Raw genomic sequence first — 56803 nt, 5'->3', positions numbered from 1 at the left:
GACGAAAACAAAAATCTTTTGACTGGGCTATCGACCAAAGAAGTCGATCGTCTGATCGAAACTGGCGTGATTTATGGCGGCATGATTCCGAAAGTGGGCTGTGCCTTAGATGCAGTTAAAGGTGGCGTGGTTAGTGCGCATATTGTCGATGGTCGTGTACCGCATGCGACTTTATTGGAAATTTTTACCGATCATGGTGTAGGCACATTGATTACCAACCGAGTTGCGCCTAAAGCAGAGCATTAATTTTTCGAATCTAGAAAAAGACCAGTCATGACTGGTCTTTTTTATGGGTATAGATATTGGTCATATAGTTGTCATGCGGGTGTTTTAGTGTAAGCAAAGAAAAACACGGGGTGAGCTTATGCTAGACAAATTGAATCATTATCGACACCACTTAAATTTTCCATTGCTACGTCAAAAATCCTCAACCACTCAATATAAGTTTGAGTGGGTTGAAACCTTAAAAGAATTAGAGGAAGTACAACGCTTTCGCGCTGAACAGTTTGGCCCACAGTTTGGCATTCATTTTGACTCAGGTTTAGATCAGGATGTCTATGATTTTGGCTGTGAGCATGCAGTATTACGCGAAAAATGGTCTGGCGAGATCGTGGCATATACACGTTTGAAACACTTTTTGGGGCATGAACTGGCACAGAGTTATAGTGCTCAAGAGTTTGATGTGGTGGGGCATCTATCGCATGTACCCAGTGTGGTCGAAATTGGTCGAACCTGTGTGCATCCGCAATTTCGTTCTGGTAAAGCACTGTCTATTTTGTGGTTGAATCTGGTGCCTAAAATTTTGTGGTCCATGAAAGCCAAATACCTCATGGGTTGTGTCAGTATTCATCTAGATAACAATGCTGCCCGTGTCTATCATACGCATCGGAAAATACAGCAGCTTACGTCTGCGCAAAGCTTAGATATTGCCTCTAAACACCCTTATGAGCCGCAGCATCCAGCTTATAGCTTTACCCAAGATGAGCGTATTCCCAAACTGTTTCAGATGTACTTAAGCATGCAAGCTCGATTATCTAAACAGGCATTTTATGATGAAGCCTTTCAATGTTTGGATTATTTTGTATTACTTGAGGTGAACCAAATTGCCAAGTCTTTTGTCATGAATAAACGCGTTCAGCGCCGTCCTTAGCAGAAAAAGTGCATAAGATGTATCAAAATTGAGATTTGCAAGGCATTGTGCTCTCATGCACAATAGACTTTACATCTAGATCATTCTTGCCTTTACCGTTATGTGCCAGCTACTTGGAATGAATTGTGCAACGCCTACCGATATTACCTTTTCGTTTAAAGGATTTTCACAACGGGCGGGCATTACTTCCGATCATTCCGATGGGTTCGGGATTGCTTTTTTTGAAGACAAAGCCTGCCGTTTGTTTGTCGATAATCAGTCTGCGGTAGAATCTCCGATTGCAGAGTTGGTGCGTAATTTTCCAATTAAATCACGCAATGTGATTTCGCATATCCGCAAAGCCACTCAGGGTAAGATTACTCTTGAAAATTCGCATCCATTTATGCGTGAGCTGTGGGGGCGACAGTGGATTTTTGCCCATAATGGCGATTTGCATCATTTTAATCCGCGCCTGACTGGTCGTTTTGTTCCGGTTGGCAATACCGATAGTGAACGTGCTTTTTGTTACTTGCTGGATCAGTTGGTAGAACGTTTTGGTTATACCGAGCCCAGTATTCATCAGATTTTTACCGCGCTTGAGCAGATTGCGCCTCGAATAGCCGAACATGGAACATTCAATTACTGCTTATCTAATGGTCAGGCTTTGTACAGCTATGCCACAACGAAGTTACACTGGTTAGTCCGTGAGCATCCCTTTAAAGCCGCTCGATTGATCGATCTAGATGTCGAAGTGGATTTTAGTCAGGTGACCACTGCCAAAGATCGCGTGGCGGTGATTACCACCGAGCCACTGACTCAAAATGAGGTCTGGATGCCTTATCAACCAGGTGAGATGATTGTGTTTCAAGATGGACGCCCGATTAAGCAAGCTTTAACCCGAGTAGAGCGTTTAGAGCGAGAGGCACTCAACCCTGAACTTAAACGCATTACCCGTGCCGACCAGTATTAAACCCGGTATTCAATAGAAAGGCGTTGCAAAATTGAGATCAATCATTTTGGGTCGAAAACGTTCTGTTTTTGAATAGAAACTTTGATTTTCAGGTCGGACAAAGGCAAAATATCGGCAGACTTTATTCAAGGTATGCATGATGCAGGATTCTCCTTTATCACGATGGCTTTCGCCACTTATGGCGTTTTGTTTGAGCTTGGTGATTATTGTTACCCTCGCGCCGGCAGTCGGTATTCAAATTGATCGTCAGCTTGATTTTTGGTTGTTATGGCTCGGTAGCATGGTGATTTTGGCGTTGCCTGTGTGTTATTTGGAAATTGCACTGGCGCGCCGTTCAAAAACCACAGCGCTGAACGCACTTTCACGCCTAACGCGGGATGCCGATGCGTCTTCTAAATGGCGTTTGGTGGGCTGGTTGGCTGTGGTATTCATTGCATTTTTGGCTGGCGGAATTCTTTCTCATGCCAGCATGCTGTTACCGCAACAATTCACTTTAGGTGTTGCACCTAATCTATTGTTGATTGTACTTGCGGTGCTGGCATTTGGCTTATCCTTTGTATCACGCCAGATTTTGCTGCTCATCACTGCAATTGCGTTGATTGCGTCTATCGCGCTTGGTCAGGTTTATGATGCTGCTCAGCTTCAGCCATGGCACTGGACATCACTTGAATTTAAAGAGTGGGGCAATGCCACTGTTCTGGCTCTTGTGGCGAGTGGTTTAGGTATGGGCCTATACTGGCAAACAACAGTAAAACAGGTCGATCAACAGACATCAGCCAGCGCTTCTGTACTGCCGATCTGGTTGGCACAACTGGTGGCGGTGATTGCATTTGGCTTTGTGTCAATTCAGCAAACGGTTCCTGTACTGACTTGGGTGGTTGCTGCATTGATGGCATCGGCACTGCTCCTACAACTTGCTCGTGAACAGTTAATTGAGCGTCAGGCTGCGCTGGCATTACAGTGGGCAGTTCCAGTTGTGGCTGTTGTGATCTGGGCAATTCCTGCCATTCAGGCAGAATTTTATATTCTGACCATGCTTTGGGGGCTACTGTTGTGTTTGATCTACGCGATTTTTGCGGGATGGATTATGAAAATCAGTCACTTGCGTAAATCGATGAATTTTAGTAGTGAGCTATTTTATAATCTTTGGCGGATTGCTGTCCGTATTGTCTTACCTTTAGGCATTGTACTGGCGATGATTTCGGTACTTGGACAACTGTTTACATGAGTAATCTTCAGCAGGTTTGGGTGGCTTATGCCGCACCAGATCAACAGTTTCATCTTGCTGTTGCTTTTGAAGCCGGAATGACAGCGATAGAGGCCATTGAAAAAAGTGGACTCTTGCTTACCACACAGCTAGAAATGCCATTACAAGTGGGTATTTTTGGTATTCGATGTGCGCTTGAACAGCCGCTTAAAGCAGGCGATCGGGTAGAAGTGTATCGAGCTTTAACCATTAATCCAAAGGACATTCGACGCAAACGTGCAGAAAAAAATCCGGTTGGTCGTTTTCAAAAGGGTAATCGCTTTAAGTGATCGCCAGTATATAAAAAACCCCTCAAATGAGGGGTTTCTTTTTTTGAGGAAGCCTTTATAGTGGTGGCGCAGTCAGTATGGCTTCTTTTGAACCTGGTAAGCCCGGTTGAGACTCTGGTAAGGTATCGATACCTTCAATATTGGTGACGATACCAGACTGGTCAAAGTAGATTTTTAGATGCTGACCGCGCGCTGCCGGAATTTTTGCTTTTTTGGCGTAAGTTCCCGGAATATAGTTGTACACGTAATCCCAGCGATATGGATTTAATGGATCTGTAATTGTTGGGCTACCGAGTAAAAACTTTACCTGTTGGTAATTCATGCCCACCTGAACTTTTGATGCTTGAGCTTTGGTTAAAGGGGTTCCTTGAGGAATATCAACCTTATAGACGCCGAGCGTTGAACAACCAGCAAGCAGTGAAGTGACGAATAACGCCAACATAAGTTTTTGCATTTTGCTACACTATCCCGATAAATTATGATGCATTTGATCCAAGGATAGATCATACTGCATCTCATCACGATTGCCTATTCCAACTTGAGATTTGTTGAGAGACCCTTTTTTATGCCGATTTCCAATCAAGATTTACGAAAAGCTGGACTGAAAGTCACCCTTCCTCGAATTAAGATTTTGGAATTACTAGAAAATTCAAAACAACACCATTTGAGTGCAGAAGATATTTATAAAACTTTGCTTGAACAAGGTGAAGATGTTGGTCTGGCAACGGTTTACCGAGTTTTAACACAGTTTGAAGCAGCAGGAATTATTCAGCGCCATCATTTTGAAAACAATCACTCTGTTTTTGAAATCATGCAGGAAGATCACCACGATCACCTTGTTTGCTTAAATTGTAACAAAGTTGTTGAATTTACAAATGATATTATTGAGCAAGAGCAACACTCCGTTGCTGAAAAGCACAATTTTACTTTGACAGGCCACTCATTGAATCTATACGGTTATTGCAACAACCCAGATTGCAAAGACGCACTGCGTAAAAAGTAAGGATTTCACATAAATCCAACAATAAAAAAGGGCAGATAATGCCCTTTTTTTCATTTTAGATCATGACGTTGACCGTCAAAGGTGATTTTTTGATCGACTTCAAGCATTTTCTCTTTTTGATCAATTGCGGTATTGGCTTCTTGAGAAAGTTTGATCTGCAAACGCAGATTGTTGGGTGAGTCGGCATGTTTTAGTGCATCGGCATAACTGATTTGTCCGTGTTCGTGTAATTCAAACAAGGCCTGATCAAAGGTCTGCATTCCCAGTTCACCAGAGCGTGCCATCAGTTCCTTAATTTTATAAATCTCACCTTGGCGAATGTAATCCGACATCAAAGGTGAATTGATCATCACTTCAACGGCAGCACGGCGACTTTGACCATCAGGCGTAGCAATCAGTTGCTGAGAGATGACGGCTTTTAAGTTAAGTGATAAGTCCATCAGCACCTGCTCACGCCGATCTTGCTCGAAAAAGTGAATGATACGCTCTAAGGTCTGATTGGCGTTGTTGGCATGTAAAGTTGCAAAGACTAAATGCCCGGTTTCGGCAAATGCCAGTGCATAATCCATGACTTCACGTGTGCGAATTTCACCAATCAAAATAACGTCTGGTGCTTGGCGTAACGTATTTTTTAAAGCCACTTCGTAGGAATCGGTATCAATACCGACTTCGCGCTGCGTAACAATACAGCCAGCATGTGCATGTATAAATTCAATCGGATCTTCAATGGTAATAATATGACCGCTTGAGTGTAGATTACGGTGATGAATCATCGACGCAAGCGAAGTGGATTTTCCTGTTCCTGTTGCACCAGAAAACAAAATAATACCGCGTTTAGTCAAGGCCAAGTCCTTGAGAATCGGTGGTAGCTGTAGTTGATCTAGCGTCGGAATTTTGGTTTCGATGCGGCGGATAACCATGCCGGGTAAATCACGCTGCTGAAAGGCACTTACACGAAAGCGCTCAGTACGTTCGCGGTTTAAAATGGCGAAATTACATTCATGGGTTGCCATGTACTCATCGCGTTGCTTTTGCGTGGTGATCGAATCAATCAACTGCGCGATCATGTCACCGTCTAATTTGGTTTTGGAAACTGGGGTAATTTTGCCATTAATTTTTAATGATGGCTCAACACCAGCCGTAATGAACATATCGGAGGCTTTGTGGGTTGCCATTAGATTGAGTAAATCATTAAAGTCCATACGGTGCTTCCTGATGGCTTTGTGTTGTTGTTTTATAAGGATTCTGGTGATTTTGCCACAGCGCGTGCTGTTGGTAAGTTAATGATGCCTTTGGCGACCAGTTGTTTAAGACTTTGATCGAGCGTGGTCATGCCATGGCTTGCACCCGTTTGAATCGAAGAATACATTTGCGCGACTTTTCCTTCACGGATCAAATTACGAATGGCCGGAATACCAATCATAATTTCATGCGCTGCTACACGGCCGCCACCTTCTTTTTTTAACAAGGTTTGTGAAATAACCGCCTGAAGGGATTCGGACAGCATGGTACGCACCATATCTTTTTCCTCTGCGGGAAATACATCGATAATTCGATCAATGGTTTTGGCTGCCGAGGTCGTGTGTAGCGTACCAAACACCAAATGTCCGGTTTCTGCGGCAGTCAATGCCAAACGTATGGTTTCCAGATCACGCATTTCCCCCACCAGAATGATATCAGGATCTTCACGCAGTGCTGAGCGAAGTGCCTCATTAAAACCAAGTGTGTCGCGGTGCACTTCGCGCTGGTTGATCAGGCATTTTTTGGGTTCGTGTACAAACTCGATTGGATCTTCAACCGTTAAAATATGATCATAGCGATGATGATTAATATAATCGAGCATGGCGGCAAGAGTGGTCGACTTCCCCGAGCCTGTTGGGCCGGTCACTAACACCAAGCCGCGCGGATAGTCACAGATGTCTCTGAAAATTTTTCCGAGTCCGAGTTCTTCAAGCGTCAATACCTGTGAGGGAATGGTTCGAAAAACGGCACCTGCACCACGGTTCTGATTAAACACATTGACACGAAAACGGGCCAGATTTGGCACCTCAAAGGAAAAGTCGGTTTCGAGCTTTTCTTCGTAATCGCGGCGCTGTTTGTCATTCATAATGTCGTAAACCAGCCGGTATACTTCGGAATGTTCAAGTGCGGGGAGGTTAATGCGTCGAACTTCACCATCGACGCGAATCATGGGTGCCAAACCTGCAGACAAATGTAAATCAGATGCTCTGTTTTGGACTGAAAATGCCAGCAGTTCGGTTATATCCATATTTCCCCCAAAAAATCGTTAAAATCTTTCATTATTTTGTAGAATATTAAGTGCTTTTCCCAAAGCTTAACAACATTCAAGGCCGAGGTTAAGTAAAAAATATGTTTGAAATGAGAACCCTGTCAATGAATCCGTTTAAAGATGCGCGAAATCACGTTATCGATCAAATCCAGTCGGCTTGTGCGCGAGTACAGCGTGATCCGGCAACGGTCGAATTACTGGCAGTATCAAAAACACATCCAAGTTCGGCGATACGCGATATGTACGAGCTTGGTCAGCGTTGTTTTGGTGAAAACTATTTACAAGAGGCGCTCGATAAAATTCAGGCACTCAAAGACTTAAATATCGAGTGGCATTTTATTGGCCATGTTCAGCGCAATAAAACCAAATCGCTTGCGGAACATTTTGATTGGGTGCACGGGGTCGATCGTTTGATTATTGCCGAGCGCCTGTCATCGCAGCGCGCCGAGCATGCGGCTGATTTAAATATCTGTCTTCAGGTCAATATTGATCATCAGCAAACAAAAGATGGCTGCCCACCTGAGGATGTCGCGGAACTGGTGCAAACTATTAGCCGCTTACCCAAGCTGAAGTTACGCGGAATTATGGTCATTCCTGCACCAGAGCATGCAGAGGCTTTTGAGGCAGCCAAAACGCTTTTTGATGCTGTCAAAGCCCAGCATGCACATCCTGAACAGTGGGACACCTTGAGCATGGGCATGTCGGCAGATTTGGATGCTGCCATTGCAGCAGGCTCGACCATTGTACGCATTGGTACGGCTTTATTTGGTGCACGTGACTATGGTCACGGTGTATAAATCTGCAAACTTGATATATGAAATATTTGTGATCATTGAGATTTTTTAATTCAGATTTAATGGTTGGCTCGTATACCACTAACACTGGTTTTCACGAGACATTTCATGGATCTTTTGCATGTTTTTATTTTAGCGGTGATACAGGGGCTGGCGGAGTTATTGCCAGTTTCTAGCTCTGCCCATGTGATCTTGGCAGAAAAGCTGATGGGTTTCGACCCTTCGGCGCCAAATATGACTTTTTTGCTGGTGATGCTCCACACAGGCACCATGTTTGCGGTCATTGTGTATTTTTGGCACTCATGGAAAAAAACCTACTTTTCTGATTGGGCGTCATTTAAGCAGCGCGCTTGGTATGTGTTACTGGCGACTGCCATGACGGGTGTGTTGGGACTTTTGTTGCAATCACTGATTAAACACGTATTTTTTGGTGGGGCGAGTAGCTTTGAAATAGAGCATTTATTCAGCAACGCCAAATTAATGGCTGCTGCACTTGCTGCGGCAGGTGTATTGATTATTTTATCTTCTCGTTTGGATCGTGGTCAGCAAGGTGATGTGCGTTTGCCAAGTGCCATCATCATCGGTGCGGTACAGGCGTTGTGTCTGCCTTTTCGTGGTTTTTCTCGCTCAGGTGCCACCATTTCCACAGGTTTGTTTTTGGGAATTTCCCGTCAGAAAGCAGAAGAGTTTAGTTTTGCTCTGGCGGTAGTTTTAACCCCAGCGGTGATTGCCAAAGAGCTGTTGCGCTTGTTGCATGCCCAACAGGCCACCACTGGTACAGCACATCTGGCCTTAAGTAGCTTATTTTTGCCGAGCTTGTTTGGAATGGTTTTTAGCTTTCTGACGGGGTTGTTGGCACTGAAGTGGCTTTCGGCGTGGCTGGAGCGTGGTCGCTGGTATTTATTTGGAATCTATTGCCTGGCCTTTTCAGGTGTGGTGTTGGCATTGGCCTAGATGTGTGCTTTTACAAAATACGTTGGAGAGCATAGGTTCTCCAACGTATTTTATTTCTATATGTATTTGTTCAATTGAACGTTGAATACATGATTTAAGACTCAACACGTTCGATAGCAGGTTCAATCGATAACAGTTCGATTTCACCAAATACCGTGGCAAAAGGAACGTCTTTGGCATCGAGTCCAGTGCCGATTCGAACAAACTGATCGATAGGCCCCATGCGTGTGGCATCGAATAATACCCATTGATTTTCAAGATACACTTCAAAGATGGCATGGAAGTCGGGATCTGCATTGTAGAACGGCATGTAACCCACCACAAAGCGCGCAGGAATATTTAAGGCACGGCAAATCGCAATACCTAAGTGAGCAAAATCACGACATACACCTGCACGATTGACCAATATATCGCGCGCTGTGGTGGTACTGTCGGAAGATCCAGCTTGATACACAATATTGTCATAAATCCAGTCACAGATGGCTTGCACTCGTGCATAACCTTTGGGCAATTCACCAAAAGTATTTTGTACCATGGTGCCAATCAAATCTGATTCGCAAAAGCGGCTTGAACCCAGATAAAACAGCGTATAAGACGGCAACTCATGAATTTCACATTCGCGTAGTGCGGTATTACGCTCAGGGATATGTGTATCTACGTCGGCATGATAAGAAACACGCAGTTCACCTTCTGGTGCATGTAACCGAATCAGGCGATTTAATCCGCCGTCGCGCTCATATTGCTCGAAATCGAGCTGAGGTTGAAACTCAAATGACTCCTGCTTACAGGTTTGCCATGGATGATTGGCTGCTTCAAACTGAAAAATAAATTCGGTCGCTTGAATCACCCGGTAATGGAGATGACAGTCAATTTTAAAGCTAGGCATATTAAAGAACTCAAAGAAAAAATAAGATTTAATTCTTCTTCATCTAAAAAATTGATCTTTATTGTTGTCAGAAGAGATCATTTTTTGTTTTGAATCTGAATGAAAATCAAAGCTATCAGTTCTGATGAGTTTTTCAATTGTTGCTCCACCCAAAATGCGTTGTACAAAGGTAAAGCGTGTTTAGCCCACCACCTGAATTCGACTTGAACCTGAACCCAGTGGTTGTACCTGAATCTGGACTGGAATTCGTTCGTGCATATCCTGAATATGAGAGATCAATACCACCTTACGACCCTGACTTTGCAACTGATCGAGTGCGTTCATCACCATATGCAATGAAGATGCGTCGAGCGTGCCAAAGCCTTCATCGATGAACAAAGATTCGATTTTCATCGATCCAGAGGCCATATTGGCAATTGCCAGTGAAATGGCCAGCGCAGTAAGAAAAGATTCACCACCAGAAAGTGAGGCCACAGCACGTATTTCACCGTCCATATCATGATCAACAATGGCCAGACTCAGTGAGTTTTCTAGCCGTTTTAGCGTATAGCGCTGTGAAAGCTGAGTCAGTTGCTGATTGGCATATTCAAGCAGAATATCCAGATTATATTGCTGCGCCAGATCTCGAAATTCTTTACCCTTGGCATCACCAATCAGGCTTGAGATTTTGTGCCAGCGATGCTCTTGTTGCTGGATCAGTTGAATTTGTGCTGCAAACTGCTGCTGCTTGATCAGATTTTGCTGATGTAACTCGAGTTTTATTTTTAAATCGTCACGCTGATTTGTACATTGCTGTAAAGCCACTTGATTGGTGGCAATCTGCTCAGATAACTGCGCAGCCTCTATCTGAGGCGCTGCCTCAAGATGTACATCGAGCTGATGTTGTAGTGTGTTGAGTGCAGAAATAGCCTCGCTCAAGCCACGATCTGCGTGTTGGATGGCTTGGCGAATCTGCTGTTCTTGAGAAGATGATATCGCCAGTAATGCTAGCAATTGATCTTCTTCAAAAAGAGGCTGCTGTGCCAGCCATGCATTGATTTCAGTGGTGCATTGTGTCAGTGAATCATGTTGTTGCTGTTGCTTGGCCTTTAATTGCTCGAGCGCATTTTTATGCTGTTCAAAACGTTCGCGTGCGAGTTCAAAGCTTTGTTTAATCTGTTGATACTGCTGCTGCAATTGCTGGCGCTGCTGATCATGCTGTAGTAACCATTCATTGGCTTTAAGGTCTGTCGAAGCTGTCATGGTGATGATGAGCTGGTTGGCAGCTTCAGTATTTTGTTTACCCATCGTCTCAATGTCTTTTAATTGCTGCGTGCATTCTGTGTGCTGCGCATTGAGCCCGGCGAGATTGGATTTTAATAATAGTAACTGCTGATGTTGTTGCTCTTTGTGTTTAACTAAGCGTTCTGTTTGTTCGAGCAACTGGCTCCGTTGTTGTAGTGCATTTAATATAGTTTGTGAAAATGTCACGCCATGCGTGTACCAAGCCGATTTATCCTCGGTAGTTAAGCACGCGACAATATGCTGAACGTGTTGTTGTAACTGATCGACTGTCTCAAGCTGATGGCTGGTGTGCTGAATACGTTGACTCAGCTGATGTTGCTGTTTACTGGCTTGCTGGAGTTGATGTAACTCATGCTCAAGCTGCTGTTGCTCCTGAGAGGCCTTTTGCATTAAAGCATCAAGCTGAGCGTTCGCCTCTTGTTCAGCCAAGCGCAAGTCGAGCTGTATATTGCACGCCAACAAATGCTGCTGTAATTGCTGTTCATGCACATTTTGTTTTTCTTGCAGTTGCTGTAAATCGTCTTGCAATTGCTTGAGCTGGGTTTGACTTTGCGTGTACTGCTGCTGCGTTTTTTGCCAAAGGTCGAAACACTGTTGTTCCTGCTTAACGGCTTGCTGTTCTTGTTGTTGCTGGAGTTCATACAACGCTTTGGAGAGCTGACTTTGATCTTCACGATAAGGATGTTCGGTACTGCCACACACTACGCAAGCTTCACCGTGTTTTAGCGCTGCGCGTAAATGCTCAATATTTTCTGCATGGAGTAAACGTTGCTGTTGCAATATCTGCTGAATTTTTTCGCGCTCTTGCTTTGCCAACACATAGGCTTGTTCGGATGTGTGGGTCGATGCGTCTAATTGTTGATTGTGCTGTTTGATTGTCTCAAATTTATGTTTCAGGCTAGTCATTTCATTGTTTAATTCGAAATAACGCTGAATTTTTTGCTGTGTACTGTGTAAATGGTTGCTATGAACCTGCTGTGCTTGTTTGCGTTGTTGTTTACTCTCGATGTGCAGATCAATTTGTGCTGGAGTACCAAACTGCAATACTAAAGCATTTAAGTCAGCCTCATCATGCTCAAGCTGCGTTTGTGCATCCCGAATGGAACCTAAACTCTGTTCTACTTTTTGGTACTGCGTAATAAATTGGCTCAACTGCTGCATGTGCGCATTTAAGCCTTGGTCTAGTGGGGCGTACTGAGCACTATTTTTTAATTGTTCCATGCTTGCTGTATGTTGTCCATCAAGCGTGTGAATGGTTTGCTCTAATTGCTGCTGTTGCTCAAGCAATGGCTGTTGCTGGCTTGTAATTTGGGTTAAGCGATGTCTGGTTTTATTATAGTCTTCTTTAATATGCTCGCGTTTTTGCAAATGACCGCGCAAATCGGCAAGCTCTTTTTGATACTTTTGTTCAAAGGCTTGAAACTGATGTAGGCTTTGTTCGACTTGGCTATAGCGCGTTTTTTCTTGCTCGAATTGTGTGCTTAGGGTATTGAACTCGGTGTGCTGAAGTTGAATTTGCGGAATGAGTTGTTGTAGTGTTTTTTGGATCTGCTGCTGCTGAAATACAATGGGACGTATCTCAGAAAATGTTTCTAACTGGCTCAGCAACAGGCGATCTTTCTCAAGGCTTTCTTGTGCTTTAAGTTGTACATCGTAATGTTGTTGTTTTAAGCGGATACCCTGATCAAGTTTATCGCGTTGCTCAAACCATTGCTGTTGTTGTCTGAATTGCGTCTTTGCTTCTTCAAGCCGCACCACCTGTTGCTGAACCGATTCAAATTGCGCTTGTAACTCAGCTATTTCCTCATCTGAGCGTATCTCGATATAGCCCAAATGACTTTCTAAACTTTTACGCCGATTGCTGATTTCTCTGGTTTTTTCAAATGCCAGTTGTCCAATTTTAGCAAAAATCGCCGAGTTGGTCAGGTATTCAAGCAGCTCACCCCGTTCGTTGTCACGTGCTTTTAAAAAAGCCGTCACCTCAGATTGCGCCAGTAATACCGCACGGGTAAATTGCTCAAAACTGAGCTGCGTGATGTGCTGTATATGTGACTCTACCGCTTTGCTTTTGTCTGCAACCACCACGCCATCGGTGAGGCACTTGAGTGAGCGTTGAACATTTTGCAGTTTGCCGGTGGCATTCTCACGGGCACGTTTAATTTCCCAGCGCGCCATATAATGTTTTTGATCCTGCGCGACAAAGCAGAGTTCAGCAAAACCGTGCGCACAGCCGCGGCGTAAAACGGTCAAAGGGGAGTTGGTCAGGAGCTCGGAGCCATCGACATCGGTAAGCTTGCCATCGCTTTCTTTGAGTCGTGGAATTTTGTTAAATAAAGCCAGACACATGGCATCTAAAATGGTGGATTTACCTGCGCCTGTTTTACCCACAATCGCGATCAGCCCTGCACTGGCCAAAGGCTCAGATTCAAAATCAATGAAATGCTCGTCAGACAAAGAGGCCAGATTTTTGAGTCGGATGGATAAAATTTTCATGAGATGGCTTTAATTCTTTTTAAGTTCTTCAAGTTGTTGTTGTGCCTGCGCAACAAGGCTCATAAAGTCTTTTTTAACATCATCATCTGCGCTATAGCCTTTTTTGTCCCAAAGTTGTTCGAACAGTTTTTCAGGCGTTGGCGGTTCGAGATGAACCTGTTGCTCTAAGCGATGGCTTGATCCATCTGTGGCGTATTGTCTGGAAATCCGAACCAATCGATAACGGTTTGCAGGCAAAGCCTGTTCAAATTGTTGACGAAGATTCGGCTGAGGTGGTGTGCGGCTGAAATATTCGATGTCGACGTATTCGCGCTGATCAATCTCTTCGATTTCGCCATGTGGGAGTGCTGCCAAGCTTGTTAAAACATCTTGCAATTCACCTGTAATTTTATGCAGCTTCACGCTTCTTGGCACCAGCAAGGCATTACATTGAAAATGATTGTCTGAAATTGCTGGGTGAATGGTCACATCCATTACTTGGTGTTTATAGTTGATTTCACTAAATGACAGGGGAATAGGCGAGCCGCTATAGCGAATATGGGTCTGACCCACTTTCTGGGGTTTATGTAAATGCCCCAGTGCGACATAATCGATCGCGTCTTCAAAGAGCGCTGTAGAAAGTGCTTCTTCGTTGCCAATGATAATCGGACGTTCTGAATCTGAGGTTTCACCGCCCTGCATATGCGCATGTGACATCAAAATTAAGGCCTGATCATCGGTTTTGCGGCGTTTGGCCTCGGCAATCAGTTGCTGGTGTAAATAACCAATCGCATTTTGACTGTCACTGGTCTGTTCGTTCACGCCCGTAATTTCGGCCGAGCGTAAAAAAGGAAGAGCAATGCACCACGCCACAATCTGTTGTGCCTGATCGTAAATCGGTAAAATCAAACGATCAAGATTCAAGGTTTTGTCTTGATTCCAGCGAATCACACCCACCGCTTTGGCATTGTATTTTTCTAATAACGGCTCGACCTGTTCAATGCGATAACCCGAATCGTGATTTCCTGCAATCATTAAGGTTTGCATATGCGGCGCAAGGTTATGCGCATCTGCCAGAAATTGATAAAGCTGCTTTTGGGCCTGTGAACTTGGATTAATCACGTCAAAAATATCACCCGCTATTAATAAGGCATGAGGTTGTTTGACCTTGATTTGTTCAAGTAACCATGCCAGAAATTGTTCATGTTCGTAGTGGCGGGAGTGATGATAAAAAAACTGCCCCAAATGCCAGTCTGAAGTATGAAAAAAACGCACGGTCATTGCTGATGAACTACCTGTTTTTGAATAGCAGATAAGGTAGCATAAATCACAATCCAATTCAGATGCTACTCAAGTGAAAAGCTGATTTGGTTTTTACTTAAAACAGAACAAGAGATTCATAATGACCATTCATCAATATGATTTAAAAATTCGTTGGATTGGAAACACAGGTGAAGGTACTCAAACCTATCAATCCTATCAACGTGATTTTGTCGTTGAAAGTGAGAGTAAACCCGCTAACGATCAAACTTAGTTGATAACAGGATTAGGTTGAAGCTTTAAAATGCTATGACGCAATGACGGATTACTGTAAATCCGGTTTGCGCAAATCAATTTTACTCTTAGCTTTAAAGTGTACAGAATTGTAAATATTATTTATTTTGCATTAATAGTGCAGGTTTCAGTTTTTATCATAGCTTTTTAGTCTCATCAAAATCATGATAACAGTATGAATCACAATATTAGAGGATCATAGTTTCAATGCAGACCATTAAAATTTCAACACATCCTGAACTTAAAGAACAAGCAGCAAAGTGGTTTTCAAAGAATTGGGATATTCCTTATCAAGCCTATTTAGAGAGCATGCAGGTTGCCATTGATCATCTAAATGCTGTGCCTGAATGGTATGTGATGATTGATAAAAATCGAAATATTGTGGCTGGGGCTGGCATTATTGAAAATGATTTCCATGAGCGGACTGATTTAACACCTAATCTGTGTGCATTATTTGTGGAAGAAAAATACAGGAATCAACATCTGGCAAAACAGCTTTTAAATTTTGTCAAAGTAGATTGTGCTACACGAGGGTTTGAAAAATTATATTTAATTACAGATATGACTAATTTTTATGAAAAGTGTGGATGGCAATTTTTAATAATGGTGAAAACTGACGAAGGAGAGTTAATGAAAATGTATGAATCTGAGATTTATATCTAAAGAAAAAACAGATCACTAAAAAATAAAGACCGACGATTCGAGTGATGAGAAATCGTCGGTCAAAAACTTTAAATCACGTTTGGCTGCTAACAAAACATATCTAAAGTGGATGTCATAGTGAAAGGTCTCCGATTTATTGCGGATGCCGTGCAATTAAAATCGGTTGCTGCAGACCTTATACCCTTAATAACGAATGACCGACCAAAATGGTTGACAAGAACATGAAAAAAAATTGAAAAAAACATAAAATAAATTTTTATTGTTGATGTTGTGGTGTGCATGACTGCTTTACGCCGTTATTTTATCTGGTTTTTTCTGATCTGTTTACTGACTACCCTCATTGCAGGCGTAGTGGCTGCAATATTGCCAATAGGTGTGGGTGGAATAGTAACAGCCGTACCGTATTTGGTGGCTATGATTGCAGTGCTCTATCAGTTTTTAAAACGTGAAAAACGCGCCCCAACGCAGCAAGAACGAAAAAAACTGACTTTGGGTTTCACCTTAATTTTCTGGGGCTATAACTGCGCTGGCGTATTGCTGGGTTTGTATTTGTTTTCACGAAATGACCCAGAAATTATTCAAAACTTTTTACTGTATTTGCAACAACCTCAATTTGTGAGCCTGATTGCGATTATGGTACTGGTTTTGGCGATTCCACTGTATCTGATTACGTACTGGTTTTATGGTAAGCAGGCGCAACGTATGGCCGACAAAATGTTTCAGTAACAGGGTTTTAGTGGATCAATCGAGTGCGTTACACTCAAGCTTAAGAAGAGCAATAAGCAACGTGACAGACTATGAACCAAAAACTTCCAACACTTTTAATTACAGGCGCCTCAGGCTTTATCGGTAGCCATTTATTGCCTTATTTGCTGCATTTGAATTATCGCATTTATGCCCTGACGCGACATTTGGCGCAATCCTTTCAACATGAAAATTTACAATGGATTGACGATTTAAACCAGATCGATCAGCCTCTCGATTATGTGGTGAATCTGGCCGGTGAAAATATTGGACAGCGGCGCTGGACCAAAGCACGTAAGCAAGCCCTGATCGACAGTCGGATCAAGACCACACAACGTGTCTTTGAATGGCTGCTACAGCATCAGCAACAACCAAAGCGGATTGTATCGGCATCTGCCATTGGTTATTACGGCATTGATGAAAGTGAAACTTGGCAACAGGTATGCGACGAACAATCACCACCGCAGTCAATTTTCATGTCTGAACTCTGCCAGCAATGGGAAAAAACTGCGCTGTCGTATACGCAGTTTGATACCAAAATCATGCGCTTGGGCGTGGTATTTGCCAAAAATGGGGGAATTTTGCCACAGATGATGCTGCCAATTAAGCTCAATACAGTGGGTGTGATTGGTTCTGGGCGCCAACCTGTAGTCTGGGTACATATTGAAGACGTGCTGGCGATTATCGAATTTTTACTGCATGTGCAGAGTGAGCAAATTGTGTTTAATGCCGTTGCGCCCGATCACACCACGCAAAAAGCCTTTGTAAAAACCGCCGCTCAGCAAGTAAAACGCCGTCCGTTTCTCCCTGCACCGGCGTGTTTGTTTAAAACTTTACTGGGTGAACAATCACAACTTATTTTAAATGGCCAGTTTGTTGCACCCAAAGCATTATTGGAAGCTGGATATCAGTTTAAATTTCCAGCTTTAGCGCAGGCCCTGCAAGATATTTTCCCTTAAACGCTCAGCTCTATTTCGCTGCCCTGAAATAGTCGCTCGGGCGCGTATGGCTTTGGATCGGTGAAAGTGGGTTGATCAAGCATAAGCTGGCGTAACAAACGTGCAGAGGCTGGCCCCATGCACAGTCCATTTCGAAAATGTCCGGTGTTGAGCCAGAGATTTTCGATATTTGGCAGCATGCCGATATAAGGCACCCCGGTCGGCGAGCTAGGGCGCAAGCCCGCCCATCTTTTAATGACTGGAAACTGTGCCAGTTCAGGCACCATGTCTAAACAGGCCTCTAAAATACGTTGCTGTGTGGATGTGTCGGTGTCGGTGCTGTAGCCACAGTCTGCCATGCTCGAACCGCATACCACATGACCATCTTGTCTTGGAATCAAATACATCACCTGATTCATACACATGGTAGGTAACCAGTGCGCAGGCGTTTTAAATAACAGCATTTGGCCTTGTACAGGGCGTACCGGCAGACGAACGCCCAGTTGATCGCTCCAGAGTTGACTCCATGCACCCGTTGCCAGCACAAACTGGTCGGCGTGAAAAACTTGCCCTGTAGCACTCTTCATGGCCTGTATGCTGTCTTGGTCAAATATAAATTTTTCAATGGGTTGATCATCAAAAAACGCAACGCGTGGATGCTGTTTTAAATACTGCACAATCGATTGCAACAGACGTGGATTACGAATATTAGACAGCGCTGAAAAATAAATCGCGTGCTGATATTTATTGGCTATCCATGGATTAATCTGTTCAAGTGCATCACGCTCGACATAGTCAGCGCGTTGCGTAGGCTGATGAAAATGCTCGGCATAATCGAGCCCGATTTCAAAATCGGATTCATCGAAAATAAGCATGCCAGTATTGTGGATTTCAAAATCAATACCGGTTTGAGGCAGTAGCTTTTCATTCCATGTTTGGTACAAGTCTTTGCCATGCTGAGCAAGGGTATTGACCGCATGTGGATAGCGCCACGGATACATCGGTGACAATATTCCACCACCTGCCCATGAGGCAGCCTGACCGGCGCGCTGCTGATCAAAAATCGAGACCTGACAGCCGTGCTCGACCAGTTCCAAAGCGGTTAATAGGCCACTGATTCCAGCACCAATAATGGCAATATGCATGCTCATGTTCGATTCATTCACACGTGAGTTTAGTTCATCTCTTTAAGTTTTTGGGCTGCAACATCTGCAAAGTAAGTCCAGATTCCATCTGCACCTGCGCGACGACAGCTCATGAGTGATTCAAGAATCACGCTTTCGGATAACCAGCCATTTTGAATCGCACCTGCCAGCATGGCGTACTCACCACTGACCTGATAAATAAAAGTAGGCACGCCAAAGGTATCTTTGACTTCACGTACAATATCTAAATAAGGCATGCCGGGCTTAACAATCACCATGTCGGCGCCTTCTTGCAAATCCAGTGCAATTTCATGTAAAGCTTCGGCACGATTCCCTACATCCATCTGGTAATTGTATTTATTACCGCCTTTTAAGTTACTGGCCGAACCGACCGCATCACGAAACGGCCCATAAAAACTTGAGGCATATTTGGCTGAATACGCCATGATATTGGTATAGATAAAGTTATTTTGCTCAAGTGCCTGTCGAATTGCCCCGATACGTCCGTCCATCATATCGCTTGGTGCAATTACGTCGGCACCCGCAGCGGCGTGGCTTAACGCTTGCTTGACCAGACATTCTACGGTTTCATCGTTGAGTACATAGCCGGTGTCATCGATAATGCCATCTTGACCATGTGTGGTATATGGGTCGAGCGCGCCGTCGGTGATGAGCACCATTTCAGGTAGTTCTTTTTTGAGTAAACGACAGGTTTCTTGTACCAGACCGTCGTCACGCCAAGCAGCTTCAGCACTCAGGCTTTTGTCTTCTTGCGGGGTGACCGGAAAAAGAGCCAGCTTAGATACCCCAAGTTCGAGCAGCTGTTCAGCTTTTTTTAGCAACAGATCTGCCGACAAACGATGAATATTGGGCATACTTGGAATTTCTTGGCGCTGATTTTGGCCAGGCAATACAAATACTGGATAAATGAGATGATGAGGTGTCAGATGCGTTTCACTGACCATGGCGCGCAGTTGATCATTTTTACGGATACGACGCATGCGAGTTGCTGGAAAAGCGGGACGATTGAACGTATAAGTCATAACAATCTCAAGGTTCAGTATTAAACTTGTGGGATATTGTAGACCCATCAGCAGGCATTTGTACAAACTGAATTAGTGTTAACGCAGATTTATCGATATTGAGTGTTTTATGAGTGAATCAACAAAACTATGGACGGGGCATATTCATTTAGGTGAAGAAATTGACCTAAATGTAATTTTAAACCAGTTATGTCATGCGTTTAATCATTCGCCTTTCTTCTCTCACAATGCCATGACCATGCGGGTGGTCGATGGGCAAATTGAAGGTTATTTTGAAATGAAGCCCAGCCTGATTGGCAATGTTGCCTTTCAGATTTTGCATGGAGGGGTTGCCGCAACGTTACTCGATAGCATTGGTGGAATTGTCGCGATGGCAGAAGTTTATAAACGTACTGAAGCTGCGGATATGCCAGAGGCCATCAAAAAAGTATCACGTTTAGCCACTGTCGATATGCGTGTCGATTACTTGGCGCCGGGGCGGGGTAAATTTTTTATTGCGCGGGCGGAAACCTTAAGATTTGGTCGCAAAGGCTGCACCATGCGCATGACCATGTTTAACCACGAGCAAACCCCGATCGCTACTGCGATTGCCTCATATGCCTTTTAAATAGTCACCCAAAATCCACAAATCTGGGCCACAATTTTGAAGTGCTTTGCTGCGTGGTCGAGCGTTTGTGGGTTAAAAGCAGTACATCAGGTATCAGATTTATTCGAAATTTATTCAAAAAGACTAAGGGTCTGTATTCTCAATACATGCGGTTTTGAACGCTCAAGTTATTTTTTTATTCTCAGCATATGAAAAAAATAAGTAGAATTGCAAAATTTTGAAAATATCAATTGTCATCTTGCGTTTCTTTTAAGGTTCAGTTCAGGTTCTCTTCCTAGACTTAAAATTATCTTAAGAACATCGTGGCAATTTTTACTTGAGCTGATTTAGGAATACCCAATGACTGATTCTCCACAGGCTTCTGCATCCGATCAAAATGGGGATGCTTTAAAGGCGAAACGAAAGAAATTATTAAGTATTTTTGCTTTGGTGGTCATTGTTGCCGCGATTGTGTTTGGCATCTGGTATGTGTTTTTCAATCACACTGTGAATACCGATAATGCCTATGTGGGCGCTGACACTGCACAAATTACTTCCATGGTGACAGGGCAGGTGTCTGAAATTTTGGTCAATGATACCCAGCAAGTGCATAAAGGCGATATTCTGGTCAAAATTGATCCGCGAGATGCCGAAATTGCATTGGCAGAGGCCAAAGCAATGCTGGCCAAAGCACAGCGTACCTATCGTCAAACTGCTGCCAATGGACAATCTCTCAATGCACAGGTTCAGGTGAGTGATGACGGCATTGCCAGCGCACAGGCGCAAGTGTTAAAAGCACAGGCCGATTACAATAACGCCTTGGAAGAACTTAAGCGTCGTCAGGTATTGAGCGAATCGGGTGCCATTTCTAAAGAAGAATTAAGCACTGCCCAAACTGCATCGCGCACAGCCAAAGCGGCTCTTGATGTGGCCAAAGCCGCACTGTCGCAATCGCAATCGAATCGTAATGCAGCACAGAGCACATTCGATGCCACACAGGCATTGATTAAAGGCACTTCTGAAGCTTCTGCACCGGATGTACTGAGTGCGCAAACACAGGTTCAAAAAGCACAGCTAGATCTAGATCGTACCGTGATCCGTGCCACAGTCGATGGTGTGATTGCAGGTCGAAGCATTCAGGTGGGGCAGCGTGTTGCACCGGGTACTGTGCTGATGAAAGTTGTGCCAGTTTCGCAGCTTTATGTCGATGCCAACTTCAAAGAAAGCCAGCTTACTAAAGTACGTGTAGGCCAAGCAGCTACGCTGACCTCCGATCTATATGGCGATGACGTGGTATATCACGGAAAAGTCATTGGTTTTTCAGGCGGTACGGGTTCGGCATTTGCACTCATTCCTGCACAAAATGCCACGGGTAACTGGATTAAAGTGGTACAGCGTTTGCCGGTTCGTATTGCACTTGATCCGAACGAACTCAAACAGCATCCTTTGCGTGTGGGCTTGTCGATGGAAGCCACGATTGATTTGTCTAAGAAGTAAGTTCTCATGACAACCCAGATAAAAACTCCATTTGCTGAACTCAGCGGCGCACGACTTTTTCTGGCCGCCTTCGTGATTGCACTGTCAAACTTTATGGTGGTGCTCGATACCACGATTGCCAACGTTTCGGTGCCACACATTACGGGTAATCTGGCAGTTTCTGCCTCACAAGGCACGTGGGTAGTCACATCCTATTCGGTGGCCGAAGCGATCTGTGTTCCACTGACTGGCTGGCTGGCTAGCCGTTTTGGCACTGTGCGTGTGTTTGTCGCGGGATTAATCGGTTTTACCTTGTTTTCTTTTTTATGTGGCCTGTCGACCAGTCTTGAATTACTGGTGCTGTGCCGAATCGGGCAAGGTTTGTCGGGCGGCCCACTCATGCCGCTGAGTCAAGCCTTACTGATGCGAATTTTCCCGAAAGAACAACACGCGCAGGCCATGGGCTTATGGGCCATGACCACGGTATTGGGTCCGATTTTAGGTCCGATTTTGGGTGGGGTGATCAGCGACAATCTGTCATGGCACTGGATTTTCTTCATTAATATTCCGGTCGGAATTATTTGTGTGATGGCAACTTTACGGCTGTTACGTGTTGCTGAAACAGACACTATGCAATTGCGAATTGACCGAATCGGATTGTTTTTACTGGTGCTCTGGATTGGCGCGTTACAGTTAATGCTCGATTTGGGACATGAGCACGACTGGTTTAGTAGCAGTCTCATTGTAAGTTTTGGAGTAATTGCGGTACTCGGCTTTATTTTGTTTTTGATCTGGGAAATGACCGATCAACAGCCTGTTGTGAATTTGAGAGTATTTAGGCACCGAGGTTTTACCGTTTCTGTACTGGCGCTGGCCTTTGGATTTGGTGCATTTTTTGGCAGTATCGTACTCATTCCTCAGTGGTTGCAAATGGATTTGGGGTACACCGCCACATGGGCAGGCTATCTGACTGCTACTATGGGGATTGGTAGTATTACGATGTCGCCAATTGTGGCCAAGCTGGCCAGCAAGCATGATCCGCGCGCATTGGCCTGTTTTGGCTTGATCTTGCTGGGTGTTGTGACCTTGATGCGTGCTTTCTGGACATCCGACGCCGACTTTATGGCTTTGGCATGGCCTCAAATCCTGCAAGGTTTTGCGGTGCCTTTTTTCTTTGTACCGCTCTCGAATCTGGCGCTAGCAGCCGTCGAGCCACATGAAATCGCCTCGGCTGCGGGACTCATGAACTTTTTGAGAACTATGGCCGGTGCAATTGGTGCATCGATTGCAGTTACCTTATGGGATGACCACGCCATTGTGTCGCGCAGTGAGTTGGTGTCAAAACTACAGCCGCAAGAGGTACAAAATACCTTAACGCAAAATGGATTTAGCACCGAAACAGCGCTGGGCACTATTTCCAATTTGGTTGATAAAGAATCGATTACATTGGCCACCGATCATGTTTTCTTGGTGTTTTCATTGGTGTTTTTGGTGGCTGGTCTGATTATCTGGTTAAGCCCTAAACCAAAGCATATGATGGAAGGTCCACCGCCGCATTAAGTCATTTTTGTTTTGATCAAACGTGGTCGTATTGAGCCACGTTTTTATTGTTTAAGTAAAAAATAATAAAATTCAATAGTATAAAATAATATGCTAGAAAATTGATCGATTGATCAAAATACATTGTATTTTTTCTCCATATTGGCTTCATAATTGCTGACACAGGACGTTCGATAACAAGTAAAGCATGGAGATTCAATGCAAAAAAAATACACCCTGATTCTTGGCGGGTTTTTAAGTTTAGGATTACTACATGGTTGTAACGATTCTAATGATCAAGAACAAACTCAAAACTACACCATCACCGACAATAATCCCAATAGCTGTAATCAGCTCGCAAGTAATGGCTCAACGGTAGTCGTGGGGAGCGGGCAGGCAGGCGATCCATCAGCGCCTGAGCCAGCATCGGCTTACCGTTTGGGGCTTAAGGCCAAAACCTCAGATCAATATATGGTGGTTGCCAATACACCACTTGCGACCAAGGCTGGCTGTGATGTTTTAAAAGCCGGTGGGAGTGCAGTGGATGCTGCGATTGCTGTACAGGCAGTACTGGGCTTGGTCGAGCCGCAATCAAGTACCATTGCTGGTAGTGCATTTATGATGTATTACGATGCAAAAACTCAAAAAGTGACGGCATACGATGGTCGTGAAACGGCACCTGCGGCTGCCAATGAATATTATCTGGTTCGACAAAATATTGACGATGCCAGCTCATCAGCCCCTGTACCTAGCGCAAGACGCAGTGGACGTTCAATTGGGGTGCCTGGCGTGATGCGCATGCTGGAAATGGCACACAATGAGCATGGCAAACTTAAATGGAATCAGTTATTTGACAATTCGGTACAACTGGCTGAAGGTGGCTTTAAAGTACCGGGACGTCTAGCGGCAGCCATTCAAAGCAATGCAGCATCGTTAGCTCTCGATGCCAATGCAGTCAAAACCTATTTTCACCCAGATGGAACGGCCTACGCTGTGGGTGAAACCATGACCAATCAGGACTATGCCAGAACCATCCGTACGATTGCGGCCAATGGTGCACAGGCGATGTACTCAGGCCCGATTGCACAGGCAATTGTAAATAAAGCCCAGCAAAGCGTAGGCGATGATGCAGCCAAAACTCCGATTACGCCAAGCTTGATGACACTCAATGATTTGTCGAACTATCAGGCTAAAAAGCGTGATGCGATCTGTTTTACGTATCGTAGCCAGTATCATGTATGTACCATGCCACCGCCATCGTCAGGAGGGATTGCAGTGGCTCAGACGCTGGGAATTTTAGAGAATTTTGATCTTGCATCATATGCGCCAACACAGCCTGAAAACGAAGGCGGTGTACCAAGTGTCATGGGCGTACATTTAGTGTCTGAGGCTGAGCGTCTGGCGTATGCCGATCGGGATAAGTATGTAGCAGATACCGATTTTGTGGCTTTACCAGCACAAGGTATTAGCAGCATGATTGATAAAGCTTACCTGAAAAAACGCGCTGGATTGATTAACACTGAAAAATCGATGGGCGTTGCTACTGCCGGTGATTTTAATAGTAGTGCCGCAATTGATAAAACAGTGGAGCATGGCACCACCCAATTTACCATTGTAGATGCCTATGGAAACGTGGTTTCCATGACCTCTACAGTTGAATCGAGCATGGGTTCGTTCCATATGGTCGATGGATTTTTGCTCACCAACCAGTTAACCGATTTTAGCGCACAACCGATGGACAGTTCTGGCAATTTGGTGGCTAATCGTGTTCAGCCAAACAAGCGCCCAAGAAGTACCATGGCTCCAACATTGGTATTTAAGGGAACTGCGCCGGGCGACTTTTATATGGCTACCGGTTCACCGGGCGGTGGAACGATTATTCAATATGTGGTGAAAACCTTGGTGGGTGCGCTAGATTGGAAACTCGATGCACAGCAAGCGACCTCACTGGTAAATTTTGGCGCAACCAATAGTGCTACCACCAATGTCGACAGCTCTAATACATCGCTAGATTTAAAAGCGCTTGTGGCAGGACTGGAAGCCAAAGGCCATAAAATCAATTCCGCTGCGCAAAGTAGTGGTGTTGCTACCATTATGCGTATTGCTATGCAAAACCAAAAAGCGAAGTACGTTGGGGGTGTAGATCCGCGCCGTGAAGGTATCGTTTTGGGCAATGGTGCGTTGTAATCAAAAGCCTTTTTTAACTGTAAAAAAAGCTGCAATTCGTTGCAGCTTTTTGAATTAAATTAACTCAGATTTTGCGCGTTTCAGTGCCTGATTCCACTCAAACAATCGTGATTCACGTTGATCTTGCTGCATGGCAGGCTCAAAGGTACGATCAAGCTGCCAAGAGGCAGAGATTTCATCCAGATTTGAAAACACACCCGCTTTCAAACCCGCCATGGCAGCAGCGCCCCATGCAGTCGATTCAAGCATTTTGGGCCGAAGTACGGGTACATTTAAAATATCGGCCTGAAACTGCATCAGCATATCGTTCTGACTAGCGCCACCATCAACGCGTAATTCTTTAAGCGGTTGAGACAAATCAGATTGCATGGCACACAGCACATCCGAAACCTGAAAGGCAATCGCTTCAAGTGCAGCGCGTGCAATATGCGCTTTTGTGGTTCCGCGTGACATTCCACATAGTAGTGCTCGGGCTTCGCTGTCCCAGTGAGGGGCGCCAAGTCCGGTAAATGCAGGCACCAAAATCACGCCGTCACTACTTTTGACTTGCTGCGCCAATTGTTCGACCTGTGCACTGTTTTGAATAATTCCAAGTCCATCCCGCAGCCACTGCACAATCGCTCCGGCCATAAATACGCTGCCCTCAAGCGCATAGCGGGTTTGATTTTGGCATTGCCACGCCAAGGTAGTCAGGAGCTGGTTTTGGCTTAATTTGAGCTGGTCACCTGTATTGAACAGCATAAAACAACCAGTGCCATAGGTGTTTTTGGCTGCCCCTGCATCGAAGCACGACTGACCAAACAACGCAGCTTGCTGGTCACCTAAAATACCGGTAATGGGAATGGTACTGCCGAGTAAGCCGGGTGCCGTGTCTGCAACGTAGGCATCTGACGAAATAATCTTGGGCAACATTGGATGGGGGATATTAAACTGAGCCAGAAGTTGTTCATCCCATGTTTGTGTTGAAAGATTCATGAGCATGGTACGAGAGGCATTACTGGCTTCAATAATATGCTCGGCACCTTGGGTTAGATTCCATACCAGCCAACTGTCGATAGTGCCAAACGCCACATGGCCTTGTTCGGCCAGAGCACGAAGTCCGTCAATATGTTCGAGTAACCACACCAGTTTGCCTGCACTAAAATACGGATCGATGCGTAGCCCAGTTTTTTGCTGTACGGTATCCAGCATTTGCTGTTCGATTAAATGATTGCACCACGATGCAGCACGCCGATCTTGCCAGACAATCGCTGGCGCCAACGCTTTGCCTGTGCGTCTATCCCAAACCACAGTAGTTTCGCGCTGATTGGTTAGCCCTAAAGCTTTAATATCTTTGGCCAGAAGATGAGCGGAAGCCAACGCTTGTTGGATGACAGCAATCTGACTAGACCAGATCTCATTGGCATCTTGCTCCACCCAGCCAGAATGCGGTGTTTTAATACGGGTTTCGCGCTGAGCAGTGGCATGGATATGACCTTTTTCGTCAAAAATAATGGCGCGGCTAGAGGTGGTTCCTTGGTCGAGTGCAAGCAAGTAGCTCATATTTTTATAGTGATGGTCTTGAAAAATAAAATAGTAGCTCAATTATCAGGTTAAATACATGACTGCTGTTTAGTTGGTTATAAATTGCATAGCAATTTTTCAGGGTTGTGCTATAGTGTAAAACTCATCTGGGGATGTTATTGGCTTCGACGCTGGTGATGAAGCTCATAGATGCATGCCGAGAGCGCATTTTCTCTCGTAAATAAAATTTGCATTTTTATAGTCGCAAACGACGAAACTTACGCTCTAGCTGCCTAAGGGCAGCTTGTCCGCTTCCTAGAATACTTGTGGTTTAGGAACCCGACCGAAGCGCACGCACACAAGTCCGTATAGAGTCAAGCCTCGGGGCTTTATACCAAACTTAGAGGATCGCGCCTTGTACCCTGTTCGTCGGGTCGCTTGGTGTTAAATCAATAGACGATATCTAAGCATGTAGTATTCTCGAGTGTAGTGCTGGCGGACGCGGGTTCAACTCCCGCCATCTCCACCAAATACTTAGATCAAAGTTAATCACATACGATTAGATTTGATCAAAAAGCCTTAAATCTTAACGGTTTAGGGCTTTTTTAATGCCTTTTGCTTAGTCATTCTTAATTCACCTTGATCATTGATAATCAAACTTTATCACGATAAGCTGTTATACAAATGTTATACGGTATAACACATGCTTTCGGATGCTCAGGTAAAATCTCTAAAACCCAAAGAATTGCGCTACTCAGTGGCTGACGGTGAGGGCCTTAACGTTTCTGTATTTCCGAATGGAAAAAAGAAGTGGGTTTTGTCGTACCGTAAGAATGGAAAACAAAATCAAAAAATGCTCGGTGAATATCCCGAAATGGGATGTAAAGAAGCCAGGATGCAGGCAAGGCAATTAAAACAAGATATTCAAGGCAAAGTTGCAAACTCACCACCAGTCCATGAGGTTGTAAAAGAGTGGTTGGCAATCATGAAGTCTCAGTGGACCAGTGCGAAATATTACTACACCGTTGAATACCGGCTTAACTATCTTACGGAGGATATTAAAGATCTTCCAATTGATGAAGTTGAAAGAAAACATATATCCAAAAAAATTAAAGAGATCGTTGCAAAGGGCACATTAGAAACAGCAAACCGGGCATTAAGACTTGGTAAACAGGTTTTCGATTTCGCAATAGCTTCAGATTATACGGATCGCAATCCGTGCACACTGGTCGAGGACGTTATTCCAGATTATGAGTCTGATAGTCATCCATGTTTACCTGCGAGCGAAATGCCTGAGTTTTTTAAACGTATGCATGCAAGTCAATCAAGCTCGATAGTTAAGATAGCCATGCTTCTTGTTTGTTATACGGGTACACGTATAACAGAACTATTAAAAGCCCGATGGGATTCTGGTGAGATTGATTTTGAAAACAAGGTCTGGATTATTCCTGCAGATCGTATGAAAAGAAGAAAGGAATTAATGGTGCCATTAGTACCGCAAATCTATTCGTTGTTCAAAGAGCTAGAAAGTGTAAAAACAGATGAAGGGTATATCTTTAAAAAGCGTGGTAAGCCATACGAGCATATGACCTCTGAGGCTGTTTTAACCATGATCAAGCGCATGGGATATGAAGATACCATGGTGACACATGGCTTCCGATCACTTTTTTCTACACATGCAAATGAAAGTAAATTGTTCCGTGGTGAAGTCATCGATTATCAAATTGCTCATGTTAATAAATCAACTAAAGCGGATAAAACAAGTAAAATTTATAATCGTGCCGAGTATTGGGATGAACGAGTTGAACTTATGACTTGGTATGCGAATGAAGTGGAAGGATGGCTTAATCAAAATGCATAATAAATTTTATAAAAAATCGAAAATAAAAGAGGGATATTACGAATTAGACGTAGATTGTTTTGATGAATTCATTAATTTGTTAAGACCTGATACTCAGATTATTGATTTCTTAATGACAAGATTAAGATTAGAAAATGAGGATCAAGAGTATAATTCGGAATTTGATATTCTAAAGAATGTTCAAGTAAAGGAAAAATTAATATCAGATAAAAATATTATTTTTAGGGGACATGGAGACAGTATATGGGATTTAAAACCTACATTGTTTAGAGGTGAAAATAATAATACCTATAAATTTGATAACTTATTCTCAGAGCATGATAGAGAATACAAATTACTTAAGAAATTTCAAGATTCATGTGATCTTGCTGGAGTTCAACTTCCTTCAGATGGTAATGAACTCAGACAAAAGCAGTTTTTAAAGATTAACCAATATTTCGGTAGAGATTACAGTAGTCATAGTGCAACTGATTGGTTCAGCGATGATTTTTTTGAGCTTGCTGCATTTGCACAGCATTATGGCGTAGAAACTAGATTACTGGATTGGTCAAAAAATCCATTTGTGGCATGTTACTTTGCAAATTCTAGTGCTTTGAGCAAAAAATATGATTTAAACAAAAAAATAAGTATTTGGGTTTTAAATTACGAGAAGTTTCCAGATGAATTAGGTGATAATCTTAAAGTTCTTGATTTACCAAAAGGTATTAATCAGCATATTTCTCATCAACAAGGTGTTTTAACCTATATAGAAACTAATATGGCTATTTTGGTATCAATGATTAGTGATGGGGGTGTTAGTTTTGAACCACATTCTTTAAGCAAATTATTAGAAATCTTTAATTTCCATCATAGATTACTTAAAATAAATTTAAAATTTGACCACTTGCCAAAATTATATCGATACTGCAATGCTCATAATTTTAATGCTTGTCATTTATTTAGAGGAGCTTATGGGGCTGCAATACATACAAAAGATATTATAAATTATGAAAATTTTGAATACTTCGAATAAAGGCGCCTAATTAGCGCCTTGAATTTCTACTTTGATTTTTTCAACTGATTGTGAAGTCCATCCTTTATAGGTTTTGGACTCTCGATCTGGTGGGTATTTCTCCAAATAGTATTTTTTAAATGTATTTGGAGCCATACCAAGCTCTTTAGCTAACTGTCTTAAAGAATACCAAGACATTTTAATCTCCTTTTATTACTTCAAAATCGGCACAATATTTTCTTGGTACCAAATTTCAAATTTGGCTTTATCTTCATCAAAAATCGATTTTTGCTTTTCAATGTTCTGCCGATGCTCTGATATAGATTCGGGAAAAGGTAGGCTTTTGCGATCAAAGAATGCTTGAGCATCTTTATACATTTGATATGTTGGATCATCTGCCTGTTCAAAAGTATTCAATAACCATTCATTACGCATTTCATCATCTTGCTCAATCAATGCCGAGCCAATCGCTGTCATGGCATTGTTATGCATTGCTATCATTTGGCAGTGCTTGAGCTCAGTTAGATCATTCATGAACATGAAGCATTCTGATAGTTCAGCAGTTAATTCAACCTTCACACCATTCTTGGCTGCATCACGCAAGATTTGCTTTTGACGTTCATACCAATCCCAGCGCTCCCGGGGTTTCATGTCGTTTAGTTGTTTTGGGAATATCATCGCATTGCCTCACAAATCATCATATTCTGGATATTCATCGTAGAAAGCTGCCACTGGGTCTTTGCCTTTTTCCCAATCTTCTAGCCAAGCCTCTTCGTCAAAATGGCTATTTCCTGTATGTGCATCAAATAAACCGCTAAGAATTGATAGAAAATCTTCTTTAGACATTTTGCTTTTCATAACTTCACCTTTTGAGAATAATTTTGCGCATAAACATGATTTATTTAAATTTATGCGCAAATAGTTGCTCATTTTCTCCAACGCGCTTCTTTAAACTTTGCATCACAAATCAATGATTCGATTTCTGATGCATTCACATTTTCAAAGATGTGATCCATTTTTCTGCCGAACACAATGAGTGTTCTGGACTGCGACGAGTATCTGAACTTCAAGAACTAACTCCCCGTTGTTGGATTTGCTTTATCTCTTTTTGCACAGCGTTTAACTGCGAAACTTCAATCTGCATGAGTGAATCGATTCCTAAGTGCTCACACACAGTACGAGTATCGAGTCCACGCTCAGCAATGAATTCTTGGAGCTGGTCGCGCTGAGCGTCAGAGATTCCTTTGAATTCAGGAGGGTTTATCCATTTGTTACGCTCTTTGTCGAAAGTACACTTCATAGATTCAGCTTGCGCTTTTAACGCTTGGCGCATGCTTTGATAGTAGGCGTGCTCTTTATCTAATGATTCGGTGAGTTGGTTTAAATCACCAGCGTGATTGGCTTCTAAACAAGATTGCTTAAAATTGTTCAATTCTGCTTGTGCTTTGATTTCAGCAGCTTGAACAGGTGTCAATGTGTTGATGTGGTCTTTAGCCTGCTTTAGTAAATCAGCTAAAAAAGTGGGTGAGCGTAAAAGTTCAGGAACAGGTACCTGTCCCGTGCAAATATCTTCACTGCCTTCAATTTTCTGGATAAAGCCTAGACGACCCGAGTTCTTACCATGGTGTGTTGGTGATGGATTAAACAAAATCGTACGTATTGAATCTCCATTTTGGTCTGTTGTGGAGTGGAGATATCCCATCACATCAGCCATACGATAAAGTAAGTTTCTGTTCTTGCCCGCAAGATCCGGGCGATAAACTTTTAATTTTTCCTTGCCGGCTTCTTCTTCAACAGCATGTGCGATAAAAACAACGTCTTTACCCAGCGATTGCCATTTTCGAACCATGTTCATAAATTTGGTACCAGCTAGGCCCTGTGCTTTTAAAGTTAGGGTTTTATCACGCTGTAGATTGTCACTATTTTTGGAAAGCTGATCCTTGATTGAATCCAGCATAGCGCCTACGGTGTCAGCGACTATTGTGTTGAACTCTGAATAAAAGTCATCTTTTAAGTTCTCAAGATCAAACCAGCTATCCATACGGATGATTGTTCCGCGTCGCAATTCCGCAGCTACACGATGTTGACCTTTATCAAAATCAAAAATTACAGGCTTGTTTGCTGTATGTGCAATCGCGCTTTTACCTAGACCGGGATCGGTATATAGATAACAAATCACGCTTTCAACGAGTAATGTTTTTTCAGGAGTAAATACTTGAATAGCCATTTTTATAACCCCTTATTATATTTAGCATTGTTATATGCAATGCGTTGATTAGCGGAATAACGGTCACGTTGAAAGCAAGGTTTGCTAAACATGATTGCAGCAGCTTTACGTCTTTGAAATTTACGTTCACGCTCTGCATCAATTGCTTCAAGTTTTTCGCGTAAATCAGAATTAAGATTTTCGAGTTTTAACAGCCAGTGCACATAACTTGGTTTCAGCTCATTGAGTGGCGTGCCCTTAAATTTCCCGAAGTTGATTACTTCTGGTGATTGGATAGAAGAGACCATCACACACCCCCTAAGTGATTTTTCTCAATGTGGGTTTCAATGAGAGTGTTGATATTTCGATGATCTTCACTGACAGTGAAGTCGTTGTATTCGTGGCCAGAGAGCGAGGTGATACGATCAATCGCAAGATTTGTGATTTCAACCACTTCGCGTGATGAACATGGCACACCTAGATCATCGTTGTGAGTTGCAAAGTCGAAGCTTGTGTAAACAAAGAAACCATCAAGCTTAATGACTGCTTTACCTGAGTGTTTGCTATCAAGCGTGATTGCAGCAATGCCGTAATTAGAAGGCTGGGTAATAGGGAAAGTAGCGCGAGGCTCTTTTTTTTCGGTGACAATGGCATATGCGCCAGACAAGCCGAACAATAGGGCAGAACCCACAGCAACATGCTTTAAGCGAAGCTGTATGCTCGGTCTGTTGTGATTTATTGTGTTTTGTTCCATAATGAACTCCATCGTATAAAAAGCCCTGTTTGATGTGAGAGTCGGCGGGGCTTTTTGTTGTCTTGATGAAATCAATATAGTTAAAACTATAAATACAGTCAATAGTATCAACTATAAAATATAGTTATTTTTATAAATACATTTTGTTTCTAGCGAAAAAAATCCGACAGAATGCCGGATTTGGTATTTTTTATATAATTAAAATTTTAATAACAATTACTTATTTGAATAGGTCTCTAAAAAATCATCAATCCATTCTTGAGCTGTCTCTAGGTTTGTTATGTCGGTGAGCTTTAAATTTGTGTTTTCTGCTTCATTGACACCTTCAATTATTGCTTCAAAGATATTCGCTTCAGCTATGATCTCGCGCGCCATTTCGGATGCATCATAACTTTGCTTACCCTTTTTAAGTGCTGCTATTTGTTTATCGATCGCAGCACCAATTTTTGTTAATGCTGCTTTAAATTCTTGTTTATTGATAGATAAAGCAGTTTTAGTTTTGTTCAATGTTGCGATCATGTTCTTTCCTTATAAATTAATATTTGAACAAACGATTATGGGCCACTACAACACCAATTATAGATATTTCAATTTGAGTGGAATTAAGGGTAGGAAAATCAGGATTTAAAGGTACGAGTTCAATAACATCAACACCAAATTCATTTATGCCAATCACTCTATATTTTTTAAAAGTCGTTCTAGCTAAACCATGTTGAATCTCTTGTGCAATTACCAATGAACCTGGTTTGGCCTCCAAAGAACCATCAACAACTATTTCATCACCAGGTACAAACTCAGGAGCCATGCTTAAGCCTTCTACTTTCAAGGAAAAAACACATTCAGGACGTGCCCCTTCGTAAGTTGTCCAGCTTGTTCCAAGAGGATTGAGTCCATCATAACCAACTTCATGAAACAATCCAGCTTGCACATAATCCAGCAAAGGAATTGCACGCAAAGGTGTATCAACAAAACTTACGTTACTCTCAAGCTTATATATTTTACTTTTCTGAACATCGGATTGTTTACCATCTTTTAGCCAATCTAGATCTACGTCTAAAAATTTAGCAATCTCTGGCAAAAAAGCTGACTTCTTTGTTTTACCCGATTCAAGTGCTTGATATGTAGGCTGCTTAATTCCTGCTGCTTGGGCAACTTCCTCTTGATTTTTGTTTGCCTTTAAACGTGCTTCTCTTAAACGCTCAGCCAAAGTATTCATATGATTTGCCTTAATAACCCATCTATATTTTATAGTTATGACTATAGCTATTCAAATAGTTAAAACTGTTGACTTTAAATAGTTAAAACTATAAATTAACTATAAAATATAGGAGTTCAATAGATGAATATTGAATTAATCGAATTGTACAAAAAAGTTGTAGAACACTTTGGTTCTCAAACTTTGACAGCACAGGCTCTTGATATTGAGCAACCTTCAGTTTGGGCTTGGGTTAATGGTAAAGCGCGCATGTCATCAGAAGTAGCGCTAATCGTCCAAGAGAAAACCAACGGTAAGTTCAAATATAAAGAACTATTCCCTTCCAGAAAGAAAGGCCGACACGCGGCATAGGAACCTTTATGAGCAAATTATCAATTGATTCCAGTGCAAGAGCTAGAAACATACACTCTCTCGTTTTGCAAAGACTTGGCGTCGTAGTTAACAGCACACTTGCAGAAGAACTTGGACAAGATGGTCCTTGGTTATCAAAGTTCAAAAATGAAAGAAAAAACAATGGCTTAACCGATCTTGAGACAGTTTGTGTTTTATTGGACAAGCTTGGTTTGAAAGTAATACCCGAGCAATATCAATGCTATGACAAGCAATTAATCGATTCAATTTTCTTTTTAGCACGTCTATCGATGAATAGAGCATCAGAAATTAACGACTTTCAACACACGGCAATAGCGCCTCGATTGGAAGAATTTGGATATTAAAAAACCGCTATCTGTGCGACCAGAAGCGGTTTGTATTCATTAATCTGAGAGATCAAGAACATGACAAATTTACCAAATAACAACCAAGCCTACAAGCAGTTGCAAGAAATTCAGTCATATCACGAGCCAGCAATGGTTGTATTCAATGAAGTCATCGAGCGTAAGCGTCAAAACTTACGTTCGAAAAACTACGATGTGAATAACGCTGCAGCGAGTAAATACGAAATTGCTGAAATCTACGCGCGTTATTTTCGCGTTACCCAATACATGGGGATGGAGATCATTAACAGTCTGATTCGTGCTGGAAAAGTTGAAGGCTTCAGTGGCTATGTGAAAGCTAAGGCGGGTGATAAATGACGAGCATGAATCATCCATTAATTCGCTACCATGGTGGCAAGTTTCGCATTGCCGATTGGATTATTTCAAAATTTCCAGCGCATAAAACATATGTTGAACCATTCGGTGGCGGTGGTTCAGTTTTACTTTGCAAACCTCAAAGTAACATTGAAGTTTATAACGACATCGATAGCGAAGTTGTAAATCTGTTTCGCGTACTTCGAGATCCAAAGCAATGCGAGCAGCTCAAACAATCAGTTCACTTGACGCCATTCTCGCGCGAAGAATTTCACGAAGCATATGAAGAAACAGATTGTGCGGTTGAGAAAGCGAGAAGAATGATTGTTAGAGCACAAATGGGTTTTGGTTCTGCGGGTGCAACCAAAGGCCATACAGGATTTAGACTTGCTGGTGGACGTCAGAAAAACTACGAAATTAACTTGTGGGATCAATATCCGCAACGAATTGCCAAATGTGCAGAGCGATTCAAACAGTGTGTGATTGAGAATCAGGAAGCATCAAAAGTTATCAGCTTATATGACGCAGAGGATACATTATTTTTTGTAGATCCGCCTTATGTGAGAAGTACCCGAACTGCAAATGTGGTCGCGTATCGGCATGAAATGACCGATGCAGATCATGAGCAGCTACTTGATCAACTTATCAATGTGCAAGGCTCAGTGATTATTACTGGATACGACCATGACTTGTATAACCAGAAGCTTTCGACGTGGACCAAATTCACTAAATCAGTTCAGGCTTCAGGCCGTTTAGGTGGTGTAACACGTAAGGAATGCCTATGGGTAAGTCCTAAAGCCCAGTCACAAGATTTATTCGGAGGAATCCATGTATAAGTACCTCCATCACATTGGTGATTTCATGGTTGACACTGCACACCTTACACCGCTTGAGGAGTGCTTTTATCGCCGTGCAATAGACCTGTATTACTTAAATGAAAAACCATTACCCAAAGAAACCCAGTCGGTTTTTCGTCGGTTACGTGCAATAACCCAAGAAGAAAGAGAAGCAGTGATAAATGTGCTTCAGGATTTTTTTGTTGAACAGGAAGATGGTTTTCACAACAAACGTTGTGATGCTGAAATTGCTGAATATCAATTGAACGCTAACAAAAATCGTGAAAATGGTAAAAAAGGTGGCCGTCCACCTAAGAAAAAACCAGAAGATAACCCTAATACAAGCGAAATGATTATTAATGAAAACCCAAAAGAAACCCAGTCGGTTATTTTGGGTTCTCAAAGTGAAACCCAAAAAAACCTTAACCGTAAACCGTTAACCGATAACCATATTAATAATACACACACACTAAGCGCGGACGAAAATCAAAACGAGTCTTGGAAACCGGATTCAAATATTTTGATCAATGTAATTCGTGAAAGCGTAGGCATACAAGCTCAGAAAGTTCTCGATATGCCTGATTACGAATTTCATCTCGGTAATTTCAATGCTTACCGTGAAGACAAAACTGATCTCACTGAAAACCAACGCACACGCAAGTTTGCACAGTGGTTGATTCAAGAGTTCAAGAAAGCTAAATCATCTGGTCAACCAAAAAATCAAAGCAAGTCTAATTCGACTGTCAGCCGCAACGTCAATGATGCGCATGGTGACATTCCTGATTACGCACCTGCGGTGGACAACGTAAACACTGAGGGCCTTGTATGAACGCGATGCACAAACAATTTCAATTTGAAGTTCAGCATGCAGATGAAATTTGCGCTGTACACAACGAGCTGAAAGTCCTCATGTTCGGACGTACAACTTGCCCATCGTGTGCAAAAGAACTTCTCGAAAGATCACAGATTGAACACGAAAAAGCTGTGAACCAGATGGTTCGTGAAAAACACTTTGCTGGATCGATGATTCCTGAGCGCCATGCTCAAAGTGGTTTTAACAATTACGATGTCACGCACCAGGAACAACAGATTGCCAAAGCTGAATGCGCTCAGTTCACAAGAGATCAGAATGCGGGTAAGACAAGAAATCTAATCATGACCGGACGCACGGGTACTGGTAAAACGCATCTAGCGTGCGCTGTGGCCCGAAATGTTTTAAACGCAGGCAAGTACGTCAGATACATCACTTCGGCTGATATGGCGAATCTGATAGCGAATGCGTGGACAAAAGCGGATGACTCAGAAGCGGTAGCAATCTACCGATTCACTGAATACGATTTATTGATACTCGATGAATACGGTTTGCATGATCAGCATGAGAAAAAACTCGAGCTGGTGCACAAGGTTTTATATGCACGTTACGACGCCAAAAAATCGACCATGTTGATTTCAAACTGGACGATAGAGCAGCTCAAAGAAAACTTGGGCGATCGCTTGTGGTCACGTTTTCAACACGATGGTTTGACGATCGTGAATTGTAATTGGGCTGATCAACGGTTAGGTGGTGTATGAGTAAGCTAACACATCGCCAACTTTGTGAAATAGGATCTCGATTTCTAAAGCGTCCTGAATCAGCTAATGGACATGGTTGTCACTTCACTGTAATTGAACCAACTTGCTATGGCGAAAATCCTGATGTGTTCGGTGTGCGTCATGGGATGCACGCTGCAGGTGTTGGAACCTTTTTACTTGAAGCTAAAACAAGCCGATCCGATTTTCTTGCTGATCGTTCAAAACCACATCGTATCAATCCTGAAATTGGTATGGGTAAGTATCGCTATTACATATGTCCGACCGGATTAATTAAACCTGAGGAACTTCCAGAGAAATGGGGGTTAATTTACGTCAATGACAGAGGCAATTGCAAAGTAGTTGCTGGTGTGTTGTCTGCGCCAAAAATCAAATATTACTGCCAGTGGTCCAAGAAAAACAAAAGCCATTTTGACCACAAGGTGGTTGAAGAAAACTTTAGAACAATGGCATTTGAAGAAAGAAACATTCAAAACGAAATGAATCTTTTAACACTGGCATTGGCCCGCATTCAGGATCCAGAAAAGATCTTATATATGCAGCGAAATTACACACGTTTAGAGCAACGCAATCATGAGCTTTCTCATGAGTTACATAGCCTTCAGCGTGAGGTGAGATTACGTGACTTCAATCAGCCTCGCTGAGTACCGCTCTAAATTTCCAATTAAGAAGGGTAAAAAGCGCCGTTCAGTTAAAGGTCAAAGAGTACAGAGCGAAGGTGAAGTAACAATGGCCAGAGATTTAATAGCACAGAAAATTGGGTTTGAACAGGAATACAAGTTTCATGCAGAGCGTAATTGGCGGGCTGATTTTTTGATAACAGGAACAAAAATTTTAGTGGAGGTGGAAGGCGGGATTTGGAGTGGTGGACGGCATACAAGGGGTAAAGGCTTCATAGCAGACATGGAAAAGTACAACGCGGCGGCGGTGATGGGTTTTAAGGTTTTACGGTTCAGTACGGAACAAGTGAAAAGCGGTTTGGCGATTAGGCAGATTGAAAATTTGGTGAGAGGTGGCTTGTGATGAATGTAGCAGTGACAATAATGCAAACAACGGATTGGTCAAAATTCAGTTTTGAGGGGTGGTGTCGTCAGCTCGGGGCTTGGATCAATGGCGATAATGAAACGATGGTAATGGTTGTTAAGACTATGCCGACAAAACGTATTACGCAGAAGCAGCGTGAAAGACTGCTTGCAATGTACATGGCAGATGAGAAGTTAAAAGATCGTTTGTGTGTACAGCGTAAAGGTACATGCTGTGAGTTGAATGATAACGAAGCGCGGGCTATTCAACGTCTAATTATGGATATTCAACTTGTTGAGGATGAAATTTTACAAGATTGGATATCATCGATTTGGTCACATCATGTTATGGGTAATTCATTGCGTGATATCGCAAAAAGTAGCGATACGTCAGTGAACCAGATCCGACAAGATTTAAAGTGTGGATTGGCATACATCAAAAGCCGTCATTCTTATTTCACCTTTGAAACTTTTGAAAAAACTGCTTGAGTGTGCGCACGGGGTATGGCATATTTGTGATAACTTGGCGAACTTGTACTTAATCGCCACTCTGAAAAGCTCATCAAATCGATGGGCTTTTTGCGTTTCTGTGGTATAAAAATATCTCCAATAATAAGGGGATAGAAATGAGGACTATTACTTTAAAAAGCATTGAGAGTGGTGAAGAAATCAAAGTTCAAGAAATAGATGATTCTGAGGATACTCCAAGCATTGATGGTTATATAACAAGAGTCATTAAAACTAAATGGGTTTATTTGGAAGGCGGCGGTAATGTTCCCTTTGAATTTCACGAAGATTTAAGAAATGCGAATTTAAAGAGTCAAATCGGAAAAGGTCATATAGTTGTTGATATTCAAAATGTCAGTTAAAAATTAGCCGGACGTATTACGGCCCATAAAGCCCCGCTAAATATCGATTATTGGCGGGGTTTTTTCTATTTTTAGAAGCTGGGAATCATAAAAAATTAGTGATTAAATTTTATAACAGTGTTATAAGATATTGATAATTAATAATAAATTTTTGTTTTTTGAATCTTTTTAGTGCTATAGTGCTCTTTACCGGAAACTAAAAAGGTGTTTTTATGATTGAGTTTAAATTAGGTCAAATTGTCCGTCTTAAATCCAGTAGCATACGGATGCAAGTTGAGTCGATTAAGGATGATAACCTTACTTGTATTTGGTCGGACAACGAAAAAAAATTGATTTTTAGTCGCGAGTTCAACAAAAATTTGGTCATACCATGTGGACTCAATATCAATCAAAATACAATCAGAGAGTTAAATAAGGCTTTTAACAAATGATTGAAATTCCTAAAAATAAAAAAACTCTCGTAAGAGGGTTTTTTTAATGGGCCGAACATATGGAAATAGATACTTATAAATCCAAAACCAAAAAAGCGCCGTTAAAACCGAAGCCAAGAACAAAACCTTTACCTAAGGCTAAACAGAATTATCTCGAAGCAGAAGAAGCTTTATTTCAAGAATTAGAAGAAAATCTGATTGGATATCGCCGTAAGTTTAAGTTCGAATCTACAAAAAATTGGCGTTTTGACTTTTATATTGTGCGGTTGAATCTGCTGATTGAGATAGCTGGGAGCTCGTGGGCTGTAGGTCGCGGTGGTAAGAAGGTGGCTAATTCTTTGTGGAAGCACGACTCAGCTATAGATGTTGGATTCAGGTTTGTCCGCTTTGAGCCTTGTCAAATTGAGTCTGGCTTTGCGATCGACTGGATTAAAGATGAATTAGCGAGACTAGAAGATGGACCAGATCAGACCATTCCCCCAGACTGACTTTATCGACCAAGCGGAAGAAGAGGAAGCGATTCGCATCATTGCGGCGCCAGAATTAAAAGAATGGGTAATTGCAAACTTTTTGACATTGGGCGGTGAATTGCATAACCCGGATCATGATCATATCGCTGAGCTACTTCACGATGATGAAACGTTTCTAGCCTTTGCTTGGGCATCATCTGCATTTACACGGGCTAAGCGCATGGTGTTGGGCCAGTGTGAAAAGGTGATGTTCAACCAAAGTGGGTGGAAAAAGGCCCGACAAGAACAACAGATGCGTGATTGGTTTGGCTTTGTGCCTGTTTATCTCATTACCATTGATGCTGGCTTTTGCGAGCAAGCGAGTGATCGAGAGTTTTGTGCTCTGATTGAACATGAGCTTTATCACATCGGTGTTGAGCGTGATGGAGACGGAGAGATTATCTATAGCGATCACACTGGCTTACCAAAGCATTACTTGGCGGGCCACGATGTTGAGGAGTTTGTGGGCGTAGTTAAACGCTGGGGCCCGAGTGATGATATTAAGCGTCTTGTCGAAGTCGCAAAGCAGGCGCCGTTTGTATCAGAAAAAAATATAGCTGCAAGTTGTGGGACATGTTTGATTAAGTAGAGCCTTCGGGCTCTTTTTTTTGCCTGTCTTGTTATACGTAGTCATACGAAAGAGGTGTTTATGGCAGCCTTAAAAGAGCCTGTAAAAATATTTATAGTTCAAGCTCTTGCATGCCGTGACACACCACAAGAAGTCGCTGATCTGGTAAAACAAGAGTTTGGCATAGATGTAGATCGTATGCAGTGTGCTGCTTATGATCCAACCAAAGTAGCAGGACGAAACCTGAGCAAAAAATTTAAGGATTTATTTAATGAAACCCGAAAAAAATTTGATGCAGGTTTGGTGGATATTCCAATTGCAAAAAAACATTATCGGATGAAGCAATACGATAAATTACTTCAAAAAACTAAGAACACTGTTATGGCTTTGCGAATCATGGAGCAGGCAGCAAAGGATAGCGGTGGCCTTTATACAAACCGCACGGAACATACGGGTAAAGACGGTGCGCCGTTAAATCCACCTGCGAGTGTACCGCTTGATGCGTATTTAGCAGCACGGGAGAGCATAAAGGATGAGTATTAACCCTGCTGCCCGTGACTTGGCCATACAGGTTGAAGCGCAGGAAGATTTTTATTTTTTCTCACGCTATATGTTCAAGGAACGTCGAAAATATAAATGGCTGCACAATGAGCATCATCAAATAATCTGTGATGCTTTGATGAAAGTGTTTCGGGGTGAGATTAAAAGATTAATCATCAATATTCCACCACGTTACTCTAAAACCGAACTTGCCGTAATTAACTTCATGGCATGGTGTTTTGGAAAAGTGCCAGATTGCGAATTTATTCACATCAGTTACTCAGCAAAACTCGCTGCAAACAATGCTGCTCAGACTCGTAACCTGGTGCGTGAACCATCTTACCTAAAGGTGTTTCCTGATCTGGCATTAAAAGATGATAGCCAGGCAAAGGATGATTGGCGCACTGTTGCTGGTGGCGTGTGCTACTCACAAGGTACCGGTGGTACGATCACTGGTTTTGGTGCTGGTAAGTTTCGTGAAAAATTCGGTGGAGCAATCATTATTGATGATCCTCACAAAGCGGATGAAGCGAGTAGTAAAACCATTCGAGAGGGAGTTATTGAATGGTTCCAGAACACACTAGAATCTCGAACAAATTCACCAGATACGCCAATCATTGTAATTATGCAGCGATTGCATGAAGAGGATTTGGCAGGCTGGTTGCTTGGTGATCGTGAAGACGGAGTAGCGAAAGCAGGCGGGAATGGCGAAGTATGGGAGCATTTATGCTTATCAGCAATCAAGCCAGATGGTACGGCTCTATGGCCTGCGAAGCATTCAATTGAAACATTAAATCGTATGGAGCTCGCTGCACCTTACGTATTCGCTGGCCAGTATCGTCAACGTCCATCACCACCTGCAGGTGGCTTTTTTAAACCGGACAATATTGAGATTGTTGAGGCTTTGCCTGCTGAGGTTGGTCGTTCATGTCGTGCTTGGGATTTGGGTGCAACAGAAGGGGAAGGAGATCCAACTGCTGGTGTACGTATAACCGATGGCAAGGATGGTTTTTGGTACATCGAAGGTGTTGAGCACGGTCAATTAGGTCCTGAGAATGTTGAGAAGCGGATCAAATCAACTGCAGCCATGGATGGTAAAAATGTTGAGATTCGAATTCCTCAAGATCCTGGTCAAGCCGGTAAAGCACAGGCCAAGTCATTTATTAAAATGCTTTCTGGTTATTCAGTAAAAGCTGAAACCGTCTCAGGTGATAAAGCCACACGTGCTGCACCATTTGCAGCACAGGTCAATGTAGGCAATGTGCGAATGCTAAAGGGCGATTGGAATAAGGCTTACATTGAAGAATTGCGTAACTTTCCAAATGGCAAGCATGATGACAGGGTAGATGCTTCATCTGATGCTTTTAATGAATTAAATGATATTAAGCCAGGACAAGGTTTATTTGATTTTATTCAGCGACAAGCACAGGAAAAACTATCACAAAGTACTGAAGCTGTAGAGCCTCAGGTACAAACCGAACAATCGCAAGGGGGTAATTCATGGCTACAGCAAGCGGGGGCAAGGTCACAGCCTTAGCAGCTGACTTTGTGCAGCGTGTTGCAGCTGGTATCACTACTGCACTAACAGGTAAGGCGCCAGATTGGTTTGGCCCATCTGAACCTATAACTGGTGTTGCGCCAGAAGGAACAGCAGGACGTCAATTTGATTACGGTACTGGAGTCAATCTAAACAATACGCCACGTCAGGGAGAGCTTTATGGGTTCGCAGTTATGCGAGCATTAGCAGACTCTTCCGACCTATTACGAGTCATTATCGAGCGCCGTAAAGATCAAATTGTAAGGATGGACTGGGTTATCAAGGTTAAAGATAAAGCCGGTACGGTCGGAGATGAATCAGCGACACCAGATCCACGGTGTGATCTGGTTGAGGAATTTTTTAGATTTCCAGATAGAGAACATGATTGGGCCACATGGTTACGCATGTTGCTTGAGGATCTGCTTGTTATCGATGCGCCTACAGTTTATCCCCGAAAAACTAAAGGTGGAGACCTGTATTCTCTAGATCCAATAGATGGGGCTACGATTAAGCGAGTATTGGATATATACGGTCGAACACCCATGGGGGATGAGGTTGCGTATCAGCAAATATTAAAAGGTATGCCTGCTGTCGACTATACTTTTGATGAGTTGTTTTACCTTCCACGTAATCCGCGAACACATAAGGTTTATGGCTATTCACCAGTAGAGCAAATTATCAACATCATTTCATTGGCTTTGAATCGTCAAACATATCAAACAAGTTATTACACGCATGGAAGTACACCTGATTTGATTTTTGAGGTTCCTGCTGAATGGTCTAGCGAACAAACTCAACAGTTTAGTAATTGGTGGAATAATCTCTTATCTGGAAATCTTCAGGAACGACGCCGTACCCAGTTTGTACCAAAGGGCGCAAAGCCAATTGATACGAAAGAAAAAGCACTGACAGATCAGGCCGATGAATGGATTGCTCGCGTTGCTTGTTTTGCATTTGGTATTTCTCCTCATGGATTTGTGAAAGAGGTAAACAGAGCTACTGCAGAAACAGCACAACAAGCTTCACAGTCAGAAGGTTTGGCACCTCTAATGATGTGGGTCAAATCGATGATGGATCGAATCATTTGCGTTTACTTTGGTTCAGATCTTGAGTTTATTTGGCAATCTGACGAAATGGTGAGTCCTAAGGATCAGGCAGACATTGATGTTAAGTATGTTACCGCTAAGATTTTAACCGAGGATGAAGTTCGTTCTAAGCGATTTGGTCTAGGCGCATTACCAGTCAAACCTGAAATAACTGAAGATCCTTCAGTCGATGATGAGCAATCACAAGATAAAAAGGAGAAGTTTAGTAAAGCAAAAAAGTCTGTAAGTCCAATCAACCGGGATCGTGTAGTGATCAAGGATGCAACTACAGCACTCCAGGAACAATTACAAAGCTTTTTCGAGATGGAGTCAGAGTTACTGGCTCAGGATCTCATAGCTGCGATACAGACCGAGATGCTTGGCAAGGCTACTGATAATGATGGACTTATAGGGAAAATTCTAAACACATTGTCATTTGGCCGCTGGCAGACTCTAGTTGATGGGCTTAAATCTACTTTACAGGTTGTTTCTTTAGACGGTGTGAATGAAGCATTTTTTCAAGTTGGTGTGAATCCGGACACTATAGATGATGCACTTTCATTGGCAAATCAAAAGGCGATTGACTATGCCGCTGATCGAGCAGCAGAGTTGGTTGGCATGCAGTGGAAAAATGGGAAATTAGTTGAAAACCCTAATCCTACTTATTCAATCACCGAGAGTACGCGCGATATGCTGCGTGGCAAGGTCTCACAAGCCATGGAAGAAGGATGGAGTAACGATAAGTTAACTTCTGAAATTAAGGCAGATTATTCATTCAGCGCTGAACGTGCAGCGTCGATTGCTCAAACAGAAACAGCAATAGCTGATGTTGAAGGGAATATGGCAACTTATGAGGAGACAGGTCTGGTCGAATCTAAGCAATGGTTGGCTGCACCAGGATGTTGTCCAAAGTGTGCTGCACTTGATGGTGTCATAGTTCCACTGAATGATTACTTTGTACCTGGCAGTTTTAGAAAGAATGCCCCCCTTCATCCTCATTGCCGGTGTGATGTCTTACCCGTTTTGAAAGATTAACAGCCCACAATTTAGTGGGTTTTATTTTGTCTGGAGTTTTTATGAAACTTAAAAAATTATTTGGTGCTATTCAAAAAGTTAATGATCAAGATGATGGCACCATTATTGTAGAAGGTATCGCTTCAACTGAAGAGCAAGACAGTGATGGCGAAACAGTTATGGCCAGTGCAATTAAAGCAGCCATTCCAGATTATATGAAATTTGGTGCTGTCCGAGAGATGCACAAACCAACAGCAGCGGGTACCGCTTTGGATATTAATGTTGGTGAGGATGGTGTAACTACGATCAAAGCACATATTGTTGATGCTGAGGCGATTAAAAAAGTACGTGCTGAGGTTTACAAAGGTTTTAGCATTGGTGGAAGTGTTACTCAGCGTGATGATCTAAATAAAACAGTGATTACTGGTATTAATTTGGTCGAAGTATCTTTGGTGGATCGTCCTGCGAATCCTAATGCAGTAATTACATGTTTCAAAGCGGATGGTATAGAACCTGATAGTGCAGATAATGATACCCCTCAAGCAGTAACAGAGCCTATTGAAAAGGCTCAAAACGCTGTAAATGAGCCCCTAAATAAAAGCATGTGGCAAATTAGTGATTTTTCTTCAATTTTGCGCAACTTGTCTTACTTGATTTATGACACTCAATGGGAGAGTGAATATGATTCAAATGGAGGGGATTCAGCGATCCCTAAGCAGTTGGTTGATTGGCTTAAAGAAGGCGTTCTTATCTTTAATCAATTTTCTGAACAAGAGTCGGCTAAATTGGTTACAACCGTTGAAAATATCGTCAAGTCCAAAGGCGTCGATACTTTGGCCAAGGCTGGTACCAAGTTCTCTAAATCTACAAAATCACAATTGGCTGATATTCACAAAGCGCTCAAAGAGTGTGACTCTAAACTCGCTGCACTCGGTTACGATGCGTCAAATGAAGATGAGTCAGAGGAAGATGAGACCTCGAAAGCAACTAATGCAGAAGCTTTGCAGAAAGTACAGTCTGAGCACGACTTAACAAAAGCTGATCTGGCTAAAGCACAAGCCGATCGAGACAGTTTGGCCAAACGCGTTAAAGAATTAGAGGCTCAGCCACAACAACCTAAGGCAGCAGTCAAAGATTTAACAAAATCATCGGATATGAATCAGAATGCTGAATTTAACGTACAGCCAGTCATTGACGCATCCGGCAGTATTAATGAGGCAGCTTCATTAATCAAAGCAATTCATACAACCCCCATTTCGGCGTAATTCATAGCGCCTTAACTTGGAGCACCTAATCAGGTGCTTTTTTTATTTTATGGAGAGTAGGCAATGCCTCAAGCAAATTTAGAACAAACTTTAGACGCTATGAAATCAGCTCGGGCGTCTGCAATGGAAAATCAGTTTTTAGCCAAGTCTTTTACTCAGCCTGGTTCAGCAACAACTGGTTTACAAGCTTATAACTTGGAAGCACCATCTAAAAAGTTTATCCCGGTACAAACCCCGCTTCGTAATTCCATTTCTCGCGTGACTGGTGGTTTTGCAATTCAGGCGAACTGGAAAGTTATCACGAACATCAATGTACAGAATCAGCGTGCTGGTGTGGGCGAAGGGCAGCGTGGTGGAAAGATCCAACATGAAACATCAGAATACTTTGCTGCATTTCGTGGTTGGGGCCTTGAAAATGATGTGACTTTTGAAGCTGATTACGCAGCCAAAAACTTTGAAGATGTCAAAGCATTGGCAGTGAGTCAGACTTTAGAAGCAACCATGATTCAAGAAGAGCGATTGATCTTAGGTGGTAACACATCTTTAGCACTTGGACAAACAGCAACACCAACACTTGCTGCTGTTGGTAATGGTGGAACTTTGACAGCGGGTACCAAGTCTGTAATTTGTATCGCACTTGGCTTGCAGGCCTATCTTGATGTTGTAGGAATGAACAATGGAGGTATTGGCCAGACGTTTGATCCGATGTACTCGCAAGTACCTGGACAAATCACCCGAACCAATGCAGACGGATCTACCTCATCATTTGGTGGTGGATCTGCGCGCAAGTCAGCAGCTGCGACAGTGACTGTTACTGAAGGTGGTTCTATTACTGCTACTGTTTCCCCAACTACTGGTGCTGTTGGATATGCCTGGTATATGGGTGGCGCTGGTTCTGAAAAACTGATTTCTGTAACTGCGATTAATAGCTTAATCATTAAAGCTGAGCCTCAAGTCAATGCCCAGCTTGCAAGTACTATCACGGACCAAGACAATTCAACATCTGCATATGACTTTGATGGTTTGCTCATCCAGGCATTTAAACCCAATAGCAAAGCTTATATTAAGGTAATGCCTACGGGCACAGCAGGTGTGGGTACAAAGCTAACCAGTGATAATGCTGGTGGTGTTGTAGAGATCAATGAAGCACTGTATGCGTTTTATACACGCTACCGTTTAAGTCCAGATGTCATTTATGTCAGTGCGCAAGAGCTTCAGGATATTACTGCACTGATCGTTGGAAATAATGGTGCACCTTTACTGCAGCTCACTGTGGATGTTAATGATCCTTCAAGTATTGTCGCGGGCAAGGTGGTGGGAAGTTATCTGAATAAGATCACAAACCAAAAAGTAGATATTCGTGTTCATCCAAATATGCCTACTGGTACGATTTTCTTTTTCACACGTAAATTGCCTTACCAACTTTCTAATGTCACTGATGCGGTACGTATGCATATGCGACAAGACTATTATCAAATTGAATGGCCATTACGTACGCGTAAATACGAATATGGTGTCTATGCTGATGGTGTTCTCCAACATTATGCGCCGTTCTCCATGGGAGTTATTACGAACATTGCGCGTCAATAATTCAGATTTACGAAATTTAAACGCCCGATGATATCGGGTTTTGCTTTTTTTTAGGAGAATGAAAATGCCAAAGTTCAAGGCACCAGAACATGTGAGTTCAGTCAGCATTGCTGGAACTGAATACAAAGTCGAAAACGGATTTGTTGAAGCGCCGATCGAGGTCCACGTTCAAATCTCACCATTAGGTTTTACGCTATCTTCAGAATCACAAAATGATTCAGATACAGATGAGGCATTGCGTAAAGCTGCAGATGATAAGGCGGAACGGGATGCCAAAAAGAAGGCAGAAGCAGAAGCCAAGAAGCAGGCAGCAGCTGAAGAAAAGGCACGTATCAAAGCTGAGGAAGAAGCCAAGAAGCAGGCAGCAGCTGAAGGCGATACTTCACCACCTGCAGATCAGGAATAATGCTTATGGCACTGACTACACTTGAAAGAGTAAAACAGTGGCTGAAACTCCAAACTGTAAGTGCGGATGATGATCTACTGGAGCGCCTGATTGATGCAGCCAGTGCCTTTGTAGAAGGATGGCTGGGTTTTTCAGTTCTACGCCATGAAGTTACAAAGTGGTGTGATGGTAATGGTAAGGATGAGATGGTTCTTACAAGTCCGCATATCCTTTCAATCAATGCGATTACTATTGATGACCGTGATATCTCGCCTGATCAATATCGCCATGCTGATTGGTGGATCATCCTTAAAAATGGCTGTTTTAGCCGTGGCCGCCGTAATGTGTGTGTTCGTTACGATATGGGTTTTGATGATGTTCCTGCGGATATTGAAAATGCTGTCATTGATCTTGTTGGATTAGCCTATAACGAACGGGACAGGATTGGTTTTCAATCGAAATCACTTGCAGGTGAAACGGTGTCTTTTTTCACTGGTGCATTATCTGATCGAAGCAAGATGGTATTGCAGCAGTATAAACAGGTGGTGCCAGGATGATTGAATCTTCAGTTAAAGGTGATGCTCAGGTAGTTGCAAGCTTAAATCAACAATATCGTGAAATCACTTCTCATGTTCAAAAGAGTATTGGCCGGTTAACTTTAAAATTACTCACCAAGGTGAAGGTAGATAAGTTATCTGGTCAAGTCCTCAATGTAAGAACTGGACGTCTAAGACGTTCAATTACACATAGAGTTACTGCAGAGCAAGAATTGGTAACTGGTATTGTTGGTACCAATGTTGAGTATGCTCGTGCTCATGAGCTTGGCTTTAATGGTGATGTTTCAGTTAAAGCGCATCTGAGACAAATCAAAAAAGCATGGGGTAAGGATATTACACCCAAAACTGTTGAGATCCGCTCACATAGTCGGCATGTGAATTTGCCGGCTAAATCATTCTTGGGTTCGGCTTTGGCAGATATGGCGCCGGAAATCTTGGCGACTTTGAGAGAATCTGTAAATCGGGGGATCTTATGAATCGTGAAGAGATCTATGCTGCACTTTTTGATCGTGTATCAATCGTTCCTGGCATTGTGGTTGCTGAACGTCGACTTAGGCATTGGAATGACGTGAAGTCCATAGAGCAGCCATACTTATGTGTTGCTCAGGGTAATCAGACTGCAACCCAGGGTAATCCAGTTAAAGGGCTCTACGCTAAGTGGATCTTGGAAGCTGATATCTATGTCTATGTTCAAACGACTGGAAAACAAATACCAGGTAGCGTGATCAATCCTATTTTAGATGCAATTGAAAATGCATTGGCACCACAATTTCCAGATATTAATAAATGCCAAACCCTAAACGGATTGGTTGAGCACTGTTGGATTGAGGGAACCATAGAAACAGATGAAGGCACTTTGGGGGATCAAGCTGTAGCGATAATTCCTGTAGTTATCCTAGTCGCCTAATTTTTTATAAACACTTTTTAAACCGCCTTTCATGGCGGTTTTCTCATTTTTAAGAGGTCGTTATGGCTCAATATTTATTTGGTGCAGGAAAAGTCTTTGCTACGCCAATTCAGGATGTCTATGGGCAGCCGATCAGTAATGCCACCCCGGTTGAAGTGGGTGTGATGCAGTCTGTATCGGTTGATATCAGTTACGATTTAAAAGAACTATTTGGCCGTGGCCAGTTTGCGGTTGATGCTGCACGCGGTAAAGGCTCTATTAAGTGCAAGGCTACCTTTGGCCGTATTAATGGTGCGCTACTTAACTCGATCTTCTTTGGTGGGATTATTGCCGAAGGTGGTCTGGATGTCGTTACGCAAACGATTAATGGTGAAGTCATTCCTTCTGGTGGATCTGTAACGCCAACTGTTCCCAACAGTGGCACATTTAAAAAAGATCTGGGCGTCACCGATGGCAAGGCAATTCCGCTCAAGCGTGTGGCCAGCGCACCGGTAGCAGGTCAGTACAGCGTCAATGAAACAACAGGCGTATATACGTTTGCTACTGCCGATGCCAACAAGACGGTATTTATCAGCTTTAAATACTCTACCAGCGTGGCGGGTGCCAAGTCTGGAACGGTAACAAATCTGGACATGGGTTACACGCCTGAGTTTGCTGTCGATCTGATGCGCGACTACAAGGGCAAGTTCTTTGGCATGGAGTTCTTCCGCTGCGTGAGCAACAAGCTGGCGTTCAGTTCAAAACAGGACGACTACGATCTACCTGAATTTGAATTTCAGCCAATGGCCGATGACCTGAACCGCGTATTTAAATGGACCACTTCGGAGTAACACATATGCAATTCAAACAAGTAGAAAACCCGCGTGGTACAACTATTATCATTGACGATCAGGCTTTTGTTTTCGCGCCGTTGTCGCTTGGTGCAGTCGAAAAACTCCTACCGGCATTACAGGGCTTTCAGCCAAATGATGTTGGGACAGTGATTGATGTGGCACATAAGTCTTTAAAGCGTAATTATCCTGACATCACACGCGAAGATGTAGCTGATATGCTTTACATGGACCAGCTTCAAGAGGTCATGGGCGCGGTCATGTCTGTATCTGGCCTTACTGGTAAAGCGGATGCCGGTGAGTCATCGGGGGAATAAACTGGGAGGAGCTGTATGCGCATTTAGTGCTTACGCTCGGTAAAGACTATGACTACGTTCTTAACGAGTTGGATTTTCCGAGATTAAATGCTTTGAATGCGTATCAAAAACAGTATCCTCCCGCCGAAGTCGGTATCCAGCGTCTATGTCGGATTCTTGAAGCATTTATGGGGATTGAAGATAGCCCGAGTTTTGATGATATTGAATCCGATGATGACAAAATGATGGATGATCTTATGAATTTCCCTCAGGGTGGTTAAGGCTGCCCTGATTGATTTATTACACAGTGTTTATTAAAGTTAGACAATTTCATTAAAACAAAGAGAAATATATGGCTTTAATTAATTGTAAAGAATGTGGGGCGCAAGTTAGCACGCAAGCAAAAACCTGTCCAAATTGTGGTGCCAAAGTTAAAAAACCAACATCAAAATTGACTTGGATAATTCTTGGTGTAATTGTTTTTGGAATATTAGCTTCAATGATTGGAGGTGAATCAACCACATCATCAGATGGTACAAAAACCTTGTCTCCCAAAGAACAAGCACTCCAAGATGTAAAATTTGATTTTGATTGGAGTAAAGCTGGTTTTGACAATATCATGATGATTGATATGACAGTAAAAAATACTGGAACCAGGGATATTAAGGATTTTGAAGTTGAATGTAATCATACTTCGAATAGTGGAACCAAAATTGACAGCAACAAAAGACAAGTTTTTGAAATTGTAAAAGCAGGTGAAACACGAACTTTCAAAAACTTCAATATGGGGTTTATACATAGTCAAGCTTCATCATCAAGCTGTGCAATCACAGATTTAGTTGTTATTTAAAAAATTTTAAATAAAAAAACCGGCCATTGGTCGGTTTTTTTTATGCCTGAGGAAAAGTTTAATGGCTAACCAAAATGAAGTTGAAGTAAAGATCACAGCCTCAACGGATTCACTTTCCGATGGCATGAATCAGGCAACTAACAAAGTTCAATCTGCTGCTAATGACATTAATCGTATTGCAGATAGCATTAAAACGGCATTTGATGGGGTACGTGATTCTCTTAAAAATATCGATGTTAGTCTAAATATCGACATGAGCGCCGTTAAACAGCGATTAAGCAGTGCTGCAAATACAATCAAAACCCAAATTAATAATATTGTAGATGATGCATCAATCAAGTTAAAAATCGACACGACGTCTTTGAGTTCCGAGATAGGACACGCTGAAAATCTAATCAGATCTCGCTTATCATCTTTACCTATTCAAAATGTAAAACTTGATATCGATATTCATGAGATTCAAAGAAGACTCAACTCGGTTTCGGGGCAGCAAGTTAAAATCAAGTTGGGCCTTGATACTTCAACGCTACAAGCTCAATTGCATCAAGCCAAAAATACCATTACGACCACGTTGCAATCCACTTTATCAAGTGCGATCAGAATTACAGTCAATTTACCATTGCTTGCAGCGCAGTTAAGTCAGGCAAAAGCCATGATAAATCGTGCCTTGAGTCAATTAAATGGTTCAAACATCAATCTGAATACAGTCATCAATATTGATGCGACCAGCACAATGTTGCGCGGCTCTCTGGACCGTTTAAAAACAAGTGTTGATCATTTGCGTAATCGACTGGGTTCAGGCGGTGGGGGTGGAGGAGGCAGTGGATCTGGTGGTTCAGGTGGTAGCTCTGGCAGTGGAGTAGGTACGAGCTTTCTCGGCAATTTTCTGGCCAATATTGGTAGTGAACTCGTTTTACAGATCAGCGCCTTGACTGGAGAATTAATCAGAAACGCGCGTGAACTTGAAAATATGTCACGTCTAGCCAATTCAACAACCCTTGAATTTCAAGAGTGGGCTTTTGCATCGAAATCTGTAGGTATCAGTCAAGAAAAGCTTGGCGATATCATGAAAGATGTCAACGACAAGTTCGGTGACTTCATGCAGACCGGTGGCGGAGAAATGAAAGATTTCTTCGAGAAGATTGCACCTAAGGTTGGTGTGACTGCAAAAGAATTTCAGGGCTTATCTGGCCCTCAGATTCTCGGTAAATACTATGAGACGCTGAAGAAGGCTAACGTATCGCAAGCTGAGATGACATTCTATATGGAATCTATTGCGAATGATGCAATGCTTCTTTCCCCGCTGCTCGAAAACAATGCCCAAAAGCTTAAGGAATATTCAAAGCAAGCGCATGATCTGGGAGTAATTCTGGACGATAAGGCCATTCAAGCCACCAAGGAATTTGATGCGGCATTAGGATTAATTAGCGCCACAATTAGAGGCTTGGTAGGGCGAATCATTGCCGAGCTCGCACCTGGTCTAAAGACCATGGCAGATGATTTTCTATCCTCTGCAACCAAATCAAAAGATGCGATCGATGGTTCAATTTCTGCAATTATCACAATCTTTGAGAGTTGGGCACAGATTTCTCAGGATCTATTTGCAACAGTAGGCGGGATCTGGAGTGACTTAACTTCTGACATCGGTGATGGCAGTCTGGAGCAGATTAGTTTTATGGATCTGGTATCAGGTGCCCTTAAAGGTTTCGGTGCCGCTGCAGTCGGCTTACAGGTTGGAATTAATATTGCATTTTCTGCAATTAGAGTTGTCATCACAACTGTATGCCAGGCAATTGCCGTAGCAATCAATATTGCCTTGAATGCCTTTGGTGGTTTTAGAGATACGATTCAGTTTGGTCTTGATGTTTTAAGCATTAAGTTTCAGACATTTGGTAGTGTAGTTAAAAGTATCTTGAGTTTTGATTTTTCTGGCGCTTCTGCAAATTATGAAAGCAGTCTAGCAAAGATAGGATCGATCACAGATCAGTACACCAACAAAATGATAAGTCGTGCGAAAGACATTAAAACTGCTTTCAATAATTCGGCATTAACTGTCAGTAATTCTTTGGTTCAGGCAGGACAGAATATTTCAAGTTCTGCAAATAATGGCGGTAAAAAGCTTCAGTTACTTTTTCTTAAAGATCCAAACGCCACTGAGGAAATCTCAAAGCCAGCCAAATCACCGACCTTTAATTCCAATCGTGGCATAGGTACGGGTAAAAAGGATGAGAAGGAGAAAAAACCGAAGAAAGGCAAATCTGATGCAGAACGTGAGGCCGAGCGGGAAGCCAAGGCAATCGCTGATATCCGCTACAAGTATGCTACTGAAGAGGAAAAAATTCAGCTAGATCTAAAAAAAGCCTTGGAGGATATCGAGAAGGCCAAAATTCCCGATGCTGAAAAAGCACAGCTAAGAATCAAGGCTGAGAAATTGGCCAGCGACAAGATCAAGGCTTTGCGTGCAGAACAGTTCGAGAAAATTAAAGAGATCCGTGAGCAGGAAATTGCAAACGCAATTGAACAGGCACAGCGTATCTTTGATATTGAAAAAGCCCGTATTCAGGCACTTTTAGATGCAAATAAAATCTCGAACGCTCAAAAGGTTCAGATGGAGAAGCAACTTGAGGATCAGCTTCGGGCAATCAAGCGCAATGGTCTGGAAGAGCGTTTAAAACTTGAGGAGCAGTACTCATCGATCTCAGGTAAGGGTGGTAATCAGAGCCGGATCACCAATGATATTGCAAATCTGGATACTGATCAGAAGGTCGCCAATACGCAATCATTTAATCTCATGTCTGAAGCCCAGATGAAGGATTTCGAGAAAAAGTTTGGCGGCCTTACTGATCGTATTTCAAGCCTATGGGACAAAGGCATTCAATCGATGATGAATGGTACCTTGACCTGGAGAAATGCAAGCAATGCAATCATGACTGAGATGGCGGGCTTCTTTATTCAGAAAATGGTAACTGAGCCGCTACGCGAGTACATGATTGGTCTATCCAGAAGAATGGCCATTAAAATGGGTTTTATTCAGACTGAGACGGCTGCCGAGGTTGCTGGCCAAGCTGCCCAGACCGGTGCTGTTGTGGCTGGTGAAGGAGCCAAGACTGCTGCGACCAGTGTCGGTGTCTTTGCGCGTATTGGTTTAAAAATCATGGAAACCATTAAATCCATCATGATGTCGGCATGGGAGGCTATGGCCAAAACCATGGCGTCCATTCCATTCCCTGTAAACATTGCTTTAGGTGTTGCCGCTTTTGCGGGCGTTGCTGCACTTGTGGGCAAGGTGGCCTCTGCCCGTGGCGGTTACGACATTCCCGCCGGTGTAAACCCTATGACGCAATTGCACGAAGAAGAAATGGTATTGCCGAAACAGCATGCAAATACCATTCGTGCGTTGGGTAAATCTATGGCCAATGGTGATTTTGCTGATCCTGCTGCTGCATCTGGTGGTGATTCGTATCACTTTAATCTTGGATTTGTAGACACTAAAGGCGCTGATCGATGGCTGAAGAAAAACGGTAAAGCTGTAGCAAACAGCTTGAAAGGTTATAGCCGTAATTTTGGTAAATAAGGAGGATTCATGTCAGACGTATTGTTTCCTGAACTGCCGGGTCTAGACTGGGATCTCACCAAAACCCCGATGTTCAATACCAAGATCATGCAGTCCGTAAACGGCCGCGAGCTACGGGCCAGCTATCAGGCAGTGCCCAAGTATCAAATCAGTATGTCCTTTGCCTTTCTTCGTGAAAGCAAAGGACGCAAGGAATTACAGCAGCTAGAGGGGTTTTTTCTTGAGCGCCGTGGCTCATTTGATTCATTCCTTTTCAAGATGCCTGAGGACAATGAATTTCAGTGCACATTCATTGGGGATGGGGTGCAAACGTCATTCCAGCTTTATAAGCAGATCAATATCACTCAGATCCCTTTGCAGCATACGCAAGCGGAACAGAGTAAAGATCCGTTGATGTGGGATGAAGTTGCATCAAAACCGATGTGGTCAGATCCTGATGATCAAATGTGGCTACTTCAGTTTAGTATTACTAATAATGGTTTGCTGCAAATGCCTATTCCGTTAGCCGCAGGTGAATCTATCACGATCACCGGCACCTATTATTATCGCTGCCGCTTTGCAGATGATGAACAGCAGTACACCAATTTTATGAGCAAACTCTGGAAAGCTGGAAAAGTCGAAATGGTAGGCTCACTGGGGAATAAAGTATGAGAGCAGCCTCGGAAAAACTTATTGCATTGTTAGATGCCAATCAGTTCGTGATGGCGGATCTATATACGATCACGACGATCCAGAATGATATCTATAGATACACCAATTATGACTTTGATCTTATTGTTGCGGGTGAGCTTTATCATTCTGATGGACCCATCATTAGTCGGGATGGCATCACATTATCATTGGGTGTGGAAGTGGATAATCTGTCTGTAACCATTGACGTTACTGATGAAGAAACTTTTGAAAGTTTGCGTATTGTTCAGGCTTTTCATAATGGCCAGATGGACGGTGCACGTTTCAAGCTTGAACGTATTTTTATGGATGCATCCACACCAACGGATACCAGTGCAGGAACAATCAAGTTGTTTGAAGGCCGAATTATTGAACCTGAGTTCGATCGCAATACGATTCACGCCAGTGTCGCATCAGATCTGGATGAATTGAACGTGCAGATGCCGCGTAACCTATACCAGCCAAGCTGCAGCAATACACTGTTTGATCACGCCTGTGGTTTGAATCGTGAAAATTATGTGCTTGAAACTACGATTTCTGCTGGCAGTACTGCATCGCGGATCCTATGTGATATCCACCAGCCGCAGGGCTGGTTCACACAAGGGGTGATTGAGTTTTTAGAAGGTGGAAACAAAGGGCTTAAACGCACGATTCGTTTGCATGAGTTTGATGTCCTCCTGCTGACTTTGCCACTACTTGAAGATCCTGAGGTGGGGCAAAGAATCAAGGTGTATCCGGGTTGCGACAAGCGTCTGGAAACCTGCCAGAACCGCTTCAATAACTTTTCCCGTTTCCGCGGCGCGCCGTTTATTCCAATTCCGGAAACGTCTGTTTAATCAAATTTAACTTTCTAAGCCTCGCATTCGCGGGGTTTTTTGTTCTTGAGGGTAACCCAATGACTGTACCGAGCGATTACGATTTTATCGGGAACACCATCACCGAATCACAGTTTAAAAATGCATTAACTGTTTTGCTCAATCATATTCGCCAAATGTCACTTGATTTAGTCGAGGCGCAAGGCGGCAACTATAGTTATGCAACCATGGCCTTATTTGATGCAGACAAAACCAATGTGCCAGCAAACT

General features: G+C 42.8%; 63 protein-coding genes, 1 other RNA gene and 1 pseudogene (1 of these 65 cut by a window edge). 48 read left to right on the top strand and 17 right to left on the bottom strand.

What is annotated here, in order from left to right; translation table 11 throughout:
• From argB to Aso01_RS14550, 5 genes are all read left to right on the top strand, one after another.
• Window positions 1–246: the final stretch of an acetylglutamate kinase gene (argB, locus tag Aso01_RS14570; protein WP_004935457.1), read on the top strand. The gene continues 666 nt to the left of window position 1, outside the view; 246 of the gene's 912 nt are visible here — the last part of the coding sequence; the start codon falls outside the window, past its left edge; its stop codon occupies window positions 244–246.
• 118 nt (window positions 247–364) lie between these two features.
• A complete protein-coding gene (locus tag Aso01_RS14565; RefSeq protein ID WP_004935460.1) occupies window positions 365–1150 on the top strand; it encodes a GNAT family N-acetyltransferase in 786 nt (261 codons plus the stop codon).
• A gap of 100 nt (window positions 1151–1250) precedes the next feature.
• Window positions 1251–2099 carry a class II glutamine amidotransferase gene (locus tag Aso01_RS14560; protein ID WP_004935463.1) on the top strand — a complete coding sequence of 283 codons (849 nt, stop codon included), beginning with the start codon at window positions 1251–1253 and terminating at the stop codon, window positions 2097–2099.
• Window positions 2100–2238: 139 nt separating this feature from the next.
• Window positions 2239–3327, top strand: a complete 1089-nt coding sequence (locus Aso01_RS14555; protein ID WP_171063728.1) for a hypothetical protein — start codon at window positions 2239–2241, stop codon at window positions 3325–3327.
• The gene (locus tag Aso01_RS14550) at window positions 3324–3635 is read left to right on the top strand and encodes an RnfH family protein (RefSeq protein WP_004935469.1); all 312 of its coding nucleotides are present in this window, start codon (window positions 3324–3326) and stop codon (window positions 3633–3635) included. The genes Aso01_RS14555 and Aso01_RS14550 overlap by 4 nt, the downstream gene beginning before the upstream one ends.
• Before the next feature lie 55 nt (window positions 3636–3690).
• On the opposite strand, the gene Aso01_RS14545 is transcribed toward Aso01_RS14550, so the two are convergent.
• Complete coding sequence (locus tag Aso01_RS14545) at window positions 3691–4089, bottom strand: outer membrane protein assembly factor BamE (protein WP_004935473.1); 399 nt, start codon at window positions 4087–4089, stop codon at window positions 3691–3693.
• 111 nt (window positions 4090–4200) lie between these two features.
• On the opposite strand from Aso01_RS14545, the gene fur reads away from it, so the two are divergent.
• The gene (fur, locus tag Aso01_RS14540) at window positions 4201–4638 is read left to right on the top strand and encodes a ferric iron uptake transcriptional regulator (protein WP_004935475.1); all 438 of its coding nucleotides are present in this window, start codon (window positions 4201–4203) and stop codon (window positions 4636–4638) included.
• 50 nt (window positions 4639–4688) lie between these two features.
• Here the strand turns inward: fur and Aso01_RS14535 are convergent, their stop codons facing one another.
• Window positions 4689–5840 carry a PilT/PilU family type 4a pilus ATPase gene (locus Aso01_RS14535; RefSeq protein ID WP_004935476.1) on the bottom strand — a complete coding sequence of 384 codons (1152 nt, stop codon included), beginning with the start codon at window positions 5838–5840 and terminating at the stop codon, window positions 4689–4691.
• Window positions 5841–5872: 32 nt separating this feature from the next.
• Window positions 5873–6907: a type IV pilus twitching motility protein PilT gene (locus tag Aso01_RS14530; RefSeq protein ID WP_004935479.1), complete on the bottom strand. Its 1035-nt coding sequence runs from the start codon at window positions 6905–6907 to the stop codon at window positions 5873–5875.
• A 125-nt stretch (window positions 6908–7032) separates the two neighbouring features.
• On the opposite strand from Aso01_RS14530, the gene Aso01_RS14525 reads away from it, so the two are divergent.
• The gene (locus tag Aso01_RS14525; RefSeq protein ID WP_004935480.1) at window positions 7033–7725 is read left to right on the top strand and encodes a YggS family pyridoxal phosphate-dependent enzyme; all 693 of its coding nucleotides are present in this window, start codon (window positions 7033–7035) and stop codon (window positions 7723–7725) included.
• Window positions 7726–7830: 105 nt separating this feature from the next.
• The gene (locus Aso01_RS14520; protein ID WP_004935485.1) at window positions 7831–8676 is read left to right on the top strand and encodes an undecaprenyl-diphosphate phosphatase; all 846 of its coding nucleotides are present in this window, start codon (window positions 7831–7833) and stop codon (window positions 8674–8676) included.
• A 94-nt stretch (window positions 8677–8770) separates the two neighbouring features.
• Here the strand turns inward: Aso01_RS14520 and Aso01_RS14515 are convergent, their stop codons facing one another.
• The 3 genes from Aso01_RS14515 to Aso01_RS14505 all read right to left on the bottom strand — a co-directional run bounded on the left by Aso01_RS14515 (window position 8771) and on the right by Aso01_RS14505 (window position 14599).
• The gene (locus Aso01_RS14515; RefSeq protein ID WP_004935488.1) at window positions 8771–9562 is read right to left on the bottom strand and encodes a transglutaminase-like domain-containing protein; all 792 of its coding nucleotides are present in this window, start codon (window positions 9560–9562) and stop codon (window positions 8771–8773) included.
• Window positions 9563–9742: 180 nt separating this feature from the next.
• The gene (locus Aso01_RS14510) at window positions 9743–13339 is read right to left on the bottom strand and encodes an AAA family ATPase (RefSeq protein WP_004935491.1); all 3597 of its coding nucleotides are present in this window, start codon (window positions 13337–13339) and stop codon (window positions 9743–9745) included.
• A gap of 9 nt (window positions 13340–13348) precedes the next feature.
• Complete coding sequence (locus tag Aso01_RS14505) at window positions 13349–14599, bottom strand: exonuclease SbcCD subunit D (protein WP_004935496.1); 1251 nt, start codon at window positions 14597–14599, stop codon at window positions 13349–13351.
• Between the two features lie 121 nt (window positions 14600–14720).
• Between Aso01_RS14505 and Aso01_RS14500 the strand changes: the two genes are divergently transcribed.
• The 4 genes from Aso01_RS14500 to Aso01_RS14485 all read left to right on the top strand — a co-directional run bounded on the left by Aso01_RS14500 (window position 14721) and on the right by Aso01_RS14485 (window position 17238).
• Complete coding sequence (locus tag Aso01_RS14500) at window positions 14721–14852, top strand: hypothetical protein (RefSeq protein ID WP_004935499.1); 132 nt, start codon at window positions 14721–14723, stop codon at window positions 14850–14852.
• Window positions 14853–15079: 227 nt separating this feature from the next.
• The gene (locus Aso01_RS14495; RefSeq protein WP_004935501.1) at window positions 15080–15535 is read left to right on the top strand and encodes a GNAT family N-acetyltransferase; all 456 of its coding nucleotides are present in this window, start codon (window positions 15080–15082) and stop codon (window positions 15533–15535) included.
• Window positions 15536–15814: 279 nt separating this feature from the next.
• Window positions 15815–16261, top strand: a complete 447-nt coding sequence (locus Aso01_RS14490) for an ABZJ_00895 family protein (RefSeq protein ID WP_004935503.1) — start codon at window positions 15815–15817, stop codon at window positions 16259–16261.
• Window positions 16262–16332: 71 nt separating this feature from the next.
• Entirely contained in the window at window positions 16333–17238 is a 906-nt protein-coding gene (locus Aso01_RS14485; protein ID WP_004935506.1) for a TIGR01777 family oxidoreductase, read from the top strand.
• On the opposite strand, the gene Aso01_RS14480 is transcribed toward Aso01_RS14485, so the two are convergent.
• Both Aso01_RS14480 and hemB read right to left on the bottom strand, forming a co-directional pair.
• Window positions 17235–18362, bottom strand: a complete 1128-nt coding sequence (locus Aso01_RS14480; protein ID WP_039910017.1) for an NAD(P)/FAD-dependent oxidoreductase — start codon at window positions 18360–18362, stop codon at window positions 17235–17237. The two genes, Aso01_RS14485 and Aso01_RS14480, sit on opposite strands and share 4 nt — an antisense overlap.
• A 29-nt stretch (window positions 18363–18391) precedes the next feature.
• Entirely contained in the window at window positions 18392–19405 is a 1014-nt protein-coding gene (gene hemB / locus Aso01_RS14475; RefSeq protein ID WP_004935513.1) for a porphobilinogen synthase, read from the bottom strand.
• 109 nt (window positions 19406–19514) lie between these two features.
• Between hemB and Aso01_RS14470 the strand changes: the two genes are divergently transcribed.
• The 4 genes from Aso01_RS14470 (at window position 19515) to Aso01_RS14455 (ending at window position 25193) form a co-directional block, all read left to right on the top strand.
• Window positions 19515–20012, top strand: coding sequence for a thioesterase family protein (locus Aso01_RS14470; protein WP_004935516.1), 498 nt, complete (start codon window positions 19515–19517; stop codon window positions 20010–20012).
• Between the two features lie 339 nt (window positions 20013–20351).
• Window positions 20352–21488 carry an HlyD family secretion protein gene (locus tag Aso01_RS14465; protein WP_004935518.1) on the top strand — a complete coding sequence of 379 codons (1137 nt, stop codon included), beginning with the start codon at window positions 20352–20354 and terminating at the stop codon, window positions 21486–21488.
• Window positions 21489–21494: 6 nt separating this feature from the next.
• Complete coding sequence (locus Aso01_RS14460) at window positions 21495–23027, top strand: DHA2 family efflux MFS transporter permease subunit (RefSeq protein WP_004935520.1); 1533 nt, start codon at window positions 21495–21497, stop codon at window positions 23025–23027.
• 198 nt (window positions 23028–23225) lie between these two features.
• Window positions 23226–25193, top strand: a complete 1968-nt coding sequence (locus tag Aso01_RS14455; RefSeq protein WP_004935522.1) for a gamma-glutamyltransferase family protein — start codon at window positions 23226–23228, stop codon at window positions 25191–25193.
• Window positions 25194–25247: 54 nt separating this feature from the next.
• Here the strand turns inward: Aso01_RS14455 and glpK are convergent, their stop codons facing one another.
• Window positions 25248–26735, bottom strand: a complete 1488-nt coding sequence (glpK, locus tag Aso01_RS14450) for a glycerol kinase GlpK (RefSeq protein ID WP_004935523.1) — start codon at window positions 26733–26735, stop codon at window positions 25248–25250.
• A 130-nt stretch (window positions 26736–26865) separates the two neighbouring features.
• Here glpK and ssrA point away from each other — a divergent pair.
• From ssrA to Aso01_RS14435, 3 genes are all read left to right on the top strand, one after another.
• Window positions 26866–27225: a transfer-messenger RNA gene (ssrA, locus tag Aso01_RS14445) on the top strand.
• A 174-nt stretch (window positions 27226–27399) separates the two neighbouring features.
• On the top strand, window positions 27400–28557 hold the full coding sequence (locus Aso01_RS14440; protein WP_004935527.1) for a tyrosine-type recombinase/integrase: 1158 nt from the start codon (window positions 27400–27402) through the stop codon (window positions 28555–28557).
• On the top strand, window positions 28523–29569 hold the full coding sequence (locus Aso01_RS14435) for an FRG domain-containing protein (protein ID WP_228127972.1): 1047 nt from the start codon (window positions 28523–28525) through the stop codon (window positions 29567–29569). Before Aso01_RS14440 ends, Aso01_RS14435 begins: the two co-directional genes overlap by 35 nt.
• 6 nt (window positions 29570–29575) lie before the next feature.
• On the opposite strand, the gene Aso01_RS15895 is transcribed toward Aso01_RS14435, so the two are convergent.
• The 8 genes from Aso01_RS15895 to Aso01_RS14400 all read right to left on the bottom strand — a co-directional run bounded on the left by Aso01_RS15895 (window position 29576) and on the right by Aso01_RS14400 (window position 33724).
• Window positions 29576–29746 (bottom strand): hypothetical protein, encoded by a 171-nt coding sequence (locus tag Aso01_RS15895; protein ID WP_004935533.1) that lies wholly within the window; start codon window positions 29744–29746, stop codon window positions 29576–29578.
• A gap of 15 nt (window positions 29747–29761) precedes the next feature.
• On the bottom strand, window positions 29762–30199 hold the full coding sequence (locus Aso01_RS14430; RefSeq protein WP_228127973.1) for a hypothetical protein: 438 nt from the start codon (window positions 30197–30199) through the stop codon (window positions 29762–29764).
• A 36-nt stretch (window positions 30200–30235) separates the two neighbouring features.
• Window positions 30236–30478 (bottom strand): hypothetical protein, encoded by a 243-nt coding sequence (locus Aso01_RS14425; RefSeq protein WP_042065560.1) that lies wholly within the window; start codon window positions 30476–30478, stop codon window positions 30236–30238.
• Between the two features lie 136 nt (window positions 30479–30614).
• Window positions 30615–31775 (bottom strand): ATP-binding protein, encoded by a 1161-nt coding sequence (locus Aso01_RS14420; RefSeq protein WP_004935547.1) that lies wholly within the window; start codon window positions 31773–31775, stop codon window positions 30615–30617.
• A 2-nt stretch (window positions 31776–31777) separates the two neighbouring features.
• On the bottom strand, window positions 31778–32062 hold the full coding sequence (locus Aso01_RS14415) for a hypothetical protein (protein WP_004935549.1): 285 nt from the start codon (window positions 32060–32062) through the stop codon (window positions 31778–31780).
• Window positions 32062–32508 (bottom strand): hypothetical protein, encoded by a 447-nt coding sequence (locus Aso01_RS14410; protein ID WP_004935551.1) that lies wholly within the window; start codon window positions 32506–32508, stop codon window positions 32062–32064. The genes Aso01_RS14415 and Aso01_RS14410 overlap by 1 nt, the downstream gene beginning before the upstream one ends.
• Before the next feature lie 216 nt (window positions 32509–32724).
• Window positions 32725–33027 carry a hypothetical protein gene (locus Aso01_RS14405; protein WP_004935556.1) on the bottom strand — a complete coding sequence of 101 codons (303 nt, stop codon included), beginning with the start codon at window positions 33025–33027 and terminating at the stop codon, window positions 32725–32727.
• Window positions 33028–33043: 16 nt separating this feature from the next.
• A complete protein-coding gene (locus Aso01_RS14400) occupies window positions 33044–33724 on the bottom strand; it encodes a LexA family protein (protein ID WP_004935558.1) in 681 nt (226 codons plus the stop codon).
• A 123-nt stretch (window positions 33725–33847) separates the two neighbouring features.
• Between Aso01_RS14400 and Aso01_RS14395 the strand changes: the two genes are divergently transcribed.
• From Aso01_RS14395 to Aso01_RS14255, 29 genes and pseudogenes are all read left to right on the top strand, one after another.
• Window positions 33848–34075, top strand: a complete 228-nt coding sequence (locus Aso01_RS14395; protein WP_004935559.1) for a YdaS family helix-turn-helix protein — start codon at window positions 33848–33850, stop codon at window positions 34073–34075.
• An 8-nt stretch (window positions 34076–34083) separates the two neighbouring features.
• Window positions 34084–34440: a hypothetical protein gene (locus Aso01_RS14390; protein WP_004935562.1), complete on the top strand. Its 357-nt coding sequence runs from the start codon at window positions 34084–34086 to the stop codon at window positions 34438–34440.
• Window positions 34441–34500: 60 nt separating this feature from the next.
• Window positions 34501–34797, top strand: a complete 297-nt coding sequence (locus Aso01_RS14385) for a hypothetical protein (protein WP_004935564.1) — start codon at window positions 34501–34503, stop codon at window positions 34795–34797.
• Window positions 34794–35630: a DNA adenine methylase gene (locus Aso01_RS14380; protein WP_004935567.1), complete on the top strand. Its 837-nt coding sequence runs from the start codon at window positions 34794–34796 to the stop codon at window positions 35628–35630. The genes Aso01_RS14385 and Aso01_RS14380 overlap by 4 nt, the downstream gene beginning before the upstream one ends.
• Window positions 35623–36459, top strand: a complete 837-nt coding sequence (locus Aso01_RS14375) for a YdaU family protein (RefSeq protein ID WP_004935572.1) — start codon at window positions 35623–35625, stop codon at window positions 36457–36459. The genes Aso01_RS14380 and Aso01_RS14375 overlap by 8 nt, the downstream gene beginning before the upstream one ends.
• Window positions 36456–37202: an ATP-binding protein gene (locus Aso01_RS14370; protein ID WP_004935574.1), complete on the top strand. Its 747-nt coding sequence runs from the start codon at window positions 36456–36458 to the stop codon at window positions 37200–37202. The genes Aso01_RS14375 and Aso01_RS14370 overlap by 4 nt, the downstream gene beginning before the upstream one ends.
• Window positions 37199–37864, top strand: a complete 666-nt coding sequence (locus Aso01_RS14365) for a hypothetical protein (RefSeq protein WP_004935577.1) — start codon at window positions 37199–37201, stop codon at window positions 37862–37864. Before Aso01_RS14370 ends, Aso01_RS14365 begins: the two co-directional genes overlap by 4 nt.
• Window positions 37842–38243 carry a DUF559 domain-containing protein gene (locus Aso01_RS14360; protein WP_004935581.1) on the top strand — a complete coding sequence of 134 codons (402 nt, stop codon included), beginning with the start codon at window positions 37842–37844 and terminating at the stop codon, window positions 38241–38243. The genes Aso01_RS14365 and Aso01_RS14360 overlap by 23 nt, the downstream gene beginning before the upstream one ends.
• Window positions 38243–38731 (top strand): hypothetical protein, encoded by a 489-nt coding sequence (locus tag Aso01_RS14355; RefSeq protein ID WP_004935584.1) that lies wholly within the window; start codon window positions 38243–38245, stop codon window positions 38729–38731. The genes Aso01_RS14360 and Aso01_RS14355 overlap by 1 nt, the downstream gene beginning before the upstream one ends.
• Before the next feature lie 137 nt (window positions 38732–38868).
• Window positions 38869–39111, top strand: coding sequence for a hypothetical protein (locus tag Aso01_RS14350; protein ID WP_004935587.1), 243 nt, complete (start codon window positions 38869–38871; stop codon window positions 39109–39111).
• 490 nt (window positions 39112–39601) lie between these two features.
• Window positions 39602–40030, top strand: a complete 429-nt coding sequence (locus tag Aso01_RS14345) for a hypothetical protein (protein ID WP_004935596.1) — start codon at window positions 39602–39604, stop codon at window positions 40028–40030.
• Window positions 39999–40640 (top strand): putative metallopeptidase, encoded by a 642-nt coding sequence (locus Aso01_RS14340; RefSeq protein ID WP_004935600.1) that lies wholly within the window; start codon window positions 39999–40001, stop codon window positions 40638–40640. Before Aso01_RS14345 ends, Aso01_RS14340 begins: the two co-directional genes overlap by 32 nt.
• A gap of 60 nt (window positions 40641–40700) precedes the next feature.
• On the top strand, window positions 40701–41162 hold the full coding sequence (locus tag Aso01_RS14335; protein ID WP_004935602.1) for a DUF2280 domain-containing protein: 462 nt from the start codon (window positions 40701–40703) through the stop codon (window positions 41160–41162).
• Window positions 41152–42696: a phage terminase large subunit gene (gene terL / locus Aso01_RS14330; RefSeq protein ID WP_004935605.1), complete on the top strand. Its 1545-nt coding sequence runs from the start codon at window positions 41152–41154 to the stop codon at window positions 42694–42696. Before Aso01_RS14335 ends, terL begins: the two co-directional genes overlap by 11 nt.
• Window positions 42660–44816, top strand: coding sequence for a phage portal protein (locus Aso01_RS14325; RefSeq protein WP_004935611.1), 2157 nt, complete (start codon window positions 42660–42662; stop codon window positions 44814–44816). The genes terL and Aso01_RS14325 overlap by 37 nt, the downstream gene beginning before the upstream one ends.
• A gap of 41 nt (window positions 44817–44857) precedes the next feature.
• Complete coding sequence (locus tag Aso01_RS14320; protein WP_004935616.1) at window positions 44858–46060, top strand: HK97 family phage prohead protease; 1203 nt, start codon at window positions 44858–44860, stop codon at window positions 46058–46060.
• A 63-nt stretch (window positions 46061–46123) separates the two neighbouring features.
• The gene (locus Aso01_RS14315) at window positions 46124–47650 is read left to right on the top strand and encodes a hypothetical protein (RefSeq protein ID WP_004935619.1); all 1527 of its coding nucleotides are present in this window, start codon (window positions 46124–46126) and stop codon (window positions 47648–47650) included.
• Between the two features lie 64 nt (window positions 47651–47714).
• A complete protein-coding gene (locus Aso01_RS14310; protein WP_004935624.1) occupies window positions 47715–48056 on the top strand; it encodes a hypothetical protein in 342 nt (113 codons plus the stop codon).
• A gap of 5 nt (window positions 48057–48061) precedes the next feature.
• A complete protein-coding gene (locus Aso01_RS14305) occupies window positions 48062–48592 on the top strand; it encodes a head-tail connector protein (protein WP_004935628.1) in 531 nt (176 codons plus the stop codon).
• On the top strand, window positions 48589–49068 hold the full coding sequence (locus Aso01_RS14300; RefSeq protein WP_004935630.1) for a phage virion morphogenesis family protein: 480 nt from the start codon (window positions 48589–48591) through the stop codon (window positions 49066–49068). Before Aso01_RS14305 ends, Aso01_RS14300 begins: the two co-directional genes overlap by 4 nt.
• Window positions 49065–49499: a hypothetical protein gene (locus Aso01_RS14295; protein ID WP_004935632.1), complete on the top strand. Its 435-nt coding sequence runs from the start codon at window positions 49065–49067 to the stop codon at window positions 49497–49499. Before Aso01_RS14300 ends, Aso01_RS14295 begins: the two co-directional genes overlap by 4 nt.
• Window positions 49500–49561: 62 nt before the next feature.
• Window positions 49562–50329, top strand: a complete 768-nt coding sequence (locus tag Aso01_RS14290) for a hypothetical protein (RefSeq protein ID WP_004935636.1) — start codon at window positions 49562–49564, stop codon at window positions 50327–50329.
• A 5-nt stretch (window positions 50330–50334) separates the two neighbouring features.
• Window positions 50335–50646: a hypothetical protein gene (locus Aso01_RS14285; protein ID WP_004935638.1), complete on the top strand. Its 312-nt coding sequence runs from the start codon at window positions 50335–50337 to the stop codon at window positions 50644–50646.
• A gap of 26 nt (window positions 50647–50672) precedes the next feature.
• Complete coding sequence (locus Aso01_RS14280; protein WP_004935639.1) at window positions 50673–50906, top strand: hypothetical protein; 234 nt, start codon at window positions 50673–50675, stop codon at window positions 50904–50906.
• A gap of 71 nt (window positions 50907–50977) precedes the next feature.
• Window positions 50978–51475, top strand: coding sequence for a zinc-ribbon domain-containing protein (locus Aso01_RS14275; protein WP_004935643.1), 498 nt, complete (start codon window positions 50978–50980; stop codon window positions 51473–51475).
• 61 nt (window positions 51476–51536) lie between these two features.
• The gene (locus Aso01_RS14270) at window positions 51537–55049 is read left to right on the top strand and encodes a hypothetical protein (RefSeq protein ID WP_004935647.1); all 3513 of its coding nucleotides are present in this window, start codon (window positions 51537–51539) and stop codon (window positions 55047–55049) included.
• 9 nt (window positions 55050–55058) lie between these two features.
• Window positions 55059–55700 (top strand): DUF2460 domain-containing protein, encoded by a 642-nt coding sequence (locus Aso01_RS14265; protein ID WP_004935649.1) that lies wholly within the window; start codon window positions 55059–55061, stop codon window positions 55698–55700.
• Window positions 55697–56554 (top strand): phage/gene transfer agent baseplate hub protein, encoded by an 858-nt coding sequence (locus Aso01_RS14260; RefSeq protein ID WP_004935651.1) that lies wholly within the window; start codon window positions 55697–55699, stop codon window positions 56552–56554. The genes Aso01_RS14265 and Aso01_RS14260 overlap by 4 nt, the downstream gene beginning before the upstream one ends.
• A 59-nt stretch (window positions 56555–56613) precedes the next feature.
• A pseudogene (locus Aso01_RS14255) lies at window positions 56614–56803 on the top strand (CotH kinase family protein); the annotation flags it as partial.

The organism is Acinetobacter soli (genome assembly GCF_000760595.1).
Lineage (GTDB): Bacteria > Pseudomonadota > Gammaproteobacteria > Pseudomonadales > Moraxellaceae > Acinetobacter > Acinetobacter soli.
This window is presented reverse-complemented; position numbering and strand designations above follow the sequence as displayed.

Bases quoted from the DNA above. Each gene is read 5' to 3' on its own strand.
- Aso01_RS14565 (WP_004935460.1), top strand. From the start codon at position 365: ATGCTAGACAAATTGAATCATTATCGACACCACTTAAATTTTCCATTG.
- Aso01_RS14560 (WP_004935463.1), top strand. From the start codon at position 1,251: ATGTGCCAGCTACTTGGAATGAATTGTGCAACGCCTACCGATATTACC.
- Aso01_RS14555 (WP_171063728.1), top strand. From the start codon at position 2,239: ATGCAGGATTCTCCTTTATCACGATGGCTTTCGCCACTTATGGCGTTT.
- Aso01_RS14550 (WP_004935469.1), top strand. From the start codon at position 3,324: ATGAGTAATCTTCAGCAGGTTTGGGTGGCTTATGCCGCACCAGATCAA.
- Aso01_RS14545 (WP_004935473.1), bottom strand. From the start codon at position 4,089: ATGCAAAAACTTATGTTGGCGTTATTCGTCACTTCACTGCTTGCTGGT.
- fur (WP_004935475.1), top strand. From the start codon at position 4,201: ATGCCGATTTCCAATCAAGATTTACGAAAAGCTGGACTGAAAGTCACC.
- Aso01_RS14535 (WP_004935476.1), bottom strand. From the start codon at position 5,840: ATGGACTTTAATGATTTACTCAATCTAATGGCAACCCACAAAGCCTCC.
- Aso01_RS14530 (WP_004935479.1), bottom strand. From the start codon at position 6,907: ATGGATATAACCGAACTGCTGGCATTTTCAGTCCAAAACAGAGCATCT.
- Aso01_RS14525 (WP_004935480.1), top strand. From the start codon at position 7,033: ATGAATCCGTTTAAAGATGCGCGAAATCACGTTATCGATCAAATCCAG.
- Aso01_RS14520 (WP_004935485.1), top strand. From the start codon at position 7,831: ATGGATCTTTTGCATGTTTTTATTTTAGCGGTGATACAGGGGCTGGCG.
- Aso01_RS14515 (WP_004935488.1), bottom strand. From the start codon at position 9,562: ATGCCTAGCTTTAAAATTGACTGTCATCTCCATTACCGGGTGATTCAA.
- Aso01_RS14510 (WP_004935491.1), bottom strand. From the start codon at position 13,339: ATGAAAATTTTATCCATCCGACTCAAAAATCTGGCCTCTTTGTCTGAC.
- Aso01_RS14505 (WP_004935496.1), bottom strand. From the start codon at position 14,599: ATGACCGTGCGTTTTTTTCATACTTCAGACTGGCATTTGGGGCAGTTT.
- Aso01_RS14500 (WP_004935499.1), top strand. From the start codon at position 14,721: ATGACCATTCATCAATATGATTTAAAAATTCGTTGGATTGGAAACACA.
- Aso01_RS14495 (WP_004935501.1), top strand. From the start codon at position 15,080: ATGCAGACCATTAAAATTTCAACACATCCTGAACTTAAAGAACAAGCA.
- Aso01_RS14490 (WP_004935503.1), top strand. From the start codon at position 15,815: ATGACTGCTTTACGCCGTTATTTTATCTGGTTTTTTCTGATCTGTTTA.
- Aso01_RS14485 (WP_004935506.1), top strand. From the start codon at position 16,333: ATGAACCAAAAACTTCCAACACTTTTAATTACAGGCGCCTCAGGCTTT.
- Aso01_RS14480 (WP_039910017.1), bottom strand. From the start codon at position 18,362: ATGCATATTGCCATTATTGGTGCTGGAATCAGTGGCCTATTAACCGCT.
- hemB (WP_004935513.1), bottom strand. From the start codon at position 19,405: ATGACTTATACGTTCAATCGTCCCGCTTTTCCAGCAACTCGCATGCGT.
- Aso01_RS14470 (WP_004935516.1), top strand. From the start codon at position 19,515: ATGAGTGAATCAACAAAACTATGGACGGGGCATATTCATTTAGGTGAA.
- Aso01_RS14465 (WP_004935518.1), top strand. From the start codon at position 20,352: ATGACTGATTCTCCACAGGCTTCTGCATCCGATCAAAATGGGGATGCT.
- Aso01_RS14460 (WP_004935520.1), top strand. From the start codon at position 21,495: ATGACAACCCAGATAAAAACTCCATTTGCTGAACTCAGCGGCGCACGA.
- Aso01_RS14455 (WP_004935522.1), top strand. From the start codon at position 23,226: ATGCAAAAAAAATACACCCTGATTCTTGGCGGGTTTTTAAGTTTAGGA.
- glpK (WP_004935523.1), bottom strand. From the start codon at position 26,735: ATGAGCTACTTGCTTGCACTCGACCAAGGAACCACCTCTAGCCGCGCC.
- Aso01_RS14440 (WP_004935527.1), top strand. From the start codon at position 27,400: ATGCTTTCGGATGCTCAGGTAAAATCTCTAAAACCCAAAGAATTGCGC.
- Aso01_RS14435 (WP_228127972.1), top strand. From the start codon at position 28,523: ATGAAGTGGAAGGATGGCTTAATCAAAATGCATAATAAATTTTATAAA.
- Aso01_RS15895 (WP_004935533.1), bottom strand. From the start codon at position 29,746: ATGTCTTGGTATTCTTTAAGACAGTTAGCTAAAGAGCTTGGTATGGCT.
- Aso01_RS14430 (WP_228127973.1), bottom strand. From the start codon at position 30,199: ATGAAACCCCGGGAGCGCTGGGATTGGTATGAACGTCAAAAGCAAATC.
- Aso01_RS14425 (WP_042065560.1), bottom strand. From the start codon at position 30,478: ATGAGCAACTATTTGCGCATAAATTTAAATAAATCATGTTTATGCGCA.
- Aso01_RS14420 (WP_004935547.1), bottom strand. From the start codon at position 31,775: ATGGCTATTCAAGTATTTACTCCTGAAAAAACATTACTCGTTGAAAGC.
- Aso01_RS14415 (WP_004935549.1), bottom strand. From the start codon at position 32,062: ATGGTCTCTTCTATCCAATCACCAGAAGTAATCAACTTCGGGAAATTT.
- Aso01_RS14410 (WP_004935551.1), bottom strand. From the start codon at position 32,508: ATGGAACAAAACACAATAAATCACAACAGACCGAGCATACAGCTTCGC.
- Aso01_RS14405 (WP_004935556.1), bottom strand. From the start codon at position 33,027: ATGATCGCAACATTGAACAAAACTAAAACTGCTTTATCTATCAATAAA.
- Aso01_RS14400 (WP_004935558.1), bottom strand. From the start codon at position 33,724: ATGAATACTTTGGCTGAGCGTTTAAGAGAAGCACGTTTAAAGGCAAAC.
- Aso01_RS14395 (WP_004935559.1), top strand. From the start codon at position 33,848: ATGAATATTGAATTAATCGAATTGTACAAAAAAGTTGTAGAACACTTT.
- Aso01_RS14390 (WP_004935562.1), top strand. From the start codon at position 34,084: ATGAGCAAATTATCAATTGATTCCAGTGCAAGAGCTAGAAACATACAC.
- Aso01_RS14385 (WP_004935564.1), top strand. From the start codon at position 34,501: ATGACAAATTTACCAAATAACAACCAAGCCTACAAGCAGTTGCAAGAA.
- Aso01_RS14380 (WP_004935567.1), top strand. From the start codon at position 34,794: ATGACGAGCATGAATCATCCATTAATTCGCTACCATGGTGGCAAGTTT.
- Aso01_RS14375 (WP_004935572.1), top strand. From the start codon at position 35,623: ATGTATAAGTACCTCCATCACATTGGTGATTTCATGGTTGACACTGCA.
- Aso01_RS14370 (WP_004935574.1), top strand. From the start codon at position 36,456: ATGAACGCGATGCACAAACAATTTCAATTTGAAGTTCAGCATGCAGAT.
- Aso01_RS14365 (WP_004935577.1), top strand. From the start codon at position 37,199: ATGAGTAAGCTAACACATCGCCAACTTTGTGAAATAGGATCTCGATTT.
- Aso01_RS14355 (WP_004935584.1), top strand. From the start codon at position 38,243: ATGAATGTAGCAGTGACAATAATGCAAACAACGGATTGGTCAAAATTC.
- Aso01_RS14350 (WP_004935587.1), top strand. From the start codon at position 38,869: ATGAGGACTATTACTTTAAAAAGCATTGAGAGTGGTGAAGAAATCAAA.
- Aso01_RS14345 (WP_004935596.1), top strand. From the start codon at position 39,602: ATGGAAATAGATACTTATAAATCCAAAACCAAAAAAGCGCCGTTAAAA.
- Aso01_RS14340 (WP_004935600.1), top strand. From the start codon at position 39,999: ATGGACCAGATCAGACCATTCCCCCAGACTGACTTTATCGACCAAGCG.
- Aso01_RS14335 (WP_004935602.1), top strand. From the start codon at position 40,701: ATGGCAGCCTTAAAAGAGCCTGTAAAAATATTTATAGTTCAAGCTCTT.
- terL (WP_004935605.1), top strand. From the start codon at position 41,152: ATGAGTATTAACCCTGCTGCCCGTGACTTGGCCATACAGGTTGAAGCG.
- Aso01_RS14325 (WP_004935611.1), top strand. From the start codon at position 42,660: ATGGCTACAGCAAGCGGGGGCAAGGTCACAGCCTTAGCAGCTGACTTT.
- Aso01_RS14320 (WP_004935616.1), top strand. From the start codon at position 44,858: ATGAAACTTAAAAAATTATTTGGTGCTATTCAAAAAGTTAATGATCAA.
- Aso01_RS14315 (WP_004935619.1), top strand. From the start codon at position 46,124: ATGCCTCAAGCAAATTTAGAACAAACTTTAGACGCTATGAAATCAGCT.
- Aso01_RS14310 (WP_004935624.1), top strand. From the start codon at position 47,715: ATGCCAAAGTTCAAGGCACCAGAACATGTGAGTTCAGTCAGCATTGCT.
- Aso01_RS14305 (WP_004935628.1), top strand. From the start codon at position 48,062: ATGGCACTGACTACACTTGAAAGAGTAAAACAGTGGCTGAAACTCCAA.
- Aso01_RS14300 (WP_004935630.1), top strand. From the start codon at position 48,589: ATGATTGAATCTTCAGTTAAAGGTGATGCTCAGGTAGTTGCAAGCTTA.
- Aso01_RS14295 (WP_004935632.1), top strand. From the start codon at position 49,065: ATGAATCGTGAAGAGATCTATGCTGCACTTTTTGATCGTGTATCAATC.
- Aso01_RS14290 (WP_004935636.1), top strand. From the start codon at position 49,562: ATGGCTCAATATTTATTTGGTGCAGGAAAAGTCTTTGCTACGCCAATT.
- Aso01_RS14285 (WP_004935638.1), top strand. From the start codon at position 50,335: ATGCAATTCAAACAAGTAGAAAACCCGCGTGGTACAACTATTATCATT.
- Aso01_RS14275 (WP_004935643.1), top strand. From the start codon at position 50,978: ATGGCTTTAATTAATTGTAAAGAATGTGGGGCGCAAGTTAGCACGCAA.
- Aso01_RS14270 (WP_004935647.1), top strand. From the start codon at position 51,537: ATGGCTAACCAAAATGAAGTTGAAGTAAAGATCACAGCCTCAACGGAT.
- Aso01_RS14265 (WP_004935649.1), top strand. From the start codon at position 55,059: ATGTCAGACGTATTGTTTCCTGAACTGCCGGGTCTAGACTGGGATCTC.
- Aso01_RS14260 (WP_004935651.1), top strand. From the start codon at position 55,697: ATGAGAGCAGCCTCGGAAAAACTTATTGCATTGTTAGATGCCAATCAG.